The sequence below is a fragment of the Streptomyces sp. NRRL S-31 genome (assembly GCF_000718775.1).
Lineage (GTDB): Bacteria > Actinomycetota > Actinomycetes > Streptomycetales > Streptomycetaceae > Streptomyces.
Map to the genome: position 1 here is coordinate 1 of NZ_JOCB01000092.1, position 46,086 is coordinate 46,086.

The following is a 46,086-nucleotide window of genomic DNA, read 5'->3' on the forward strand; positions in this document are numbered from 1 at the left end:
ACTCTATCAGATCTTTTCTCGATCCGATTTCCTCGGTGCTTTCCAGGTCTTCGCTTTCGCGTTTCCCTTTCCGGCGGTTCCGACTTTATCAGAAGTTCTGAGCCGGTTTTCCCACCCGCTCCGGGCGACCTTGTCCAGCACGCGAAGTGCTGGGGTTCCCGGTTGGGCGGAGCCGTAAACGTACTGGAGCGGGGCGCCGCGATGCAAATCGAGGCGCCCCGCTCCCGTCGCACGGTGGTGGGTCGTCAGACCTCCACGACCACCGGCAGGATCATCGGCCTGCGGCGATACGTGTCGGAGACCCACTTGCCGAGGGTCCGCCGGATCAGCTGCTGGAGCTGGTGGGGCTCCACGACGCCGTCCTGGGCGGACCGCTCCAGGGTTTCCGTGATCTTCGGGAGCACGTCGGCGAAGGCCGAGTCCTCGATGCCGGAACCGCGGGCCTGGACGTGCGGCCCACCGGTGATCTTGCCGGTGGAGGCGTCCACGACCACGAAGACCGAGATGATGCCCTCGTCCCCGAGGATCTTGCGGTCCTTCAGGGCCGGCTCGCCCACGTCGCCGACGGAGAGGCCGTCGACGTAGACGTATCCCGCCTGGACCTTGCCGGAGATCCTGGCCTTGCCCTGGACGAGGTCGACCACCACGCCGTCCTCGGCGATGACGATCCGGTCGTGCGGCACGCCCGTGAGCGCGCCCAGCTCGGCGTTGGCGCGCAGGTGGCGCCATTCACCGTGGACCGGCATCAGGTTCTTCGGGCGGCAGATGTTGTAGAAGTACAGCAGCTCGCCCGCGGACGCGTGGCCGGAGACGTGCACCTTGGCGTTGCCCTTGTGGACGACGTTGGCGCCCCAGCGGGTCAGGCCGTTGATCACGCGGTAGACCGCGTTCTCGTTCCCGGGGATCAGCGAGGAGGCGAGGATGACCGTGTCGCCGTCGACGATGCGGATCTGGTGGTCGCGGTTGGCCATCCGGGACAGGGCCGCCATCGGTTCGCCCTGGGAGCCGGTGCAGACCAGGACCACCTCGTGGTCGGGCAGGTCGTCCAGCGTCTTGACGTCGACGACCAGGCCCGGCGGCACCTTCAGGTAGCCGAGGTCGCGGGCGATGCCCATGTTGCGGACCATGGAGCGGCCGACGAAGGCGACCCGGCGGCCGTACTCGTGCGCGGCGTCCAGGATCTGCTGGATGCGGTGGACGTGGCTGGCGAAGCTCGCCACGATGATCCGCTTGCGGGCGCCGCCGAAGACCTGCCGCAGGACGTTGGAGATGTCGCGCTCGTGCGGGGTGAACCCCGGGACCTCGGCGTTCGTGGAGTCGCTGAGGAGGAGGTCGATGCCCTCCTCGCTCAGCCGCGCGAAGGCGTGCAGGTCGGTGAGGCGGTTGTCCAGCGGGAGCTGGTCCATCTTGAAGTCGCCGGTGTGCACCACCATGCCCGCGGGGGTGCGGATGGCGACGGCCAGGGCGTCCGGGATGGAGTGGTTGACGGCGACGAACTCGCAGTCGAAGGGGCCGATGCGCTCGCGGTTCCCCTCCGCCACCTCCAGGGTGTACGGCCGGATGCGGTGCTCCTGGAGCTTGGCCTCGATCAGGGCGAGCGTGAGCTTGGAGCCGATCAGCGGGATGTCCGGCTTCTCGCGGAGCAGGAAGGGGACGCCGCCGATGTGGTCCTCGTGACCATGGGTGAGGACGATGCCCTCGATGTCGTCCAGGCGGTCCCGGATGGACGAGAAGTCCGGCAGGATCAGGTCGATCCCGGGCTGCTCCTCCTCGGGGAAGAGCACTCCGCAGTCGACGATCAGCAGACGGCCGTCGTACTCGAAGACCGTCATGTTGCGGCCGATCTCGCCGAGGCCGCCGAGCGGGGTGACCCGCAGGCCGCCCTTGGGGAGCGGCGGCGGCGGGCCGAGTTCGGGATGCGGATGACTCAAAAGACCCTCCTCAACCACGCGCGCCACGTACCGGTCGGGCACGTGGCGCGCATGACGTTCGTGCAGAAGCAGTTGTCGTTATGGGTGCAGGCACCGGTGGCCTGCTGTGCGGTTGTCCGATTCAGTTGTGAAGCCCGTGTGGTGCCAAGTCTGTTGTCAGAGCTGTACCCCGCCCGCAGCAAGATCGATCTTGAGCTGGGCGATCTCCTCGGGCGAGCACTCGACCATGGGCGAGCGCAGCGGTCCGGCCGGCAGGCCCTGGAGCGCGAGCGCGGCCTTGGCGGTCATCACGCCCTGGGTCCGGAACATGCCGGTGTAGACCGGGAGCAGCTTCTGGTGGATCTCGGTGGCCTTGACGACGTCACCGGAGGTGTACGCGTCCACCAGGGCGCGCAGGTCGGGAGTGACCAGGTGGCCGACGACCGAGACGAAGCCGACCGCGCCCACGGAGAGCAGCGGGAGGTTCAGCATGTCGTCGCCGGAGTACCAGGCGAGGCCGGAGCGGGCGATGGCCCAGCCGGCCCGGCCGAGGTCGCCCTTGGCGTCCTTGTTGGCGACGATGCGGGGGTGCTCGGCGAGCCGGACGAGGGTCTCCGTGCTGATCGGGACGCCGCTGCGGCCGGGGATGTCGTAGAGCATGACCGGCAGGCCGGTGGCGTCGGCGACGGCCGTGAAGTGCCGGTACAAGCCCTCCTGCGGCGGCTTGTTGTAGTACGGCGTGACGACCAGGAGGCCGTGGGCGCCGAGGCGCTCGGCCTCGCGGGCCAGCTCGACGCTGTGGTGGGTGTCGTTGGTTCCGACGCCGGCGACGACGTGCGCGCGGTCGCCGACGGCCTCCAGGACGGCTCGAACGAGGTCCGCTTTCTCCGCATCGCTGGTGGTGGGGGACTCGCCGGTGGTGCCGTTGACGACCAGGCCGTCGTTGCCTGCGTCCACCAGGTGGGCGGCGAGCCGCTGCGCGCCGTCGAGGTCGAGTGCGCCGTCCGCCGTGAAGGGCGTGACCATGGCGGTGAGGACCCGCCCGAAGGGGGTCTGCGGAGTCGAGGTCGGAGCCATGGGTAACACGCTACTCGGTGCTCGATGCCCGGTGCGCCCGCGGGGTGCCGGGAAAGTCAGGACAAAGATGGAGCCCGGCACTGCCTGCTCGGGGGTTCAAGCAGTGCCGGGTCCGTTTGATCAGGCTAGATGAACTTCTCTTAATGCCGCAATACGGACACTTCGCGCGGCTGATCCGTACGCCCGTTCCCGGGGGGCCCAGGGCTTCGCTACGGGGCCACACGCCCGTTCGCGTTGAAGGCGGCGTACGTCAGCGGCATGAGCCTCGCCCACTCCGCCTCCATCTTCTCGCCCACCATCTCGATCTCCCGCTGCGGGAAGGAGGGCACCTTGGCCAGCTCGTGCTGGGTGCGCAGACCGAGGAAGTGCATCAGGGAGCGCGCGTTGCAGGTGGCGTACATCGAGGAGTACAGGCCGACGGGGAGGACCGAGCGGGCGACCTCCCGGGCCACGCCCTGGGCGAGCATTTGCCGGTAGGTCGCGTACGCCTGGCGGTACGACTCCTCCATGGCGTGCCCGACCAGCTCGTGCTGCTCCTTGGTGCCCTCCACGAAGACGTACTTGCCCGGGCGTCCCTGCTGCACCAGCTTGCGGGACTCGTCGGGGACGTAGAAGACCGGCTGGAGCTCGCGGTAGCGGCCCGACTCCTCGTTGTACGACCAGCCCACCCGGTGCCGCATGAACTCGCGGAAGACGAAGATCGGGGCGCTGATGAAGAAGGTCATCGAGTTGTGCTCGAACGGGCTGCCGTGCCGGTCGCGCATCAGGAAGTTGATCAGACCCTTGGAGCGCTCCGGGTCCTTGTCCAGCTCGTCCAGGGACTGCTCCCCGAGGGTCGACACACGGGCGGCGAAGAGCACGTCGGAGTCGGTCGCGCTGTGCTTGACCAGTTCGACGGTGACATCACCGCGCAGATCGATCTTGAACTCGTCGTCCGGGGTGCTGGTCACGAGGGTCCTTCCATCACTTCTGGGATTCGCGCCCACTGTATCGGGGCACCCGCCGCGGACCCGAACCGTGACCTCGCCGCACGAGTTTTCCCGACATGGGCACCTTTTGTGCCCCTAGAGCGTCTGTATCGGTGAGGACCACACATTCGACCCCGAGAGGAGAGGTGCTTCCTCCATGTTCCGTCGGCGTGAGCCCGTGCCCTTCGCCTTCCTGGCCGAGGCGGACCGGTTCCGCAGCAATGTCACTCCCCCGCCCCGCCCGCGGGCGTCCTTCGGCGAGCTGGCCGGACGCTGGCTGCTGGGTCTGACCCTGGTCGCCGGGCTGGTGGGAGCCCTGATCGTCGGCACACCGGCGCTCTCCTCGCCGGCCACCTCGCCGGCCCAGCAGTCCCAGGCGTCCCAGGGGCGCTGAGCGGGGGCCGTCGCGCGGGGGGCTTACTCTTCCGGACGCTCACGGCTGGTGAGCGGTATCACGGCCGGATAGCCTCACCGGCACAGCCCACGCGAGGACCGAGTGAGGTACCAGCCGTGCCCCTGCCCTTCCTGACGGCCGAACGCGACCACGCCTTCGAGACGGTGGCGCGGAGCGCGCTGCCGTACGACGATCCGGAGCACTGGCGGCGGCCCTACCGGCCCGGGCCCTGGCGTGTGGGCACGGCCGCGCTGTGGCTGCTGCTCGCCTCGTTCGTCCTGTTCGCCGCGGTGCTCATCGCGCTGACCGGCTCGGTGTCCACCGCGGCGGTGGTCCTCGTCCTGGGTCTGGCGATCGTCGTGGGCGCGCTGCGGCTGCTGCGCATGGGGGTCTGGGTGAGCGGGCGCGGGTTGCGCCGGACCGGCTTCCTGCTGACGCGGACGGTGCCGTGGGCCCGGGTCGTCTCGGTGCGGACGGTGCAGCAGCCGGTGCGCTGGCTGGGGCTGCCGCGCACGGTGCAGGGTCAGGCACTGGTGCTCGTCCGCGAGGACCGGTCCGCCGATGACACCCCGCCGCTGCTGACCACGCACGGTCTGGACTTCCTGGGCCGGCCGGTGGCCTTCGACCGGGCGGCGGACGCGGTGGAGGCGTGGGCGGCGGAGCAGCGGCACGGCTGACCCCCGGATGCACCGGGCTGCTCCGGCCGGCCCGGGGTACGGCGAAGGGGCCGGACCGCGTTCGTGCGGTCCGGCCCCTTCGTCGTACCCCCGCTCATGACCGTCCGGTGCGGCGGTCCGGGCGAACGGGCGCCGTGGGCCGCCCTTGCCGGCCGGCCCGTCACACGCCCAGCGGCCTGCCGTCGTGCAGGGCGATGGCGCGTTGCATCGCCTTGCGGGCACGGGGGGTGTCGCGGGCGTCGTGGTAGGCGACGGCGAGGCGGAACCAGCAGCGCCAGTCGTCGGGGGACTCCTCCGTCTCGGCCTTGCGCCGGGCGAAGACCTCGTCGGCGGAGTCGCGGTCGATCCGGCCGCTGGGCAGGCGTCTCAGCTCGTCGGCCGGCAGGCCGCCCTCGGTGTCGAGTTCGGCGGCGAGCTGGTTGGCCTTGCGGACGAACTGGGTGTTCTTCCACAGGAACCACACGCCGATGACCGGCAGGACGAGCACCGCCACGCCGAAGGTGACGGTGAGGAGCGTGCCGGACTGGATGAGCATGACGCCGCGGCTGCCGACCAGGACGAAGTAGAAGACCAGGACGGCGGCCGTGACGAGGTAGGTGATCTTCGCGCGCATGACGTCTCGGGGATCAGCTCAGGTCCAGGAAGTGCTCCAGGCCGAACGTCAGGCCCGGAGTGGTCACCACGCGGCGGGCGCCGAGCAGGATGCCCGGCATGAAGCTGCTGTGGTGCAGGGAGTCGTGCCGGACGGTGAGGGTCTCGCCCTCGCCGCCGAGCAGCACCTCCTGGTGGGCCAGGAGGCCGCGCAGCCGGACGGCGTGGACGGGGACGCCGTCGACGCTGGCGCCCCGGGCGCCGTCCAGGGCGGTGACGGTCGCGTCCGGCGCGGGCGCCGTACCGGCCGCCCGGCGGGCCTCGGCGATGAGCTGGGCGGTGCGGGTGGCCGTACCGCTCGGGGCGTCCACCTTGTTCGGATGGTGCAGTTCGACCACCTCGACCGACTCGAAGTACGGCGCGGCGATCTGCGCGAACTTCATGGTCAGTACGGCGCCGATGGAGAAGTTCGGCGCGATGAGCACGCCGGTCCGAGGGGACTGGGCGAGCCAGCCCTCAAGCTGCGCGAGGCGCTCGTCGGTCCAGCCCGTCGTCCCGACCACGGCGTGGATGCCGTGGCGCACGCAGAAGTCGAGGTTGCCCATGACCGAGGCGGGGGTGGTCAGCTCCACGGCGACCTGGGCGCCGGACTCCGCCAGGGTCTCCAGCTTGTCGCCCCGGCCGAGGGCGGCGACCAGTTCCATGTCCTCCGCGGCCTCGACCGCCTTGACCGCCTCGGATCCGATCCGGCCCTTGGCACCGAGGACCGCCACGCGCAGCTTGCTCATGTTCCTGCTTCCTAACCGGTGGTGTTTCAGGCGACCGCGTCGTGCAGCCGGCCGGCCTGCTTGTCCTTGAGCGGGCCGATGACCGACAGCGACGGACGCTGTCCCAGGATGTCGCGGGCGACGAGGCGGACCTCGTCCGGGGTGACCGCGGCTATCTTCGCCAGCATCTCGTCCACCGACATCTGCTCGCCCCAGCACAGCTCGCTCTTGCCGATACGGTTCATCAGCGCGCCGGTGTCCTCGAGCCCCAGGACCGTGGAGCCCCTCAGCTGGCCGATCGCGCGGGCGATCTCGTCGTCGCCGAGACCGTTCTGCGCGACGTGGTCGAGTTCGTCCCGGCAGATCCTGAGCACGTCGTGCACCTGGCTGGGCCGGCAGCCGGCGTAGACGCCGAACAGGCCGCAGTCGGCGAAGCCGGAGGTGTACGAGTACACGCTGTAGGCGAGGCCGCGCTTCTCCCGGACCTCCTGGAAGAGGCGGGAGGACATGCCGCCGCCGAGGGCGGTGTTCAGTACGCCCATGGCCCAGCGGCGGTCGTCGGTGCGGGCGAGGCCGGGCATGCCGAGGACGACGTGCGCCTGCTCGGTCTTGCGGCCGAGCAGTTCGACCTTGCCGGAGGCGCGGATCGTACGGCGGCCGTCGCGCGGGCCGATGGGCTCCGCCCGCGGCGTGCGGAAGGCTCCCGCCTTCTCGAAGGCCGCGCGGACCTGGCGTACGACCTTGGCGTGGTCGATGTTGCCGGCGCAGGCGACCACGAGGTGGGTCGGGTCGTAGTGCTTGCGGTAGAAGCGGCGGATGCGGTCGGCGGTGAGGGCGTTGACCGTGTCGACCGTGCCGAGGACCGGGCGGCCGAGGGCGTTGTCGCCGAACATCGTGTGCGCGAACAGGTCGTGCACGCAGTCGCCCGGGTCGTCCTCGGTCATGGCGATCTCTTCGAGGATCGCGCCGCGCTCGACGTCGACGTCCTCCTCGCGGATCAGCGAGCCGGTCAGCATGTCGCAGACGACGTCGATGGCGAGGGGCAGGTCGGTGTCGAGCACGCGCGCGTAGTAGCACGTGTACTCCTTGGCCGTGAACGCGTTCATCTCGCCGCCGACGGCGTCGAGCGCGGCGGAGATGTCGAGGGCGCTGCGGCGGTCGGTGCCCTTGAAGAGCAGGTGCTCCAGGTAGTGCGTGGCGCCGTTCAGGGACGGGGTCTCGTCGCGGGAGCCGACGTGTGCCCAGATACCGAAGGTCGCGGAGCGGACCGAGGGCAGCGTCTCGGTGACGATGCGCAGGCCGCCCGGGAGGGTGGTCTTGCGGACCGTGCCGATGCCGCCGGTGCCCTGGATGAGGGTTTGGGTACGGGCGACGGCCCGCGCCTCCGAAGAGGGGCGGGCCGTCGCCTTGGAGCTACGGGAGGTCACTGCTCGGCGTCGTCCTTCGCCTCGTCAGAGCCTTCTTCGCCCTCGATCACCGGAATGAGGGACAGCTTGCCGCGGGAGTCGATCTCGGCGATCTCGACCTGGACCTTCTGGCCCACGCCGAGGACGTCCTCGACGTTCTCCACGCGCTTGCCGCCGGCGAGCTTGCGGATCTGCGAGATGTGCAGCAGACCGTCCTTGCCGGGCAGCAGGGAGACGAACGCGCCGAAGGTGGTCGTCTTGACGACCGTGCCCAGGTAGCGCTCGCCGACCTCGGGCATCGTCGGGTTGGCGATGCCGTTGATCGTGGCGCGGGCGGCCTCGGCGGCCGGGCCGTCGGAGGCGCCGATGTAGATCGTGCCGTCGTCCTCGATCGTGATCTCGGCGCCGGTGTCCTCCTGGATCTGGTTGATCATCTTGCCCTTGGGGCCGATGACCTCACCGATCTTGTCGACCGGGATCTTGACGGTGATGATCCGCGGAGCGTTCGGGGACATCTCGTCCGGACGGTCGATGGCCTCCATCATCACGTCGAGGATGTGCAGGCGGGCGTCGCGGGCCTGCTTGAGGGCCGCGGCCAGGACGGAGGCCGGGATGCCGTCCAGCTTGGTGTCGAGCTGGAGGGCGGTCACGAAGTCCTTGGTGCCGGCGACCTTGAAGTCCATGTCGCCGAAGGCGTCCTCGGCACCGAGGATGTCGGTGAGGGTGACGTAGTGCGTCTCGCCGTCGATCTCCTGGGAGATCAGGCCCATGGCGATACCGGCGACCGGGGCCTTCAGCGGCACACCGGCGTTCAGCAGCGACATGGTGGAGGCGCAGACCGAGCCCATGGACGTCGAGCCGTTGGAGCCGAGGGCCTCGGACACCTGGCGGATCGCGTAGGGGAACTCCTCGCGCGTCGGCAGCACCGGCACCAGGGCGCGCTCGGCGAGGGCGCCGTGGCCGATCTCGCGGCGCTTCGGGGAGCCGACGCGGCCGGTCTCACCGGTGGAGTACGGCGGGAAGTTGTAGTTGTGCATGTAGCGCTTGCGGGTCACCGGGGAGAGGGTGTCCAGCTGCTGCTCCATGCGGAGCATGTTGAGGGTGGTGACGCCCAGGATCTGGGTCTCGCCACGCTCGAACAGCGCGGAGCCGTGCACCCGCGGGATGGCCTCGACCTCGGCGGCGAGCGTACGGATGTCCGTCACGCCACGGCCGTCGATGCGCTTCTTCTCCTTGATGACGCGCTCGCGGACCAGGGCCTTGGTCAGCGAGCGGTACGCGGCGGAGATCTCCTTCTCGCGGCCCTCGAACTGCGGCAGGAGCTTCTCGGCGGCCAGACCCTTGACGCGGTCCAGCTCGGCCTCGCGCTCCTGCTTGCCGGCGATGGTGAGCGCCTGGGCCAGCTCGGGCTTGACCGCGGCGGCCAGGGCCTCGAGGACGTCGTCCTGGTGGTCCAGGAAGATCGGGAACTCGGCGGTCGGCTTGGCGGCCTTGGCGGCGAGGTCGGCCTGGGCGCGGCACAGCACCTTGATGAAGGGCTTCGCGGCGTCGAGACCGGCGGCGACGACCTCCTCGGTCGGCGCGTCGGCGCCGCCCTCGATCAGCTTGATGGTGCCCTCGGTGGCCTCCGCCTCGACCATCATGATCGCGACGTCGCCGTCCTCCAGCACACGGCCGGCGACGACCATGTCGAAGACGGCGTCCTCCAGCTCGGTGTGGGTCGGGAAGGCGACCCACTGGCCGCGGATCAGCGCGACGCGGACGCCGCCGATCGGGCCGGAGAAGGGCAGGCCGGCCAGCTGCGTGGACGCGGACGCGGCGTTGATCGCCACGACGTCGTACAGGTGGTCGGGGTTGAGCGCCATCACGGTGGCGACGACCTGGATCTCGTTGCGCAGGCCCTTCTTGAAGGACGGGCGCAGCGGGCGGTCGATCAGGCGGCAGGTGAGGATGGCGTCCTCGGAGGGACGGCCCTCACGGCGGAAGAAGCTGCCGGGGATCTTGCCGGCGGCGTACATCCGCTCCTCGACGTCCACCGTCAGGGGGAAGAAGTCGAGCTGGTCCTTGGGGTTCTTGGAGGCGGTGGTGGCCGACAGCACCATGGTGTCGTCGTCCAGGTACGCCACGGCGGAGCCGGCGGCCTGCTTGGCCAGGCGGCCCGTCTCGAAGCGGATCGTGCGGGTGCCGAAGGTGCCGTTGTCGATCACGGCTTCGGCGTAGTGGGTCTCGTTCTCCACTAGCGTTTTCTCCTCGTCTTCGTCCCGTCGCTGCCCGTGTGGCAGGGGGACGGTGGTGGAGAGGCGCTCCGCGCGGTGCGGGCCGGTCTTCGATCGAAGCACCCGGGGCTCGCTTCCCCCCGGGGGCCACTACCGAGGACCGGCGGCGGCTGCGTGCGCTCCTCCTCGTTCTGTGTCGTGCGTATTGCGTTCTGCTACCACACTACAAAGCGTGCGTGACAGTCCGCACGTTTCCGCCCGTACGGCCTCGTACGGCGGAGGTCACCGTGTGCGCGGGCGAGCCCCGCATACGGCAAAGGGAGCGGCCCCGGCATCTTCCGGGAACCGCTCCCCTCACGGCGTCCTACTTGGCGCCCGCCGCACCGCGGCGGATGCCGAGGCGGTCGACCAGCGCACGGAAGCGCTGGATGTCCTTCTTCGCCAGGTACTGGAGAAGGCGGCGGCGCTGACCGACGAGGATCAGCAGGCCACGGCGGGAGTGGTGGTCGTGCTTGTGGGTCTTGAGGTGCTCCGTCAGGTCGGAGATCCGACGGGAGAGCAGAGCGACCTGGACCTCGGGGGAGCCGGTGTCGCCCTCCTTGGTACCGAACTCGGAGATGATCTGCTTCTTCGTAACGGCGTCGAGCGACACGCGTACTCCTCAACAATCTGTGACTGGCCACCGAGTGCCCCCGGTCTGCGTCTCGGGGGAGCTTCCGTTACTCGGGAGGCGGGGATCCGCCGGGCGCGGCCTCCGGAACACCGAACGAGAACAACGAACGGTTCCGGGGGTGCGTACACGAACGGCCGTCACTCAGGGTACCAGGCGATGGCGGGGACCTTGCGCCCGGTCGGCGAAGCGGCCTGGTGGGGCGGCGCCCGCCACTAGGGTGAGCGCCTGACCGTACCTACCTCGGGAAGGGGTCGCTGCACATGGCGGAGTCGGAAGCGGAGATCAGGGCGCGCAAGGAGCGGGAGCGGGACGAGCTGTACGCGCTCGACATCTCCGGCGTCGAGTGGACCTGCGCTCCGGGCACGGAGCAGCACGAGGAGCGGGTGGAGATCGCGTACCTGCCCGGCGGCGCGGTGGCCATGCGGTCCTCCCTCGAGCCGGAGACCGTGCTGCGCTACACCGAGGCGGAGTGGCGCGCGTTCGTGCTGGGGGCGCGCGACGGGGAGTTCGACCTGAAGCCGATGGCGCACAACGGGGGCCTCGACGCGCAGTGAGCGGCACGCGGGCGGCGCGCGGGCGGTGTGCCGGCCGTCGCCCGGTGAACGCGAGGGGGCGGCACGCGCGCGCGTGCCGCCCCTTCCTGTTCGCGGTCCCGTCCGGGGTGCGGGCCGCCTAGGGGGTTTCGTTTGGATCAGGTCGGATCAGGCCGCGGCGTCCGGTGCGGTGCATCGCAAGGCGGAGGATCACCCGCGTACTGGGCGTACTCCACGAAGCCCTCGCAGATCTCCAGGAAGCGGCCCCAGAACGGGGTCAGTCCGCCGCGCGGCAGGATCAGCCCCAGGGCCGTCACCAGGGCGGCGGCCAGGGCGATGACCGCGATCAGCCAGACGGTGCGGATCTCGAGGTCGGTACGGTCGCCGGCCAGCGCCGCGCGCATGATGTGCTGCGGCGGGTTGAGGGCGAGGCCGAGGCCGAGCAGGACCAGACTGGTGAGGCCGGCGGCCAGCACGGGGGCGACCTGGGCGGTGTAGCGGAAGAGGCCCGCGCGCATGAGCATGGCGACGCCGGTGGCGAAGGCGAGCAGCTGGGCCCAGACGTCGTCGGAGAATCCCAGCACCGCCGACGCGCCGACCGCGAGCAGCGCACAGCCGCCGACCAGGCCGACCAGGAGTTCGTGGCCGCGCCGCGCCTGCGCCTCGACGCGCTCGGCGTCCACCGGCTCCTGCGGGGCGGACTCGGTGCCGTAGGCGGAGCGGGGGGCGCCGCCGCTGGGGTTCTCGAAGCCGATCGGCAGCCGCGCGAAGCGCATGGACATGCCGGGCAGGAAGGCGAGCGCGCCGACGGCGACCGGTGCGCACAGGGCGGCCGTCTCCCTGGGCGCCCAGTCGGTGAGGGTGGCGACGAAGACGGCGACCAGGGCGACCGTCGAGGCGAACACGAAGGCGACGAAGGGGCCGTCGCCGTGGGGTGAGCAGAGGGTGAGGACCAGGGCGGCGACGAGGACGGCCGCGCACGCCAGCAGGAACTGGAGCCTGCCGATGCCCTCGCCGGCGCCGAGCGGCAGCAGTCCGCTGCCGGCGACGCCGATGTTGGGCAGCGCGCCGAGGCCGAGGGCGACGGCCGAGCCGCGGTCGTCGTAGACGCGGGCGCGGACCGCGGAGAGCACGACCAGCAGGATGCCGGTGACGGCGGCGAGGATGCCGGCCAGGCCGTGCATGTCGTGGCGCGGGTCGGCGGTCCAGGCGACGAACGCGAGCAGCGCGGGCAGCACGCCGCCGCCGACCAGGCCGGCGGCCCGGGTCAGGTCGCCGCTCCACAGCTTGTGCTGCTTGCCGACGGAGGAGGCCACGGCCTCGGCGACGTCGTCGAAGACGGCCGGCGGCAGGGACTCCGCGAAGGGGCGCAGGGTGAGCAGTTCGCCGTCGAGGATGCGCTGGGCGGCGAAGGAGCGGGCGCTGTCCAGCACGGTGCCGTCGGTGCGGACGAGGTGGTAGCCGACCGGGGCGCCGGCCGCGGGGCTCTGCTGGGAGAGCCGGAGGATCTCCGGGTAGAGGTCGGCGACCGGGACGTCGTCGGGCAGTGCCACGTCGATACGGCTGTCCGGCGCGACGATGGTGACCCGGCAGAAGCCGAGTCCGTTGCCGGATCCGGAAGGGGCTCCCGTCCCGGGTCCGCCGGTGGCGGCGGCCGTCATGCTCACCTGCTGCTCCCCCTCAGTGGTGGTGGTGCGTCTATGTCGTGAAGGTCCCGTGCCGGTTCGCCCGGTGTGCGGGGATCCGGGTGCCGCACGGCGGGTTTCCGGCGTCCTCCCACCCCTGTGTCGAGGTGTTCGTCCCGGTATGACCGGCCGACTCGGCGTGTGCTCACGCGAACTTCCGGCACCCTACCGCTCACCCGTGCCGCGTGAACTCAGTAGGATCACGCGGCGGCCTGCGCTCGCCGGACACGGGGTGGCGGGCGGAACGCCTGGGTCGGGCAAGGGAATTGGTGAGCGGTGAGCCAGATTGTCGTGAAGCGCCCCCCTAGGGCGCTACCGTCCGAAGTGCCCACGGAAGAGGTCGTTGTCCAGCCACCGCCCGAATTGCCGCGGGGGCACCAGGAGAGCGTGCTGATGCAGCTCCTGCCCACCCTGGGCATGGGCGGTTCGGTGGTCTTCTTCTTCACGAACGGCCAGCCGTTCATGAAGATCATGGGCATGATCATGATCGCCTCCACGGTGGCGATGTCCGTGGCGATGGTGGTCCGCTTCCGCCGCGGCTCCCAGGGCCAGCTGGCCGACATGCGCCGCGACTACCTCAGCTATCTGTCGCAGACGCGCAAGTCCGCCGTGGCCGCGGCCGGCCGGCAGCGGGACGCGCAGTACTACCTGCACCCCTCCCCCGAGCAGCTGTGGGCCCTCGTCGCCGAGGGCAGCCGGGTGTGGGAGCGGCGGCCCGGCGACGAGGACTTCGCGCACGTGCGCATCGGGCTCGGTCCGCAGCCGCTGGCCACTCCCCTCGTCGCCCCGGAGACGGGCCCCGTCGAGCAGCTGGAGCCGCTGACCGCGGGCGCGATGCAGCGGTTCCTCGCCGCGCACAGCACCGTCGGCGACCTGCCGATGGCGGTGTCGCTGCGCGCCTTCTACCACGTCACGGTCAGCGGCGAACCGCACTCCGTCCGGGCCTCGGCGCGCGCCCTGGTCGGCTCGCTGGCCTCGCTGCACTCCCCGCAGGACCTGGTCATCGCGGTGGCCGCAGGCCGTGAGGCGCTGCCGCACTGGGACTGGGCGAAGTGGCTGCCGCACGTGCAGGCGCCCGGCGCGGTGGACGGCGCGGGCTCGCGCCGGCTGATCGGCACCGACCCGCGCGAACTGGAGGACCTGCTGGCCACCCGGCTCGGCGGCCGGCCGCGCTTCCACCCCGGCGCCGCGGCGCTGCTGGACGAGCCGCACATCGTGCTCGTCCTGGACGACCTGTCCCTGCTGCCGGACTCGGTGCTCGCCAATCCGGAGGGGCTCCAGGGCGTCACGCTGCTGGAGGTCGTCCCCGGCGACCTCACGACCGCGGGCGGCGACCTGTCCATCGTCGTCCAGCCCGGCCTGCTGCGCCTGGAGTCCGGGCACGGCGAGGTGTACGAGGGCAGCCCGGACGCCCTGTCCTACGAGTCCGCCGAGGCGCTGGCCCGGCAGCTGGCGCCGCTGCGCGTGGTGTCGGGCGGCGACGACGACGAGCCGCTCCTGGCCAACCTGGAGTTCACCGACCTGCTGGGGCTGGGGGACGCGGCGTCCGTCGACACCAAGCGGACCTGGCGCCCGCGCGCCCTCGCGGAACGCCTGCGGGTGCCGATCGGTCTCGGCGAGGACGGCCGGCCCGTGATGCTCGACCTGAAGGAGGCCGCGCAGGAGGGCATGGGCCCGCACGGCCTGTGCGTCGGCGCGACCGGTTCCGGCAAGTCGGAGCTGCTGCGCACGCTGGTGCTGGGCCTCGCGGTCACCCACTCCTCGGAGACCCTGAACTTCGTCCTCGCGGACTTCAAGGGCGGCGCCACCTTCGCCGGCATGGCGCAGATGCCGCACGTGGCGGCCGTCATCACCAACCTGGCGGACGACCTCACGCTGGTCGACCGGATGGGCGACTCGATCCGCGGCGAGCTGAACCGCCGCCAGGAGCTGCTGCGCGACGCGGGCAACTACGCCAACATCCACGACTACGAGAAGGCGCGCGCGGCGGGTGCCCCGCTCCAGCCGATCCCCTCGCTCGTCCTGGTGATCGACGAGTTCAGCGAGCTGCTGACCGCCAAGCCGGACTTCATCGAGATGTTCGTGCAGATCGGCCGGATCGGCCGGTCGCTCGGCGTGCACCTGCTGCTGGCCTCGCAGCGGCTGGAGGAGGGCCGGCTGCGCGGTCTGGAGACCTACCTGTCGTACCGGATCGGTCTGCGCACGTTCTCGGCGGCCGAGTCCCGCGCCGCGCTCGGCGTCCCCGACGCCTACGAACTGCCGAACGTCCCCGGTTCCGGCTTCCTGAAGTTCGGCACCGACGAGATGGTCCGGTTCAAGGCCGCGTACGTCTCGGGCGTGTACCGCTCGGGCGGCCGGCGCACGGACCTGACCGGCGGTCAGCTCCCCGTGGACCGCAGGCCGGTGCTGTTCACCGCCACCGAGGTGCCGGTGCGGTACACCGCGATCCCGCAGCAGCGCACACCGTCCGGGCCCGAGGTGGACGAGGCGCTCGCCGACACCGTCCTCGACGTGATCGTGCGCCGGCTGGAGGCGCAGGGCCCCGCGGCGCACCAGGTGTGGCTGCCGCCGCTGGAGAGCCCGCCGTCGCTGGACTCGCTGCTGCCGGGGCTGGCGGCGGTGCAGGGCCGCGGTCTGACCCAGCCGAACTACGAGGGCGCGGGCCGGCTGATCGTCCCGGCCGGTCTGGTCGACAAGCCGTACGAGCAGCGCCGCGACCGCCTCATGCTCGACTTCTCCGGCGCGGCGGGCCACATGCAGGTCATCGGCGGGCCCCAGTCCGGCAAGTCCACCTTCCTGCGCACGCTGATCTGCTCCTTCGCGCTGACGCACACCCCGTACGAGGTGCAGTTCTACGGCCTCGACTTCGGTGGCGGCGGCATGGCGGCGGTGGACGGCCTGCCGCACGTCGGCGGCATCGCCTCCCGTCTGGACCCGGAGCGGGTGCGCCGTACGGTCTCCGAGGTGTACGGCGTCCTGACCCGCCGCGAGGAGTACTTCCGCACGGCCGGCATCGCCTCGATCGCCGACTTCCGCGCCCGGCGCGCCCGCGGCGACATCCCGGTCACGGACCAGCCCTGGGGCGACGTGTTCCTGGTCATCGACGGCTGGGGCAACTTCCGCTCGGACTACGAGGCCCTGGAGTCCGCCGTCCTGGACATCGCCGCGCGCGGCCTCGGCTACGGCGTCCACGTCGTCATCACGGCGTCCCGCTCGATGGAGGTCCGGGCGAACCTCAAGGACCACCTGATGAACCGCCTGGAGCTGCGCCTGGGCGACGTGATGGACTCGGAGATCGACCGCAAGGTGGCCGCGAACGTGCCCGCCGGCGTGCCGGGCCGCGGTCTGTCCCCGCAGAAGACGCACTTCATGGCGGCGGTGCCGCGGATCGACGGGCTCACCTCCGACACGGACCTGGCCGAGGCCACGGCCGCGCTCACCACCGAGGTCGGACGCCACTGGCAGGCGCCGGGCGCGCCCAAGGTACGGCTGCTGCCGCGCCGGCTGGAGGCGGTCCGGCTGCCGCCGGGCGACCGTTTCCCGCAGCGGGGCGTCGCCTTCGCGCTGGACGAGGAGAACCTGGAGCCGGCCTTCGTCGACTTCGAACAGGACCCGTTCTTCCTCGTCTTCGGCGAGAGCGAGTCCGGCAAGTCCAACCTGCTGCGGCTGCTGCTCACGCAGCTGTCGCTGCGGTACGGCGGTGACGAGGCGAAGTTCTTCGTGGTGGACAACCGCCGCTCGCTGCTGGACGTCACGCCCGCGTCGCACCTCGCGGAGTACATCCCGATGTCCAGCCAGATGGACCACCACATGGCGGCGCTGGCCGACCTCATGCAGCGCCGCACCCCGACGGCCGACGTCACGCCGCAGCAGCTGCGGGACCGGAGCTGGTGGCGGGGCCCGCAGGTCTTCGTCGTCATCGACGACTACGACCTGGTCTCCACCTCCAGCGGCAACCCGCTCAGCGGTCTGACGGAGATGCTGCCCTTCGCCCGTGACGTCGGCGTCCGGTTCATCATCGCCCGCTCCTCCGCCGGCGCGGGCCGGGCCTCCTACGAGCCGTTCATGCAGCGCATGAAGGAACTCGGCGCCCAGGGCCTGGTGCTGGCCGGCGACCCGGCCGAGGGCGACATCCTCGGCGGGGTCCGCCCCCGGCCGATGCCCGCGGGCCGCGGCGTCTTCGTCTCCCGCAAGCGGGGCAAGCCGCTGGTGCAGACCGGGCTGGTGGACGTGGAGTACTGAGGCACCGGCTCGCCGGTACCCCGACGCCGTTCCGTCGCGGACACGGCCGTCGGGTACCGGGGAGGAACCGGCACGGCACCGGGTCCGGGGCGCTTGGGACGGCGATCAGCTCGGTCAGTTGGGGGCGGGCTCCGGGATCACGGGTGAGGCACCGGCCGAGCACGGTACGCAGGGCCGCCACCAGTTCCTCCCGCTCCGGAGTGGTGTGGCCCGTGGCCCGTGGCGGCGTACGCGAGCGTCGCGCCGAGGGCGTACACGTCCCCCATGGGCCGCGGGCGCCCGCCGGACGCCTGCTCCGGCGGCGGACTGCCCGCTTCCAGGCCCGGCAGCCCGGAGCGGGGCGTACCGTCCGGGGCGGCGGCGCGTACGGCGCCGTAGCAGGACAGGCGCGGCCCGTCGGCGGTGAGCAGAACGGCCGCCGGGGAGACGCCCGCGAAGGTCAGGCCCTGCCCGTGCAGGACCGCCAGGGTCTCGGCCAGGGCCACGCCGAGCGCGCGTACCGTCCGCTCCGGCAGCGGGCCGCCGTGTACCGCGAGGGCGGTCGGCAGCGGGAGGGCGGGCAGGTAGGGGCGGGCGTACCAGGCGGTCTCGCGGGGGCGGTCCCGCCGGGGGTCGCGAGGGCCGTGGCCGGTGCGGCGCAGGGGCCGAGGAGGTAGCGGGAGCCCTCGGCCTCGGCGAGGAAGCGCCGGGGATCGGCGCCGGGGTGCGGGAGGGAGAGCAGGACGGTGTGCCGGCCGTCGGCGCTGCGGGCGATGTACCGCCGCTCGGGGACCGGGATCCTGGTGCGGGGGTCGTCCAGCGCGGTGATCAGGGTGTACGGGCCCACCCACCATCGTGCCGTGGCGGGCCTGCCCGTTCCTCCCCCGGGTGCCGCGCCCGCGGCGCCCTCAGTGACGTGCATTCCCTGTCCTGGTCCCGTTCGTTCCTCCGCGGCGGCCGTCCGGCACGACAGGGGGTGGGCACCTCCCGTGCGTGCCCACCCCGCTGCCTTGACGTGCCGGTCGGCCCGGCCCGCCTCGGATTGCCTACATGAAGTAGCTGGCGGCCTTCCGGTCGCCGCCCTGGTAGTCGCCGCCGGCCGCGTGCACGACCTTGCCGATCTGCTTCAGGGCCTCGTGGATGCCCTGGGCCTCGCGGTCCCAGGCGGTCTGCTGCTCGGCGTAGGCGTTGTGGGCCTCGCCCTCCCACATGCTGGCGACGCCGGCGACCTTCCGCTTGATGGCCTCGAGGCTCTCTTCGAGCCGCTGCGCGTGGTTGGCGAGCTGGGTGGCGGTCTCGTCGAGGCTGCCGTACGAGACTTCGAGTTCGCCGCTGTTGTTGACGCCCATGATTGCTCCGTTGCTGAGAAGTGGTGACCTGGCGGGGATCAGTAGCTGGACAGCGCCGAGTGGGCGCCACCGAGCTCGACGTCGATGCTCTGGACCTGCGAGCGGACCTCGTCCTCCGTGCCGTCCTTGATCTTCCGGGTCGTGCTCATGGCCTCGATGAACTTGGCGAGGATGTTGCCGATCTTGACCATGCGCTCGTTGATCTCGGTCTGCTTGCTGTTGAAGGCGCCGGCGCCGATGCCCTTCCAGTTGCCCTCGAGGCTGTCGATGATGGCCTGGAGCTCCTTGAGCTGGCCCTTGATGCCCTCGAAACGGTGCAGAAGCTCCTTTTCGAGGACGATGATGTCCTTGTCACTTACCTTCTGGCGCTGCGTCGCCATTTCCATGCCCTTCTTTCGGGAACTGACCTTGCCGGGCGCTGAGTCATCAGTCAGGCGTCAGCACTGTTGGCAAGCGGACTTCTGCCCACTCGGCGAGTGAGCAGGTATGCGGGAGACGGTTCAGGCGTTGCGGCGTGCGCGCAGCACGGCGAAGCCGGCGCCTCCGATGACCAGTACGGCGGCTACGGCGCCGACGATCACCCAGGTCCGGGTGCCGCTGCCGGAGTCGGTGTCCTTCGCGGCGGCGGAGGTGGGACCGCTCGCGGAGCCTGCCTCCCCGGTGGGCTCGGCCGATGCCCCGGAGGAGGGCGCGGAGGAGGACGAGGGCGCGGCCGACGAGTCCTTGGTCGCCGTGATGTCCTCGTCCGGGTCCGCCCCGTTCTCGGCGGCGAGGGGGTCACGGTTGGCCGGCCCCGGGTTGATGTCCTTGTCGATCAGCACACGGCGGGGACGGATGATGCCGTAGCCGAGGTATTTGCTGGGCTTGTCCTTGGCCCAGGTGCGACCGGCCGTGTCGATGAAGGAGCGGAGGACCTGGTTGGCCGTCCAGTCGGGGTGCGCGGACCAGACCAGGGCTGCGGAGGCTGAGGCTATGGCGGAGGCGGGGCTGGTTCCGAATTGGGAGCAGTATTTCGTGAACGTGTTGTCGCACCAGCCTTGAATGTCGAGGCCGGGCGCCGAAAGGTCCACGTCATTCCCGTACGTGGAGAACTTGCCCACCGTGCCGGACTTGTCGATGGCGGCTACGCCGACAGCATACGGATCACCGGCCGGGTAACTGCGCTTGTTTGCCGCGTTTCCGTCGTTACCGACAGAGGCGAACAAGAGCTTGCCTTTGGAGGCCGCGTACTTGAGAGCCTCCTCCTCCTCGGATTCGTAGTACACGCTTCCGAAGGACATGTTGATGATCTTGGCGTCACTGTCGGCGGCGGCCCTGATGGCCTCGGCCGAATCGAGAGACTTCGCCCGCTCATCCTGGTCTTTCAGCTGATCAAGCCCCACACGAATAGGGATGATCTTCGCTCCGGGAGCGAGTCCCTTGATACCGCCGCCGGCCCCCGTACCCGCGATGATCTCGGCCATCGAAGTTCCATGGCCGTCATAATCCTGAGTGACGTGGTACGTCGCGTTTTTCGGCACCTCGTCGACCAGCACCTGGCCCTTGAGTGAAGGCGTCTCCGGGTTGACCCCGGTGTCAATGACCGCGACCTTCACCCCCTTGCCGGTGCTGTGCTTCCAAATCTCGTCGGCGCCCATGGCGTCCAGATACCACTGCTTCGACTGGACGTCATCCGACGCCACGGCTCCGGGAGCCAGTCCTGCCGACGCGATGACCAGCGTGCCCAGTACCGAGCACACGGCAGACAGCCGTCTCGCGTTGCGCCTCGTCAGGAGGACAGTCTTCAAGCCGCGTCGGTCGGTCCCTGGCTTCATGCCTGTGTACGTCCTCGCTCGTCTTCAGTCGCTCTTCTGGGGCACATCACGCCGCTGCTGCGACGAGCGGTGCTGTTCCGTCTGCGCGGACCCACCGGCCGGGACCTGCCGACCGCCCACCGCACCGCGGCCGAGCCCCGTGGCGCCGGTCTGGGAGCCCTTGTTCTGTGATCCGCCGGCGTTGCGCGACGCGCCGATGACGCCTTCGGGGTTGCTCGCCGAACGCAGTACGGCCTGGCTCGAACCGGGTTCCGTCTTCGCCTTGGGAGCGCCGACGACTCCGCGCTGACCGACGGCGCCCTTCGGCGGCGTGGAGGAAGCCGGCTCCTCGGCGCCGACGACCATACCGCGCGGCACCCGGGGGCTGGCCGTCCCTCCGGACGTACGGCCCGTGACGGGCTTGCCGCCCACGACACCGTTGCGCGCCGGACCGGTGGGGCCGGTCGTTCCGGTACGTCCACCAGGCGTGCCGGTGGTCTTCGGGGTCCCGCCGGTGACGGCGCGGCCCATCGGGGAGCGCCCGGTCTGAGTGGGGCCCCGCCCGCCGGGCTGCCCCGCCGGTGTCGCGCGGCCCATGGCACGGGCGGCCTGTCCCGTCGGCCCCTGGGTTGCCCGGCTACCGGGAAGGGAGCGCCCTGTCTGACCCGTGGGGCCCTGCGGGGTACGGCCGCCGGAGACGGTACGCCCGGGCTGGCCCGCCGGTCCCTGCGGCACACGGCCGCTTCCGTAAGGTCCGGTGCGTCCCTGCGCGGTCACCGGCGGCCGGCCACCCGGCCCGTAGCCGGGGGTGCGGCCGGAAGTCGGTGTGACGGGGGGCGCCATCGGCCCCGGAGGCAGCTGGCTGCCGCCCGTGGTCGTCGGCAGTGTGGGCGTGGGGGAAGCAGGCGGTGCGGTGGGTGTCTGGGGAGGCAGGGTGGTCGTGGTGTTGATCTCCGTGCCGACGTCATGGCCGGAGGGCGCGCCGGATTCGTGGACCTCCTTGACGGGCGATGCATGCCTGTCAGTCACGGTTCCACTCGCAGAGGCCGTGCCGTGGTGACGTTCCGCCGCGATCCCGTGGCTTCCTCCGACCAGCCCCGCACTCCTGCCGGGGGTGGAGGACCCGTCCGAACCGGCACCGCCCTTATAGCGGCCGCTCGGCCTCGGCACCCCCACATCCGGAATAGGCGTATAAGGCTTCGGATCCGTCTGCAAAGCCATGCCCAGTGCCATCGCGGACACCGAGTAGAACGACGCCAACCGGTTCACCTGGTTGATCGCCTCTTGCCGGTTCTTCTCGACCTTCAGCGCGGCGGCGTAGTCCGGGTCGTCCTCGACCTGCTTGGCCTTGGGCAGTTCATGGGGGCGCTTCTGGTCCGCCACGGGCCGGGGGTCGCGCTCCGGCATGGAGTTGCGCACGGACGCCAGTCCCGTGGCGGCCGCGGAGATCTCCGTGGCGGCGACGTCGGCGAAGGTCGCGAGCCCCTTCGTCCATTCGATGAGGCCGTCGGTCCAGGAGTGGAACTGCTCCGCGCCCCGGCCCTCCCAGTCGACGCCCTTGAGGTTCGTCTCCAGGTCCGTGGCCGCGTCGTGGATGGCCGTACGGGCATCCCACAGGGCCTTGCTGGCCGTCTCCAGGTGCTCCGGATTGGCGTGGTGGACCAGGTCGATCATCGCGTTGAGATCGTGGTTCTCGAAGTTGGTCCGGCCCGCGGACAGGGCCGCCCCGATCGGCGTGCCCCGGAACCCGTTCTGCACCCGGCTTATCGCGTTGACCAGGCCGACCTGGCGGTTGGCCTGGGCGACGTCGGTCTTGTACTCGGGCTGCTGCTGCCAGTTGTCAGTCAATGGAACCCGCCCCCGCGGACTTGTCGTCGCCGCTGTGCTCAGCGGTCTTGGCAGGCTTCTGCCCGGCGTGCCCGTCCTTCGGCTGCGTAGCCTCGTGGTGCTCCTGGTCGAGGTGCGAACGGATCGCCCAGAAGCGGCGGTGCACCTCGTCGTCCGTACCGTCGTACGTGACGTCGGCCGCGTGGGCCGCGAGCGTCAGCGCCTCGATCTGCAAGCCGAGGTTCTTCGACAGCGAGGTGAGGCGCTCGTGCACCTGCTCGTACTTGCCGTGCAGCTCGGTCGCCTCGTGGAAGGCAATGTTGGAACCGCTGAACGAGCCTGCGCTCAACGTGTGCGCCGCGAGCCTGGACGGACCGCCGGGAGCGCCTTCGAAGGCCTTCAGCGCGTCGTCCACCTTCTTCTTGAACTTGCCCAGCGCGTCGATGCCGCGCCGCATGCCCGAGCCGCCACCGTCGGCCACTGCGACCCCTTCCCCGTTTCCCCGTTTGTACAGCTGGACAGACCGGCCGGCACGCAGCCGCCCCCCGATCTATCGCCGACTACTGTAGTCACTGTGCAAAAGGCGGCCAACTGAACTTCACGACGGTTCAGTTGCGATGCCGTCCCGAAGTGACCGGCTCGCGGCTGCCGAAGACCGGCAACAGGGTCAATGGCGACAGATGGGGCGTGCCATCTCCGCAGAAGCTTCACATGCGGGACGGCGCCAGGGCCGTCGGAGCGGTCCGGGGCGGAACAGCGCGGCCTCATGACCCCGCCGGGACAGTCCGTAGGCGAACCACCGAAACCGCCTCCGCCGAATTTTCACGCTCGATACATCGCTTATGGCGGATATGGCGTGCATTCTCCTCGGGGGCGGTTGCTAGTTTGGCCCCACAGCGGACTCATCACGGGGGAAGGGGCCTTCCATGGCTTGGGACGAATGGGAGCAGCTCAAGGCGGAGGCTGCTCAGGGGCAGTCGACGCAGATGCGGATCAACCACCTCCCCGATCCGGGCAGTGGCGGCTCCTACGCCCTGCCGGGCAAGACCGGTGACCTCAAGGTCGGCCACAAGGACCTGGAGAAGATCGGCGGGGCCGCGCACCACCTCTACGACCAGCTCTGGGACAAGGCCCGCGTGGCGACCCCGAGCAGCGACTCCGCGGCCGGCGACCTCTCCAAGCAGGGCTTCGCCCTCGGCGCCGGGCTCCAGCACGTCTCGAACCGCTGGGATGAGCAGTTGAAGTCCCTCATGGACGCCTGCGCCCAGATCTCGAACCACATGCAGACCACCAAGGCCGTGCACGCGAACGACGAGCACTACATCCAGCGGCAGATGAGCAGCATCGACACGCTGGACGCCGGGTTCGACGAGCGGGTCGGGGCACCTGGCGGCAAGAACGACTACGGGGTCGACAAGAAGGGCCAGGGCAAGAAGAAGGAGTAGCGGCGTCGGGTCGCTGACGACACGACACGGACGATCACACCATCGGCACCGCTACCCCGGGACGAGCACCCATGGACTTCAACGCCCTTTACCACGCCAACTTCAAGCTGCTCGACGACGCCGTCAGCGACTGGTCGACGCTCGTCGACCACCTCGTGGACCTGAAGAAGGACGCCGAGGACGGCCTGCACAAGGCCGCCCTCAACGCCGACTGGGTCGGAGTCAACGCCCAGGTCTCCAAGCAGTTCATAGGCAAGACGGCCGGTGAGTTCGGCGACGCCCACACCCAGGCCACCACCATCCGCAACATCCTGCGCGACACCCGGGACGAGCTGAAGGCGTTCCACCAGCAGCTGACGGGCGCCGTCGCGCGCGGAGAGCAGAAGAACCTGACCGTCATCAACTCCGGCGACGGCAAGTTCACGGTGATGAGCAGCACACGGCCCGACTGGAGCTCGGATCCGAGCGGCAAGACGGGCGGGGCCGACCAGAAGGACGTCGACGCCCTCCGCGACGAGATCCAGGGCATCCTCAGCCGGGCCACCGAGAGCGACAACTCGGCCAAGACCGTCCTCATGGCGCTGGTCGACCAGGCCCGGATGGGCTTCTCCGACGCCCGGTACGAGGACCGGGACGCCGCGGCGACGGCCGTCAAGGAGGCCGACGAGATGGCCGCGCTCGCCAAGAAGGACCCGGACGACCTGTCGGTGAAGGACTTCGACCGGCTCAACGCGGGGCTGAAGAAGTACCACGACGACCCGTTGTTCTCGGAGCGGTTCGCGAAGGACCTCGGGCCGGAGAAGACGTTGTCCTTCTGGGCCAACGTCAGTGACTCCCAGGTCTCCCCCGAGATCAACCGGGAGCGGCGCGAGCAGCTGGGGGACCTGCAGAAGAACCTGAGTCTCACCCTCGCCTCCGCCAGCCGGAGCGACACGGCCGACATGACCGAGTGGAAGCGCCACATGGTCGACATCAGCGGCCAGGACGTCGGCGGCAAGCGGGGCGGCATCTTCGGCTACCAGGTCATGAGCAACCTGATGCGCGTGGGGGACTACGACGACGACTTCATGAAGCAGTACGGCAAGAGCCTCATGGAGAAGGAACGTCAGTTGACGCATGACGGTGATCACACGGCCTGGCAGCGGATGGGGTTCAGCCCTTACCTCAACCGCATGAAGGGCGGCGACTCCGGCTTCGACCCCCTGTCGGGCTACCTCCAGGGGCTCTCCCACAACCCCGGTGCCGCGACCGACTTCTTCAACGACGACTTCATCCCGAAGGACGGCGACCACAAGAAGGCCGTCTCCAACTTCAAGTACCTCTTCGAAGACCGCGATTGGCCGCACGAGAGCAACAACGACCTGAGCCGCGGCGAGAGCGACGACGGTCGCAACAACCTGGCGGCGGCGCTGGAGGCCGCCACGACGGGGCACCCCGCGGGGGAGCTGCCCACCTATGACACCCCCGCGCACACCCCCGGGCAGGCCAAGCTGTTCGAGAACATCGTGTCCTCGATCTCGGACGACAACGGCCGCCTCACGGACCACAGCTTCATGTCGGACAGCATGGGTCAGATCGCCTCCGAGTACCTTCCGGACATCGACCGTGCCACCACCGATGTGGACCGTCACCCCGGCAAGAACGACGCGGCCGGGCAGGCCGCGTGGGAGCGCCTCCAGAAGCTGTATCCCGTCCAGGGCGCGGCTGCCGAGGTGAACCACAGCGATGTCTCGCGGTTCCTGTTCGCGGTCGGCCAGGACCCACAAGGCTATGCCGCCGTCGAGGTGGGCCAGAAGAAGTACATGGCCAATCTCCTGGAGTACCACCTGAATCCGGATCTGCCGGAGAACCAACGGCCCGATCACGACATGGAGCTCACGGTCCGGGACATCGCGCGCCACTCCGGCCAGGTGTCGGGAACCCTGGCGATGGGACGCAACGAAGCGGTGGCGGGGCCGGCCGATCAGAAGGACAAGGACTTCGACCACTCGGTAGCCCAGTGGAAGAACCTCCTGAGCGGAACCGTCGGGACCGGCGTAGGCGTCGGAACGTCCTTCATCGCCTCTCCGGCGGTGGGTGCCGGAGTCGGTGGCGCCGCCGGGACCGCCACCAGCATGATGCTGGAGGAACTCTTCAAGGATGCCGAGGGTAGCGCCAAGGATGACGCGGGCCCGCGGATCGGCAAAGACTGGGAGAACGGCAACCAGGCCAACATGAAGTACACCAGTGCGGCCGCCTTCAACGCGGCCAAGCAGTACCACCTGAACGGTGACGTGGCCACATGGGCGGAGCAGTCCTCTTCCCAGGGTTTCCTGGAAGGCGGCGGTTACATGGAGCGGGTCGGCGCCGAGCTCGTCACGGACATCTGATGTCGGGATCGGGCTGGCCGGGAGAGGCAGGGGACGGGATGGCGCGACGAATGGTGGCAGCCACGGGGGTGATTGCCGCCTTGGTCATGACCGCCGGTTGCTCGGAGTCCAATGCCAAGCGGGAGTACGACGTGCCCAAGGCGTTGTGCGGTGTTCCGTTGGATCCCGGCCTGGTCTCCCCGCTCCTTCCCGCGGGCAAGGAGATCAAGGTCAGGAAGGCACGTCCGGTGCCCTCCAGGGAGAACTGCCGTGTGGACGTCGACGGCCACTGGGCGATGACGCTGAACCTCGAATGGTGGGAGGAGGACGTGGCCAGCGCTCTGGTCGCGTCCGGAAATCCACAGCTGGAGAAAACCCAGCTGTCCTCCGACGGCAACTACTACAGCGGGACAGGCGCCGTCGAACTGGTGAAGGGCTGTACGAATCCCGGTCACGCCGGGCAGCTGCTGTACACCTCCTTGCAGATCAGCGACCCAGATCTCGGTGACACCACCGCCATGAAGAAGTTGGCCACCGCGTTCACCGAGACCATCGGGCGGTCCGATGAGTGTCCGTAGGGCAGCTCTGTCCGATACGGTCTGGTTCGTGCAGCGGCATCCCGCGAGGTCGGGTGACACGGTGGGCCGGTGAGCGGTCATCCGAAGAAGTCCGGCCGCTCAGCACTCATCCTCGTGGCTCGTCGCCGTGAAGGTGTACGCGCGTTGGGGCCATGTTTTGCCGGCTATGCCCGGTGCCTCGTAGTCGCTGCTCTTGTCCCGTCTGATGGTGACGTGCAGGCAGAACGCCGTGGCGGCGCCGTCGGCGGTGATGGTGTAGTACGCCTCGTCGGACGCGTCCGGGCCGGTCAGGGCGGCGTCCACGCCCCAGTCGGGAGCGTCGGCGCCGCCGTGGGCGACCACCTCGTCCCGGATTCTCAGGGCGTACTCGCCGTCGAAGTCCACGGGTGCGTTCTCGTGCGGGTCGGCGTAGGCGGTCACGCCGTCCAGGGCGTCCGTGGCGCCGCTGACCGCGCTGGTCAGTTCACCGTCGCTCCACGCCGTGCTGTCGGCGAGGGAGATGCTCTGGAAGCCGTAGTAAATCCCGAACGCGGCCATGACGAGGAAGGTGACCCGGGCCGCTGTGAACGCAGAGTCGGGTACCTCCGGGGCCGTGGGGTTGACGGCTTCCCGCCAGGAACGCACACGGTCCGCCCGGACGCAGGTCATGGCGATGAGAACGGCGGACATGACGAACAGGATGACCGTAATGGACGTCACGTTCGGCTCTCCAGGGCTCGGCGCCTGCGGCGGGCGTCGCGTAGGGCCACCGCTCCGCCGCTCAGCGCCGCCACCAGGACCGCCACGCCGACGGCGACGTACGTCGCGATGCGGGCGGTGCGTTCCCGCGGGGTCTCGCCGAGGGTGAGTTCGGCGGGGGTGGGCGCCTCCGCGTGGGTGAGGCCCGCGTCGGGGCGCGGCGACTCGATCCGGTGGTCGTCCTCCGTGAGGGCGCGGACCGGGTCCACGACGCCCCAGCCGACCAGCCGGTCGCTGCCCGGGATGGAGCGTTCCGCGGTCTGTTCGATCTGGGCCACCACCTCCCGGGGGGTCCAGTCGCCGTGCTTGGCCTTGATCAGCGCGGCCACGCCGGCCACGTACGGGGCGGAGAAGCTGGTGCCGTTGTCCGAGCAGTGGCCGCCCTGGGGGACCGTGGAGACCATGTCGACGCCGGGGGCGGCGACGCCGACGAAGTCGCCCGACTGGGAGAAGGCGGCGCGTTCGTTGTTGCGGTCGGAGGCGCCCACGGCGAGGACACCGGGGTAGGACGCGGGGTACGTCTTCTTGGAGTCGCCGCCCAGGCCGTCGTTGCCCGCGGAGGCCACCACGACGATGCCGGCCGCCAGCGCCTCGTCGACCGCCTGGTGCAGGACCGGGTCCGGCACGGCGGCGTCGGCCGTGTCCTGGGAGATGTTGATGACCCCGGCCTTCTGCCTGATCGCGAACCGGATGGCCTCGGCGAGGGTGCCGGCCGTGCCGTGGCCCTCCTCGTCGTTCTGCTTGATCGGGATGATGGTGGCCTCGGGAGCGAGGCCGACGAAGCCCGTGCCCTTGAGGGGGCGGGCCGCGATGATGCCCGCGACGCGCGTGCCGTGGCCGACCGTGTCGGTCGTGCCCTTGGCGTTGCCGCGGTCGATGGGCTGGCCCTTCTTGTCCTTGGCCGGCAGGAGGTTGGTGCCGAGGGAGGCGTCGACGGCCTTGGTGAGCTGCGGGTTGGCCGTGTCGACACCCGTGTCGATGACGGCGACCCGGACGCCCTTGCCCTTCGACTCGCTCCACAGCTCGTCCAGGTTGACCCGCTGGAGCGCCCACGGGGTGCCCGTGTACTTGTGGTTGGTCTTGGTGAACGTGCACTGGCCGGGGCCGGCGTCGGCCGCGGCCGTCGGCGCCGCGAGCAGGGTGGCGGCCAGAGCCAGGGCCGTCGCCGCCGTGGTCGCCGTCGTCGCCGTGGTCGTGCGGGCGCGGAGCGCGGGCGCGGTTGTCATCGTCGTATCCCTCAGGAGCATCGTCGTACCCCTCTAGGAGCCCTGCGGCTGGCGGGCCGCCGCGGTCGACAGACGGGGGCCGGTGGGCAGGAACTTCGACCAGGGCGCGGGGATCGGGGCGGGGTCGAGGCCGGCGTAGCCCAGGCGGGTCTGCGCCAGCTTCGCCTCCTGCTGGAGCTGTTTGCGCTGCTTGGCCGACATGCCGATGCCCTTGTCGGCGGTGACGCTGTCGTCGTTGGACTGGAGGGCGTAGCGCAGGCCGGTGTCGGTGACCAGGAACACCCCGCCGACCTTGGTCTCCGTGCCCTGGAACTGGCGGAAGAGCTGGCCAGAGCCGGCGGTGACGTAGGCGCTGGAGGAACCGGTGGGCAGGACCGCCGGGAAGTCGGTGCCCGCCCAGGTGGTCAGGGTCGTGTCGCCGTTGTCGGGGTCGACGTGGCCGAGGACGTTGCAGACGGTGTTGCGGCTGCCGTCGGCGGTGGAGGGGGTGTTGACCGCGCTGGGCTTCTCGGTGGGCCAGGTGTGGTCGGCGGCGAAGGGTTCACCGCGGGTGATGGCGCCCGCGCTGACCTCCTGGGCGTGGCCCGCCTGGCCGAGCTTCACCAGGTCCCTGCTGACCAGGAGGAGTTGGGCGACGAAGTCGGAGACGGGGGCGACCCGGCCGGGCAGGACGACGAAGTACTGTTCCTGGCCGTTGACGGGCGCCTTGAGCACCATGCCGACGCGGTTGGCGTCCGCGTCCAGCTGGCCGGGGGCGTTCGCGGCGGTGCCGGGGACACCGGTGACCGGCGGGAAGCTGATCCGGTCGCCCGGGTGCAGGGTGTCGATCCACTCCTTGGTCACCTGCTGGGGGTTGCGGTCCGCGCCCACGATGGTCTGGAGCAGCAGGCTGTCGGTGGCGTCCACCGGGTACGCGCGGCCCCGCGCGTCGACGACGTACCGCTTCTCGTCCGGGGTGGCGACGTAGAGGAGTTCGCCGCCGTGCAGCTTCTGCCGCCCCTTGAGCTTCGTCCGGTCCCGTTCGGCCAGGACGAACGCGGCCTTCTGGATCGAGCTGCCGCTGCCGCTCGGGCGCTCGCAGACGGCCCACTCCTTGGCCGCGCCGGCCTCCTTGCCGGAGGGCAGCCGGTCGGGGGCGTAGGGGATGCCGATGGTGACGCCGTGCGGGATCGTGCCGTTGTCGAGGACCGACTCGTCGACGGTGACGACGTCGACGTCGCTCTGGGTGTTGAGGACGAGCTTGGCCGACGCCATGTTGAGGACCGGGTGGAGCTGGACCTTGCCCTCGGTCTTCAGCACCACGTACCGGGTGGTGGACTTGCTGGCGATGATCACCTTCTGCCCGGGATCGTTCCAGCCCTGCGGGGCGGTCGGTTTGAACATGCCCCAGGCACCGAAGGCCGCCAGCACGACCACGCCGACGATGGCGCCGGGCAGGATCGCGCGCAGCGGCCGGGGCGCCCCCTCGTCGGAGGCATCCGGTGACGACTGCACGAACGACGCGAGCATGCGGCGCTTCGCGAAGGTGTAGGCGTTGAGTTGGTCCCGCCGAGATGCCATCTGTGCCTGTTTCTCCCCGTGTCTCACGCGGAGCGCGCCCGGGGACCACGCTCCCCCGCCCTCCGTTGTCGGACCCGGCCCCTACTATGCCTGTACGGAGCGGACCTCGTGGAGCGGGTAGGGTACCTGGGCCCTCAAGGGCCTTGTTCAGTGGCCTGGTTCCAGCGAGTTGTGAGCAAATCGGGGGGATGGAGTGATGGCTTCCGGAACGCGGACGCGAGGACGCGGCCGGTCGGCGGCACGGGGTCGTGCGGCCGGGTCCGGGGCGCCGCCGCGCGGGACGTCCGCCCAGCGCGGCGCGCAGATCACGCCCGGCCTCGGACAGCGTCCGGGCCAGGCCGGCTCGTTCCGTTTGCAACGGCTCGTGCTGGTGGAGCTGGCGGCGGCCGTGCTGGTCGTCGGCTGGGCCGTCGGCATGGCGGCGCTGGTGCCGGCCGCGGTGGTCGCGCTGCTGCTGGTCCTGCTGGCCTTCGTACGGCGGCGGGGCCGGACCCTGCCGGAGTGGCTGGCCACGGCGCGGGAACTGCGGGCGCGGCAGAGGCGGGCGGCGACCACCCCGATACCGCCGGGCACGGAGCCCGGACTGGTCCCGGCGGTGGAGTGCGAGCCGGCCCTGCGCACGTACTCGTACGGCGCGCGGGACCGGCGGCCGGTCGGCGTCGTCGGGGACGGCACCTTCGTCACCGCCGTGCTCCAGGTGGAGGCGGACGCGACCGCGCTGCGCGCCGAGCGGACCCGCCAGCCGCTGCCGCTGGGGCTGGTCCGGGACGCGCTCGAGGTGGACGGCATCCGCCTGGAGTCGGCCCAGATCGTGCTGCACACGCAGCCGGCGCCCGCGCTGCACCTGCCCCAGCAGTCCGTGGCCGTCGCCAACTACCTGCCGTTGCAGGAACAGACCGGTGCCCCGGCCGTGCGCATCACCTGGATCGCGCTGAAGCTGGACCCCGAGCTGTGCGCCGAGGCCGTGGCCGCGCGCGGCGGCGGGCTGACGGGGGCGCAGAAGTGCCTCGTACGGGCCGCGGACCACCTGGCGAGCCGGCTGACCGGCGCCGGGTTCCGGGCGCGGGTGCTGGACGAGGAGGAGGTGGTCGCCGCCCTCGCCACCTCGGCCTGCGCCAATCCGCTGGTCACCGCGGAGGCCGGGCGCAGCGAGACCCGGGAGCGGCGCACGGAGGAGTCGGGGCGCAGCTGGCGCTGCGACAACCGCCGGCACACGACGTACTGGGTGCGGCGCTGGCCGCCGCTGGGCGGCGACCGGGCCGAGTCCCTGCCCCAGTTCGTCGCCCGGGTCACGGCGGTGCCGGCCCTCGCGACCACCTTCAGTCTGACCCTCGCGCACGGGGAGCGGCAGGATGTGTCGCTGTGCGGGCACCTGCGGGTGACCGGGCGCAGTGACGACGAACTCGTGTCGGCGCGGCGCGCGTTGGAGGACGCGGCCCGGCAGTCCGGGGCGGGTCTGGCCCGGCTCGACCGCGAGCAGCTGCCCGGCATGCTGGCCACTCTGCCGCTCGGAGGTGCGCGGTGACGACGATTCCGACGACTTCCCCCGTCCCGGGTACGGCCGCAGCGGGGACCCGGGAGCCGTCCGGGCCGCGGCGGGCGGTCGAGCTGCTGCGGCACGGGCTGGGTCTGATCGGGCCCCGGCACGGCCGGCACGGGCTCACCGCACAGCAACTGGACGCGCTCGCCCTGCCCATCGGGGACGACGGGGTGGTGGCCGGTGTCGACGCCGAGGGGCAGCCGGCCGTCCTGGGCATCAACCGGCCCACGCCGTACGACGTCGTCCTGATCGGCGGCCTGTGGACGGCGCAGGTGCTGGCGCTGCGCTCGGCGGCCACCGGTGCCCGGGTCGCCGTGGAGACCGGCCGGCCGCAGGCGTGGATGCAGATGGTGCACGCCATGGGCGGCGGGCAGAACGGGCTCTCCGTGTACGAGGTCGGGCGGGTGCCGCCGCAGGGCGCCTCGGCCGGTACACCGGTGCTGGTGGTGCGGGACTGCGGTATGCGGCCCCCGCGCGGCCGGGTGGTGTCCGGGCCCTGGCAGTCGGTGCTGACCCTGCTGCCGTACCTCAGCCCCGTCGCGCCCCGGCTGCTGCGGCAGGCGCGGCTCGCCGGCATACAGCGGGTATCGCCGGACGAGGCGGCCGAACTGGGGCGCACGATGGGGCTCACCCGGACCGAGGTGGAGTCGCTGCCGGGGCTGCCCGACGGCGTCACCCTGTGGTGCACCGACCGTGACCGGCAGTACGTGCTGACGCAACCCACCGACGCCGAGATCGGATTGTTGGGCACACCGCGCCGGATGGACTGAACTGCCCTCACTGTCCATTTTGTTCGTGCCGTCGTGGGCGGCCCGCGCGTTCCGTCTTCGTCACATGTCTGCCGTTTGGTCCCCGTTCCCCGCGGCAAGGAACCTGCCGGGCCCGGGATGTGCGGGCGGTCGGTGACCCGGTGGGGTGTTCACCGAGAAGTGGGCGGGCCTGCCGGGGGGTGGCTCGCGGTGATTAGGCTGGGAGCGGGCGCGATGGCAGGACCCATGGGCCGGACGTCGGTGTCCCGGGGCAGGTCCGCTGGACCGGACCGCCCCGAACGACTACGGACGACTCGGTACGACACGAATGGTCGCCCCGGCACGGCATGAGGGTGCTCGACCACACCAGGAGGAACTGTGAGCAGCGATCGGGACGGGATGCGCGGGGGCTGGGACACACCCGGCGATGACCAGCCCGACGCGGAGGCCGTCGAGACCACCGGCGAGTTCACCATCGACTACGCTCCTCCCGCCTGGTATACGCAGAACGCGTCCGGTACGTCGGGCGGTTCCGCGGGCGGGGGCGGTTTCGCCGCCGGGGCGGGCGGGGCCGGCGGCTCCGGCACCGCCGGTGACCCGGGCGCTCCGGCCGCCCCCGGTGTGCCGTCGTTCCCGACGGGCTCGCCGGCGCCGGGCGCGACACCGCCCGCCGCCCCGGCGGGCACTCCCCCGCAGGGCACCGCGTTCCCTCCGCCGCAGGGCGCGCCCTTCACGCCGCCGCAGGGCACTCCGTTCGGTCCGCCGCAGGACGCTCCGTTCGCTCCGGCGCCGGGAGCCGCCTACCCGCCGCCGCCTCCCGCGCGGGGGGCCGCGTCCACCGCGCCGCAGGGAACGCCGTACGGTGCGCCCCCGGCGGGCGGGGCCGCACCGTACGCCCCGGCCGCCCAGCCCCCGGTACCGGCCGGTGATCCGGTCCCGGTGCCGCGGCTGCCCGAGGGCTTCGAGCCACAGCAACCGCAGCAGCCGCAGGCGGCGCCGGCGGTCGAGCCGGAGACGGACAACGGGGACCTGGAGAGCGGGGCGACCCTTCGGTTCAACGCCGTCACCCTGAAGCGCCAGATGGCCGAGATCGCCGAACGTGCCGGGGTCACCGGGTACTCCCTCGAGTCCACGGACGAGGACTCCGCGGCGGGTTCCGCGGGCGACCGAGGCGACGAGGCCGCCGCCCCGGAGGACACCGCGTCCGACGGGGACGAGGAGCAGGGCGGGAGCGACCGGACGGACACCGACGGGGACTCGGCCGAGGGATCGGCAGACGACTCGGTGGAGGGCTCGGCGGAGCCGGGGACCCCGGAACCGGCCGCCTCGGAGGACGCTGCCGCGCTGGAGCGTGCCGCGGCTGAGGAGGGTTCCGCCAGCTCCGCGCGGACGGGCACGTCCGAGCCGTCGGACAACGAGCCGTCAGACACCGTGACGGCGGGCGCCACGGCCCAGGACGACACGCCTCGGCACAGCGGCCCGGAGGACAGCGCGCCGCAGGACAAGGTTCCGGGCGAGGGTGCCCCCGGCGGCGGCACCGCCGGTGACAGTACGGCTGCCGGTGCCGGTGCCCCGGACGGCAGCGCCCCGCAGGCCGCCGCGCCCTCCGGGGACGCGCACCCCGCCGGTACCGCACAGCCCGGCGCACCCCTGCCCGGCGCCGCCCAGCCCATCCCCGGCCAGCCCATCCCCGGCCAGCCCGGAGGGTACGGCTTCCCGCTGCCCGCCGCCGCTCCGCCCACAGCAGCCCAGCCCGGCGGATACGGCTTCCCCCAGCCCGGCGCCGCCCAGCCGGTTCCCGGCCACCCCGGCGGATACGGCTTCCCGCCCCCCGGCACCCAGCAGCCCGGCGCACCCCTGCCCAATGCCGCCCAGCCCGGCGCACCCCTGCCCGCCGCCCAGCCCGGCGCGGCTCAGCCGGGTCCCGGCCAGCCCGGTGGGCCCCAGGGCGGGCCCGCCGTGCCGCCCGCTCCCCCGGCCCCCCAGGGCGCGCAGCCCGGCTGGAATCCGCCGCCCGCGCCGCAGAACGGGCTGCCTCCGCTGCCGCCCTCGTACCAGCCCGCCGCCCCGGTACCCGCGGCCCAGTGGCCGCACCAGGCCGCCCCGCAGCAGCCCGGGCCGATGCCCGGTCAGCAGCCGCAGCCGGCGGACGGCCAGGGACCGGCGGGCGCACCCGGTCAGCAGCCGCCCTTCCAGCCGCAGGCCCCGCAGCCCGCGCCCGCCGCGTGGCACCAGCAGAACCAGCCCCACCAGCCGAACCAGCCCGGCGCGCCGGCGGCCGGTCCGCAGCCGGTTCCCAACGGGCCCACCGCGCCTGGCGGTTACGGATTCCCGCCGCCCGGAGCGCCCAACCCGCAGGGCCGGCCCGGAGGGTACGGCTTCCCGCAGAACCCGGCGGCCCAGCCGGTCCCGAACGGCCCCACCCCGCCGAGCGGTTACGGATTCCCGCCGCCGGGCGCCCCCAACCCGTCGGCCCAGCTGGGTGGTTACGGCTTCCCGCAGACGCCGCAACCCCCGCACACCCCGCAGGCCCCGGACGCCGCCGCCGGCCCCGTCCCCGGGGCGCCGCAGGCCCCGGTCGACCCGCGGTCCGGTGCCGCGTGGCCGCAGCCCCTCCAGCACGACCAGCGGCAGCCGACCAACCCCGGTGCCGCGCCGCTCGGTTACACCGCCGCCGTGGAGCTGTCCTCGGACCGGCTGCTCAACAACAAGAGGCAGAAGGCGAAGAGCGGCCGGCCCGCCGCGGCGGGCGGCCGGTTCAAGCTCGGCGGCAAGAAGGAGGAGGCCGAGCGGCAGCGCAGGCTGGAGCTGATCCGCACGCCGGTGCTGTCCTGCTACCGGATCGCGGTCATCAGCCTCAAGGGCGGTGTGGGCAAGACCACGACGACCACCGCGCTCGGCTCCACCCTCGCCACCGAGCGGCAGGACAAGATCCTCGCCATCGACGCCAACCCGGACGCCGGAACGCTCGGCCGACGGGTGCGCCGGGAGACCGGGGCCACCATCCGTGACCTGGTCCAGGCGATCCCGTACCTCAACTCGTACATGGACATCCGGCGGTTCACGTCCCAGGCGCCCTCCGGTCTGGAGATCATCGCAAACGACGTGGACCCGGCCGTCTCGACCACGTTCAACGACGAGGACTACCGGCGGGCGATCGATGTCCTCGGCCGCCAGTACCCGGTCATCCTGACCGACTCGGGCACCGGTCTGCTGTACAGCGCCATGCGCGGGGTGCTCGACCTCGCCGACCAGCTGATCATCATCTCCACGCCGTCGGTGGACGGCGCGAGCAGCGCCAGCACGACGCTGGACTGGCTGTCCGCGCACGGGTACGCCGATCTGGTGTCCCGGGCCCTGACCGTGATCTCCGGGGTCCGGGAGACCGGCAAGATGATCAAGGTCGAAGACATCGTGTCGCACTTCGAGACCCGGACCCGCGGCGTCGTGGTGGTGCCCTTCGACGAGCATCTGGCCGCCGGTGCCGAGGTCGACCTCGACATGATGCGGCCGCGGACGCGCGAGGCGTACTTCAACCTCGCCACGCTGGTCGCCGAGGACTTCGTACGGCACCAGCAGTCGCACGGGCTGTGGACGTCCGACGGCAACCCGCCGCCGGTGGCCGCCCCGCCGATGCCGGGACAGGCGATGCCGGGACAGCCGTACGGCGCCGGTCAGCCCTATCCGGACGCCCCGGGGCAGCCGTACCCGCAGGCACCGGCGCCCGGTCAGCCGTACGCCCCGCCGCCCCAGCCGTACGCCCCGCCGCCGCAGGGGCAGCCGCAGCCGTATCCGGCACAGCCCGGCTATCCGCAGCCCGGGCAGCCCCAGCCGGGTCAGCAGCCTCCGCAGGCTCCGCCCCGGCAGTAGGGGGGCGCGGAAAAGGGCGGCCGGTGCTCACCGCACCGGCCGCCCTTCGCGCTGTACCTCACTGCCGCCGGGCGGGGTTCACCGCTCCGCGGCCACGATCTCCCGGCACCGCTTCACGTCCGCGGCCATCTGCTCCAGCAGGGCCTCCAGCGAATCGAACTTCGCCTGTCCGCGCACATAGGCGAGGAAGTCGACGGCGACGTGCAGGCCGTACAGATCGAGACCGACGCGGTCGATGGCGTACGCCTCCACCGTGCGCTCCGTGCCCTCGAACTGCGGGTTCGTGCCGACCGAGATCGCGGCCGGCATGGCCTCGCCGTGGACGTGCAGGTAACCGGCGTAGACGCCGTCGGCGGGGATGGCGGTGTGCGGGAGCGTCTCGACGTTGGCCGTCGGAAAGCCCAGTTCCCGGCCGCGCTGTGCGCCGCGGACGACGACGCCCTCCACCCGGTGCGGGCGGCCCAGGATCTCGCGGGCGCCCGCGACATCGCCCTCGGCGACCAGACGGCGGGTCAGGGTCGAGGAGAACGGCTCGCCGCCGCCCGCCTCGCCGGTGACGTACAGGTCGACGACCTCGACCTCGAAGTCGTAGACCTTGCCCTGCTCGACGAGGAACTCGACGTTGCCGGCCGCCTTGTGGCCGAAGCGGAAGTTGGGACCCTCCACGACCGCCTTGGCGTGCAACTTGTCGACCAGCACCTTCACCACGAAATCGGCGGGCGAGAGCTTACAGAACTCGGTGGTGAAGGGGAGGATGAGGAGCGCGTCGACACCCAGCTCGGCCATCAGCTCGGCCCGGCGGTGGTGCGGGGCGAGCAGCGGCGGGTGGCTGCCGGGGCGGACCACCTCGCTGGGGTGCGGGTCGAAGGTGACCACGACGGCCGGTACGCCCAGTTCGCGGGCGCGCTCGACGGCGTGCCGGATGATCAGCTGGTGGCCGCGGTGGACGCCGTCGTAGGAACCGATGGTGACGACGCTGCGCCCCCAGTCCTGGGGGATGTCCTCCAAGCCACGCCAGCGCTGCACTGTGACCGCTCCTCGAACCTGTGTCCGTGTCTACCTTGACCTCGTGGTGCAGGTCTAAGGGTGCCATGCCGGGTGGCGTGAGCCACCATCGGCATGGTGGCTGTGACCTGGCGCACGTCACGCGTCCCTCCTCGGACCACCTCCGCGCCCCCGGCCACCGCCTCGGGCTGCCGTCTCCGGCCGCCTCCTCAAGCCGGTACCCGGGCGTCCGCCAGGTTCTCGATCGTGCGGCGGGTGCCGGGGCCGACCACGGCGGCCCAGTCGTCCGGGGCGTCGGCCAGCCAGCGGGCCATGCGGGCGGCGAAGCCGGGCACGTGCCGGCCGAGGTCGACCAGGCCCCGGTCGAGGCGGGCGGCGCCCTCGGGCGTGCGGACCAGCAGCAGGCCGACGCGGCGGACGAGCCCCCGGACCTCGTCCGCGCAGCCGTGACCGGGGCCCGCCGCCGCGTGCAGGACGGCGTCCAGGACGGACGGGTCCCGCTCCTCGGCGAGCAGGTGTTCCAGCAGCTCGCGGCGGAGCGGGCGGGAGGCGGGCGGGCCGGCGGCGGCCAGCACGGTGGCGAGGGCCGCCCGGAGCTGTTCCGGGCCGCCGTCGAGCAGGCCGGTGACGAGGGGCAGCAGCACCGGGCGGGCGGTGGGGCCGTGGGCGAGCCGGTCGCCGACCTGGGCGGCGATGTGTCCGGCGGTGTCCGGCCGCCGCCGTACCGCCTGCCGGACCAGGGCGGCGACCCGGCCGGCCAGGGCCGGGGTGGTGGCCCCGGCGAGGCCGCGCAGGGTCGCTCCGGCCTCCGCGCCGCCGGCGTCCGGGGCGCGCAGCCGGGCGCGGACGGCCTCCAGGACCGGTTCCGGGTGCGTGGCCAGGGCCGGGGCCAGGCCGGTCGGCGGGAACCGCGGATCGCCGTCGGCGAAGTGGCGCAGGGCCGCGGGCAGGTGCTGGTCGCGGGTGTGCGGGTCGTGGACCAGTACGGCCAGGGCGCCGCCGTGCAGGGTGTGGTCGGCGGGGCGGGCCAGCAGCGTGCGGGCGGTGTGGCGCAGCAGCTCGCGGTCGGCGTCCGAGCGGGCGTGGGGGGCCGCGCGCAGGGCCCACGCCACGGCCGCCGCCCGGCGGGCGGGCCGCTCGTCGTGCGCCCAGCGGTCGACTGCCCGGCAGACGGCCGACGGCTCCTCCTCGGCGAGGACGCCCAGCAATTCGTCGGCGCGCCGGTGGGCACAGGCCACCAGCGCCTCGGTCAGGTCGTCCAGGGCGCCGTGCCGATGGGTGTGCAGCAGGGCCTGTGCGGCCGTGGCCACGGTGGCGTGCGGGGTCGCGGGCAGTGGCCGCTCGTCGGCGAACCAGGCGGTGAGCAGCGGCTGCACGGTGCCCGGGGCGGCGGCGAGCAGCCCGGCGACGGCGTCCAGGTGGCGGTCGCCCGCCGCGGGCGGTGCCGGGTCCGCCAGCACGAGCCGGCGCAGCAGGTCGAGGCGCTCGGCGCCGGGGAGGGGCAGCGCGGTCCAGAAGGCGGGGCCGAACTCCGCCGGCACCGGGCGCCGGGCGCGCCGCCAGGCGACGATACGGTCGGCGAGCAGGCGCAGCACCTCCGCGTACGGCAGCGCGTCCGGCACCCGGAGCAGGGTCCGGGCGAGCAGCCGGGCGGCCCACCAGGAGCCGGTGTCGTGGTCCAGCGCCTCGGTCAACTCCTGGAGACGCACGCCCAGTTGTCGGGTTCCGTGTCGGCGGGGCAGGAGCAGCAATGCCTGTACGACGGGGCCGATGCGGTGGTGCGGCACCGGGACGGGGCCCGGGGTGACGCGCCGCTCGACGGGACGGTGCACCAGGGCGCGGAGGGCCTCGTCGAGGTCGAGGTGCAGGCCCTGGATCCAGTCGGCGAGGTCCTCGTGGGCGAAGCGGTAGCCGTCGCCGGCGGGCACGAGGAGGCCCTCGGCGAGGACGGCGTGGGCCCAGCCGGTGCGGCCGCCGAGCCGGGCGGGGGCGGGTCCCCGGGGGAACAGCGCCTCGAACGACTCCCGGTCCAGTGCGCCCTGTCCGGGTCCGAGGCTGCGCCGGGCGGCCTCGTGCACCTGCCCGGCCACCCGCACGGCGAGCCGTCGTACGGCCGTGCCGTGCGGGCCGTCGGCGGCGGCGAGACGGACCGCGACGCGCAGGCACGTCAGGTCGAGGTGGGCGGCGAAGACGTCGTACCGGTCGAGGGGGCCGGCGGCCGGGGCGGCGGGGGCGGCGGCCCGGACCTCGGCCAGCAGCCGGAGCGTGAGCGGGTGCCGGGCGTCGGGCTCGACGAGCGCGCCGTCCGGAATCCCGTACCGCTGCCGGGCCCGCCGCGCCTCTTCCGCGGTGAGGTCGCCGACCCGCAGACAGGGCGGTGGCTGATCACCCGGACCGGCCGTCCCGCCGCCCTGGCCGTCCCTGCCGTCCTGGCCGTCCCCGCCGACCGGCATCCCGGCGCCGATCGGCATCCCGGCGCCATCCGGGTCCGCCGCCGAGGGCCCCGCACCGGCCGCCCCGCTTCCCGCCCCGCTCTCCGCCCCGCCCGGCTCCGCCGGAACCCCGGAGGCGGCGCGCCCGCCCACCGCGCCGCCATCCCCCACCGGCGTCCCGGGGCCGGCGGGTGCGGGGAGGAGCGCGGGGGTGTGGAGGAGCCCGTCGGGGAATGCCCTTCCCGCGTGTTCCCAGAGTTCCTCCCGGCAGGACACCACCAGGCGGCAGCCGGTCAGGCGGAGCCAGTCCGCCGTGGCCCGGGTCCAGTCGGCGAGGCGGTGGGCGAGGGCGGCCGGCATCTCCTCGGGGCCGTCGAGGAGGAGCAGCAGCGGGCGGCCGGCGCGGGCGGCGAAACCGGCCAGGCGGTCGGGGGTGATGTCGCCCAGGTCCTCGGGCCGGACGGCGCGGGACGCGGCGACGGTCCGCGCGGCCCGCGCCAGGGCGCGGCGGGCGGCGTCGGCCACCGAGTCGTCGGCGTCCGCCAGGTCGGCGCCGCGCAGCCACAGCGTGGGGGCGGGTCTGTCGCCCCGGGCGCGCCGGGCGGCGAGCGCCGCGAGTTCCGTCGTACGACCGCTGCCCGGTGCGCCGACCAGGCCGAGCACGGGTCGGTCGCCGTCGGCGAAGGCGGCCAGTTCGCGGGCGATGCCGGTGCGCTCGACCGGTTCGACGGCGCTCTCATGGCCCTGCCGGCCCGCCGTGGCGGCGGTCAGCCTGAGGACGCCGGCGAGGTTGAGGTCGGCGCCGTAGGCCGGCACGGTGGCCGCGTTGCGGGCGAGCAGCACGGTGAGGGCGCCGTCGGCGGGCCGCAGCGGGACGGCGAAGCCCGTGTCCCGCTGCTCGGTGTGCAGGGCGGTGCCCAGGACGCCGACGACCGCGCCGGTGTCGGCGTCGAGCACCGGTCCGCCGGCCGCGCCGCCACCGGTCCTGAGCGCGTCCCGGCCCGCCGTGCCGATGGCCAGTTCCAGGGCGTCGGCCAGACGGTGGGAGCGGTCCGCGGCGGTGTACGTCACCTGGGTGGCGGCCAGTACCCGCGCCTCGCGCCAGCACCCGGCGGCGATCCGGACGTAGCTGCCGGCGTCGATCCGCTCCCGCGCGGTCAGCGGCAGCGGCCGTACGCCGAGGCCCTCCGTGCGCACCAGGGCGAGGTTCAGGTGGGGCAGCGGGGTGACGGCGTCGGCGGTGACGACGCGGGTGTGGTCGCCGGTGGTGTGCAACACCAGCCGGGGCAGGCCGTCGACGGCCTCGTGGCTGGTGAGCAGGGTGCCCTCGTGGTCGGCGAGGAAGCCGAGGCCGCGCGGGCGGCCGGTCAGGTCCCGGATGTGTACGAGGGCCGGGTCGACGCCGCTGCCGGCGGGCGGGGCGGCGGCGGGCGCCGCCGTCGCCGTGCCCGGTCCGCCGTACGGCCCCTCCCCGTACGCGCTCTCTCCGTACGGGCGCTGCCCGCGCCCGGGGCGCGCGTGAGCGCGGTCCCCGTGCCCACGGCCCCCGTCCGCCTGTTCCTCCCGCTCGCGGCGCCCGTCGCCGGTGCGCGGGCCCCGTCCCGCCATGGCCGTACCTCCCCGCCCGTCCCCGTCCCTGCCCTGTCTTCCGACGGTAGGGCGTGGTGATCGGCGGGAAAGATCGCGCGGCGAACGCGCCCCCTTCCACTCCCCCGGTTCACTCCGAGCGCCTGCCCGGTCGGGTGAATGGAGGGGCGAAGGCAGCGGCTCAGGCGAAGACGGCCAGGCTCTTCGCCTTGCCGCGCTGCTCCTCGACGAGCGCGAGGAAACGGCCCTCGGGGTCGAAGACGGCCACCGGACCGGCGCCCGTGTACTCCTCGGGCATCTCCAGCCGGACGCCGTTCAGCAGCAGCCGGGACCGCTTGGCGTCGACCTGCCAGCGCGGGAACGCGGCGGACGCGGCCTCGGCGATCGGCATCACGGTCAGCTCCTGCTGGAGCTGGTCCAGCGTCTTGGCCCCGTCCAGCTTGTACGGCCCGACGCGGGTGCGGCGCAGGGCGGTGAGGTGACCGCCGACGCCGAGGCCGGCGCCCAGGTCACGGGCGAGGGCCCGGATGTAGGTGCCGGAGGAGCAGACCACCGAGACCACCAGGTCGAGCACGGGCGTGCCGTTCTCGGCGACCGCCTCCCGGACGTCGTACACGGCGAAGGAGGAGATGGTCACCGGCCGGGCGGGGATCTCGAACTCCTCGCCCTCGCGGGCCCGCTTGTACGACCGTACGCCGTCGATCTTGATGGCGCTGACCTTGGACGGCACCTGCATGATGTCGCCGGTGAGCTTGGCGACGCCGGAGTCGATGGCCTTCCGGGTGATCCCGGAGGCGTCGGCGGACGAGGTGATCTCGCCCTCGGCGTCGTCGGTGAGGGTGTTCTGGCCCAGGCGGATGGTGCCCAGGTACTCCTTCTCGGTGAGCGCGAGGTGCCCGAGGAGCTTGGTGGCGCGTTCGACACCGAGGACCAGGACGCCGGTCGCCATCGGGTCGAGGGTGCCGGCGTGGCCGACGCGGCGGGTCCTCGCGATCCCGCGCATCTTGGCGACCACGTCGTGCGAAGTGAAGCCCGACGGCTTGTCGACGATGACGAGGCCGTCGGGCGTGGTGTGCTTCTGGGTCATTCCGCGGCGTCGCCGTCCGTGTCGGTGTCGTCGTCGGCCGGCTTCTTGTAGGGGTCGGCGCCGCCGGCGTACGTGGCGCCGGTGGCCGCCTCGCGCACCTTCTCGTCGGACTGCCGGGCCTTGTCGAGGAGGTCCTCGATGGTCCGGGCGGTGTCCGGCAGGGCGTCCGCGACGAAGGTCAGGGTGGGCGTGAACTTCACCCCGGCCGCGCGCCCCACCTCGGAGCGCAGGATGCCCTTGGCGCTCTCCAGGCCGGCGGCCGCGGCCGTCCGCTCCTCCTCGTCGCCGTAGACCGTGTAGAAGACGGTCGCCTCCCGCAGGTCACCCGTGACCCGGGTGTCCGTGATGGTGACGTGCGAGCCGAGCCGCGGGTCCTTGATCCCGCGTTGCAGCTTCTGGGCCACCACCTCCCGGATGAGGTCCGCCAGCCTTTTCGCCCGCGCGTTGTCGGCCACTGGTCCGTCTCCCGTTCTTTCTCTTGCTCGTGTTCTGTGGTCTGGTCGCCGTCAGTCGTCTTCGCCGTGCAAGCGGCGTCGGACCGACAGCAGCTCCACCTCGGGGCGGGCGGCGACCAGCCGTTCGCACCGGTCCAGCACATCGCTGAGGTGCGCCGTGTCGCCGGAGACCATGGCGAGGCCGATGACCGCCCGCCGGTGGAGGTTCATGTGGTCCACCTCGGCCGCGCTCACCGGGTACTTGCGCTGGAGCTCGGCGACGATCGGGCGGACGACGGAACGCTTCTCCTTCAGCGAGTGGACGTCGCCGAGGAGGAGGTCGAAGGACAGAGTCCCCACGTACATGTATGTGACCGGTTCACCCGCCGGTACGGGATCGGTGGCCCCTGGGCCGTGTGGCCGGGGACATCAAGAACCGTACCGCGTACCCGCCGGTGGCTCGACAGGGTTTCCGCGGCGCCGCCGGCTGCGGTGCCGCCCGGGGCCGGGCCCCGGATGTCCTTGCCCGGGGCCCGGCCCCGGTTCCCTTCCCCCGCCGTCCGCCCGTCCCGGCCGGGTGCGGCCGGGACGGGCGGTCGGGAAAAGGCACGCTGGCCGACGGAACCGAAGTCCCGCCGGCCAGCTGGGGAGCCGTGGGCCGTTACGCCCGCGGCTTCTCGCGCATCTCGTACGTCGCGATGACGTCGTCGACCTTGATGTCGTTGAAGTTTCCGAGGTTGATACCACCCTCGTAGCCTTCGCGGATCTCGGTCACGTCGTCCTTGAAGCGACGCAGGCCCTCGATGTTGAGGTTCTCCGCGACCACCTTGCCGTCGCGGATGAGGCGCGCCTTGGTGTTGCGCTTGACCTCGCCCGAGCGGATGAGCACACCGGCGATGTTGCCCAGCTTGGACGACTTGAAGACCTCGCGGATCTCCGCCGTGCCCAGCTCGACCTCTTCGTACTCCGGCTTGAGCATGCCCTTGAGGGCCGCCTCGATCTCCTCGATCGCCTGGTAGATGACCGAGTAGTACCGGACGTCCACACCCTCGCGCTCGGCCATCTGCGCCGCGCGGCCGGCCGCGCGGACGTTGAAGCCGATCACGATGGCGTCGGAGCCCATCGCCAGGTCGATGTCGGACTCCGTGACCGCACCGACACCGCGGTGCAGGACGCGGATGTCGACCTCTTCGCCGACGTCCAGCTGGAGCAGCGAGGACTCGAGGGCCTCGACGGAACCGGAAGCGTCACCCTTGATGATCAGGTTCAGCTGCTGGATTTCGCCGGCCTTGAGCACCTTGTCCAGGTCCTCCAGCGACACGCGGCGCGTGCGCTTGGCGAACGCGGCGTTGCGCTCACGAGCGGCGCGCTTCTCGGCGATCTGACGGGCCGTACGGTCCTCGTCCACCACCAGGAAGTTGTCGCCCGCACCCGGGACGTTGGTCAGGCCCAGGACCTGGACCGGCGTCGACGGGCCGGCCTCGGCGACGTTGTTGCCGTTGTCGTCGAGCATGGCGCGGACGCGGCCGTAGGCGTCGCCCACCACCATCGTGTCGCCGACCCGCAGCGTGCCTCGCTGGACGAGGACCGTCGCCACGGCACCGCGGCCGCGGTCGAGACGGGACTCGATGGAGATGCCCTGCGCGTCCTGGTTCGGGTTGGCCCGCAGGTCGAGCGAGGCGTCGGCCGTGAGGACCACGGCCTCCAGCAGCGAGTCGATGTGCAGACCCTGCTTGGCGGAGATGTCGACGAACATGGTGTCGCCGCCGTACTCCTCGGCCACCAGGCCGTACTCGGTCAGCTGACCGCGCACCTTGGTCGGGTCGGCACCCTCGACGTCGATCTTGTTGACCGCGACCACGATCGGCACGTCGGCCGCCTTGGCGTGGTTCAGGGCCTCGACCGTCTGCGGCATGACACCGTCGTTGGCCGCCACCACGAGGATCGCGATGTCGGTCGACTTCGCACCACGGGCACGCATGGCGGTGAACGCCTCGTGACCCGGGGTGTCGATGAAGGTGATCTTGCGCTCTTCGTCGTTGACCTCGGTCGCGACCTGGTAGGCACCGATGTGCTGGGTGATGCCGCCGGCCTCGCCCGCGATGACGTTCGTCTTGCGGATCGCGTCGAGCAGTCGGGTCTTGCCGTGGTCGACGTGACCCATGACGGTCACCACCGGCGGACGGACGACCAGGTCCTCCTCGGAGCCCTCGTCCTCGCCGAACTCGATGTCGAAGGACTCGAGCAGCTCGCGGTCCTCCTCCTCCGGGCTGACGATCTGAACCGTGTAGTTCATCTCGTCGGCGAGGAGCTGGAGGGTCTCGTCGGAGACGGACTGGGTCGCGGTGACCATCTCGCCGAGGTTCATCATGACCGCGACGAGGGACGCCGGGTTGGCGTTGATCTTCTCCGCGAAGTCGGTGAGCGACGCGCCGCGGGAGAGACGGATGGTCTCACCGTTGCCGCGCGGCAGCATCACGCCGCCGACGCTCGGGGCCTGCATGGCCTCGTACTCCTGGCGACGCTGCCGCTTCGACTTGCGACCGCGACGCGCCGGACCGCCGGGACGGCCGAAGGCGCCCTGCGTGCCACCACGGCCACCGGGGCCGCCGGGACGACCACCGAAGCCGGGACGGCCACCGCCGCCACCGGGACCACCGGGACGGCCGGCGAAACCGCCACCGCCGCCGCCGGGACCGGCCGGACGACCGGCGAAACCGCCACCGCCACCCGGACGACCGGCGAAGCCGCCGCCGCCCGGACGACCGCCGCCGCCACCGGGACGGCCGCCGCCACCGGGACCACGGCCACCGGGGCCACCGCCACCGGGACGCGGGCCCGCGGCGGGACGCTGCGGCATCATGCCCGGGTTCGGACGCGGGCCGGCGGGACCGCCGCCGGGACGCGGACCGCCCTGCGGGCGGGGCATGCCGGCCGGGGACGGCCGGGGACCGCCGGGAGCCTGCGGACGCGGACCGCCGCCCTGGGCGCCGGGCGCCTGGGGACGGGGAGCGCCACCGGGAGCACCGGGGCCGCCGGGACGCGGGCCGCCCTGCGGGCGCGGGGCCTGCGGACGGGCCATGCCGGTGGAGCCACCGGAGGTGAAGGGGTTGTTGCCCGGACGGGGACCGGCCGGACGCCCACCGGGACGCGGGGCCTGGCCACCGGCACGCGGACCACCCTGGCCCGGACGGGCCTGGCCCTGACCGGGAGCCGGACGGCCACCGGGCTTCGGGGCACCCGGACGGGCGCCGGGACGCGGACCCTGGGCGGCCGGAGCCTGCGGGGTCTGCGCGGCCGGGGGCGCCGGCGGAGCGGTGAACTCCGGGGCGGCCGGGGCCGGACGCGGCGCGGGCTTCGGACCCGGCACCGGGCGCGGGCCCGGGGCGGGCGCGGACGC

The 46,086-nt window shown here is 72.2% G+C and carries 33 protein-coding genes and 1 pseudogene; 10 read left to right on the forward strand and 24 right to left on the reverse strand.

What is annotated here, in order from left to right; genetic code table 11:
• Positions 1-245 precede the first annotated feature (245 nt).
• The 3 genes from IF37_RS0129745 to thyX all read right to left on the reverse strand — a co-directional run bounded on the left by IF37_RS0129745 (position 246) and on the right by thyX (position 3,937).
• Positions 246-1,931: a ribonuclease J gene (locus IF37_RS0129745; RefSeq protein WP_030749297.1), complete on the reverse strand. Its 1,686-nt coding sequence runs from the start codon at positions 1,929-1,931 to the stop codon at positions 246-248.
• A 156-nt stretch (positions 1,932-2,087) separates the two neighbouring features.
• Positions 2,088-2,987, reverse strand: coding sequence for a 4-hydroxy-tetrahydrodipicolinate synthase (dapA, locus tag IF37_RS0129750; RefSeq protein ID WP_030749300.1), 900 nt, complete (start codon positions 2,985-2,987; stop codon positions 2,088-2,090).
• A 209-nt stretch (positions 2,988-3,196) separates the two neighbouring features.
• Positions 3,197-3,937 carry an FAD-dependent thymidylate synthase gene (gene thyX / locus IF37_RS0129755; protein ID WP_030749303.1) on the reverse strand — a complete coding sequence of 247 codons (741 nt, stop codon included), beginning with the start codon at positions 3,935-3,937 and terminating at the stop codon, positions 3,197-3,199.
• Positions 3,938-4,112: 175 nt separating this feature from the next.
• On the opposite strand from thyX, the gene IF37_RS0129760 reads away from it, so the two are divergent.
• Both IF37_RS0129760 and IF37_RS0129765 read left to right on the forward strand, forming a co-directional pair.
• Positions 4,113-4,349 (forward strand): hypothetical protein, encoded by a 237-nt coding sequence (locus tag IF37_RS0129760; RefSeq protein ID WP_030749307.1) that lies wholly within the window; start codon positions 4,113-4,115, stop codon positions 4,347-4,349.
• A gap of 116 nt (positions 4,350-4,465) precedes the next feature.
• Positions 4,466-5,026 carry a hypothetical protein gene (locus tag IF37_RS0129765; protein WP_030749310.1) on the forward strand — a complete coding sequence of 187 codons (561 nt, stop codon included), beginning with the start codon at positions 4,466-4,468 and terminating at the stop codon, positions 5,024-5,026.
• A gap of 160 nt (positions 5,027-5,186) precedes the next feature.
• On the opposite strand, the gene IF37_RS0129770 is transcribed toward IF37_RS0129765, so the two are convergent.
• The 5 genes from IF37_RS0129770 to rpsO form a co-directional block, all read right to left on the reverse strand.
• Complete coding sequence (locus IF37_RS0129770) at positions 5,187-5,639, reverse strand: tetratricopeptide repeat protein (protein WP_030749313.1); 453 nt, start codon at positions 5,637-5,639, stop codon at positions 5,187-5,189.
• A 13-nt stretch (positions 5,640-5,652) separates the two neighbouring features.
• A complete protein-coding gene (dapB, locus tag IF37_RS0129775; protein ID WP_030749316.1) occupies positions 5,653-6,405 on the reverse strand; it encodes a 4-hydroxy-tetrahydrodipicolinate reductase in 753 nt (250 codons plus the stop codon).
• A 26-nt stretch (positions 6,406-6,431) separates the two neighbouring features.
• Entirely contained in the window at positions 6,432-7,811 is a 1,380-nt protein-coding gene (locus IF37_RS0129780) for a pitrilysin family protein (RefSeq protein ID WP_030749319.1), read from the reverse strand.
• Positions 7,808-10,027, reverse strand: a complete 2,220-nt coding sequence (locus IF37_RS0129785; RefSeq protein ID WP_030749322.1) for a polyribonucleotide nucleotidyltransferase — start codon at positions 10,025-10,027, stop codon at positions 7,808-7,810. Before IF37_RS0129785 ends, IF37_RS0129780 begins: the two co-directional genes overlap by 4 nt.
• A gap of 343 nt (positions 10,028-10,370) precedes the next feature.
• Positions 10,371-10,658: a 30S ribosomal protein S15 gene (gene rpsO, locus IF37_RS0129790; protein WP_018569362.1), complete on the reverse strand. Its 288-nt coding sequence runs from the start codon at positions 10,656-10,658 to the stop codon at positions 10,371-10,373.
• Between the two features lie 281 nt (positions 10,659-10,939).
• Here rpsO and IF37_RS0129795 point away from each other — a divergent pair, with 281 nt between their 5' ends.
• Complete coding sequence (locus IF37_RS0129795) at positions 10,940-11,233, forward strand: DUF397 domain-containing protein (RefSeq protein ID WP_030749326.1); 294 nt, start codon at positions 10,940-10,942, stop codon at positions 11,231-11,233.
• A gap of 137 nt (positions 11,234-11,370) precedes the next feature.
• Here IF37_RS0129795 and eccD read toward each other — a convergent pair whose 3' ends face one another.
• Complete coding sequence (gene eccD, locus IF37_RS0129800; RefSeq protein ID WP_367647132.1) at positions 11,371-12,873, reverse strand: type VII secretion integral membrane protein EccD; 1,503 nt, start codon at positions 12,871-12,873, stop codon at positions 11,371-11,373.
• A 300-nt stretch (positions 12,874-13,173) separates the two neighbouring features.
• Here eccD and eccCa point away from each other — a divergent pair, with 300 nt between their 5' ends.
• On the forward strand, positions 13,174-17,139 hold the full coding sequence (eccCa, locus tag IF37_RS0129805) for a type VII secretion protein EccCa (RefSeq protein WP_030749332.1): 3,966 nt from the start codon (positions 13,174-13,176) through the stop codon (positions 17,137-17,139).
• 103 nt (positions 17,140-17,242) lie between these two features.
• Here eccCa and IF37_RS39870 read toward each other — a convergent pair.
• From IF37_RS39870 to IF37_RS0129835, 6 genes and pseudogenes are all read right to left on the reverse strand, one after another.
• Positions 17,243-18,040: pseudogene (locus tag IF37_RS39870) on the reverse strand (serine/threonine protein kinase); the annotation flags it as partial.
• Between the two features lie 124 nt (positions 18,041-18,164).
• Positions 18,165-18,467, reverse strand: coding sequence for a WXG100 family type VII secretion target (locus IF37_RS0129815; protein WP_030749335.1), 303 nt, complete (start codon positions 18,465-18,467; stop codon positions 18,165-18,167).
• A 38-nt stretch (positions 18,468-18,505) separates the two neighbouring features.
• Positions 18,506-18,853 carry a WXG100 family type VII secretion target gene (locus IF37_RS0129820; RefSeq protein WP_253915889.1) on the reverse strand — a complete coding sequence of 116 codons (348 nt, stop codon included), beginning with the start codon at positions 18,851-18,853 and terminating at the stop codon, positions 18,506-18,508.
• A 114-nt stretch (positions 18,854-18,967) separates the two neighbouring features.
• Positions 18,968-20,149 (reverse strand): S8 family serine peptidase, encoded by a 1,182-nt coding sequence (locus IF37_RS0129825; protein WP_030749347.1) that lies wholly within the window; start codon positions 20,147-20,149, stop codon positions 18,968-18,970.
• A 156-nt stretch (positions 20,150-20,305) separates the two neighbouring features.
• Positions 20,306-22,108 carry a WXG100 family type VII secretion target gene (locus tag IF37_RS0129830; protein WP_030749351.1) on the reverse strand — a complete coding sequence of 601 codons (1,803 nt, stop codon included), beginning with the start codon at positions 22,106-22,108 and terminating at the stop codon, positions 20,306-20,308.
• Entirely contained in the window at positions 22,101-22,568 is a 468-nt protein-coding gene (locus IF37_RS0129835) for a hypothetical protein (RefSeq protein ID WP_253915890.1), read from the reverse strand. Before IF37_RS0129835 ends, IF37_RS0129830 begins: the two co-directional genes overlap by 8 nt.
• Before the next feature lie 445 nt (positions 22,569-23,013).
• Between IF37_RS0129835 and IF37_RS0129840 the strand changes: the two genes are divergently transcribed.
• The 3 genes from IF37_RS0129840 (at position 23,014) to IF37_RS40985 (ending at position 26,458) form a co-directional block, all read left to right on the forward strand.
• On the forward strand, positions 23,014-23,532 hold the full coding sequence (locus IF37_RS0129840) for a hypothetical protein (protein ID WP_030749358.1): 519 nt from the start codon (positions 23,014-23,016) through the stop codon (positions 23,530-23,532).
• 71 nt (positions 23,533-23,603) lie between these two features.
• Positions 23,604-25,901, forward strand: coding sequence for a DUF6571 family protein (locus tag IF37_RS0129845; RefSeq protein WP_030749361.1), 2,298 nt, complete (start codon positions 23,604-23,606; stop codon positions 25,899-25,901).
• 86 nt (positions 25,902-25,987) lie between these two features.
• Positions 25,988-26,458, forward strand: a complete 471-nt coding sequence (locus IF37_RS40985) for a hypothetical protein (protein ID WP_158727412.1) — start codon at positions 25,988-25,990, stop codon at positions 26,456-26,458.
• A gap of 99 nt (positions 26,459-26,557) precedes the next feature.
• Here IF37_RS40985 and IF37_RS0129855 read toward each other — a convergent pair whose 3' ends face one another.
• From IF37_RS0129855 to eccB, 3 genes are read right to left on the reverse strand one after another with little or no spacing between them, the layout of a single operon-like run.
• On the reverse strand, positions 26,558-27,157 hold the full coding sequence (locus IF37_RS0129855) for a hypothetical protein (protein WP_030749373.1): 600 nt from the start codon (positions 27,155-27,157) through the stop codon (positions 26,558-26,560).
• Positions 27,154-28,422: a type VII secretion-associated serine protease mycosin gene (gene mycP / locus IF37_RS0129860; RefSeq protein ID WP_030749375.1), complete on the reverse strand. Its 1,269-nt coding sequence runs from the start codon at positions 28,420-28,422 to the stop codon at positions 27,154-27,156. The genes IF37_RS0129855 and mycP overlap by 4 nt, the downstream gene beginning before the upstream one ends.
• A gap of 33 nt (positions 28,423-28,455) precedes the next feature.
• A complete protein-coding gene (gene eccB, locus IF37_RS0129865; protein ID WP_030749377.1) occupies positions 28,456-29,982 on the reverse strand; it encodes a type VII secretion protein EccB in 1,527 nt (508 codons plus the stop codon).
• A gap of 196 nt (positions 29,983-30,178) precedes the next feature.
• Here eccB and eccE point away from each other — a divergent pair, with 196 nt between their 5' ends.
• The 3 genes from eccE (at position 30,179) to IF37_RS0129880 (ending at position 36,141) form a co-directional block, all read left to right on the forward strand.
• Positions 30,179-31,507, forward strand: coding sequence for a type VII secretion protein EccE (gene eccE, locus IF37_RS0129870; protein WP_079165941.1), 1,329 nt, complete (start codon positions 30,179-30,181; stop codon positions 31,505-31,507).
• A complete protein-coding gene (locus IF37_RS0129875; RefSeq protein WP_030749381.1) occupies positions 31,504-32,292 on the forward strand; it encodes a hypothetical protein in 789 nt (262 codons plus the stop codon). The genes eccE and IF37_RS0129875 overlap by 4 nt, the downstream gene beginning before the upstream one ends.
• A 357-nt stretch (positions 32,293-32,649) precedes the next feature.
• Positions 32,650-36,141 (forward strand): SCO5717 family growth-regulating ATPase, encoded by a 3,492-nt coding sequence (locus IF37_RS0129880; RefSeq protein ID WP_030749384.1) that lies wholly within the window; start codon positions 32,650-32,652, stop codon positions 36,139-36,141.
• Positions 36,142-36,219: 78 nt separating this feature from the next.
• Here IF37_RS0129880 and IF37_RS0129885 read toward each other — a convergent pair whose 3' ends face one another.
• The 6 genes from IF37_RS0129885 to infB form a co-directional block, all read right to left on the reverse strand.
• Entirely contained in the window at positions 36,220-37,167 is a 948-nt protein-coding gene (locus IF37_RS0129885; protein ID WP_030749387.1) for a bifunctional riboflavin kinase/FAD synthetase, read from the reverse strand.
• Positions 37,168-37,355: 188 nt separating this feature from the next.
• Complete coding sequence (locus IF37_RS0129890; RefSeq protein WP_030749390.1) at positions 37,356-41,186, reverse strand: serine protease; 3,831 nt, start codon at positions 41,184-41,186, stop codon at positions 37,356-37,358.
• A gap of 160 nt (positions 41,187-41,346) precedes the next feature.
• Positions 41,347-42,252 carry a tRNA pseudouridine(55) synthase TruB gene (gene truB, locus IF37_RS0129895; RefSeq protein ID WP_030749393.1) on the reverse strand — a complete coding sequence of 302 codons (906 nt, stop codon included), beginning with the start codon at positions 42,250-42,252 and terminating at the stop codon, positions 41,347-41,349.
• Complete coding sequence (rbfA, locus tag IF37_RS0129900) at positions 42,249-42,707, reverse strand: 30S ribosome-binding factor RbfA (protein ID WP_030749397.1); 459 nt, start codon at positions 42,705-42,707, stop codon at positions 42,249-42,251. Before rbfA ends, truB begins: the two co-directional genes overlap by 4 nt.
• A 51-nt stretch (positions 42,708-42,758) precedes the next feature.
• Positions 42,759-43,052 (reverse strand): DUF503 domain-containing protein, encoded by a 294-nt coding sequence (locus IF37_RS0129905; protein WP_030749401.1) that lies wholly within the window; start codon positions 43,050-43,052, stop codon positions 42,759-42,761.
• Between the two features lie 295 nt (positions 43,053-43,347).
• The coding region (infB, locus tag IF37_RS39875) for a translation initiation factor IF-2 (protein ID WP_030749405.1) at positions 43,348-46,086 on the reverse strand (2,739 nt) is incomplete at its 5' end.

Coding starts and splice junctions, on each gene's coding strand:
- eccE (WP_079165941.1), top strand. CDS start 30,179: ATGGCTTCCGGAACGCGGACGCGAGGACGCGGCCGGTCGGCGGCACGG.
- dapB (WP_030749316.1), bottom strand. CDS start 6,405: ATGAGCAAGCTGCGCGTGGCGGTCCTCGGTGCCAAGGGCCGGATCGGA.
- eccD (WP_367647132.1), bottom strand. CDS start 12,873: ATGACGGCCGCCGCCACCGGCGGACCCGGGACGGGAGCCCCTTCCGGA.
- eccB (WP_030749377.1), bottom strand. CDS start 29,982: ATGGCATCTCGGCGGGACCAACTCAACGCCTACACCTTCGCGAAGCGC.
- IF37_RS0129820 (WP_253915889.1), bottom strand. CDS start 18,853: ATGGAAATGGCGACGCAGCGCCAGAAGGTAAGTGACAAGGACATCATC.
- truB (WP_030749393.1), bottom strand. CDS start 42,252: ATGACCCAGAAGCACACCACGCCCGACGGCCTCGTCATCGTCGACAAG.
- IF37_RS40985 (WP_158727412.1), top strand. CDS start 25,988: ATGACCGCCGGTTGCTCGGAGTCCAATGCCAAGCGGGAGTACGACGTG.
- dapA (WP_030749300.1), bottom strand. CDS start 2,987: ATGGCTCCGACCTCGACTCCGCAGACCCCCTTCGGGCGGGTCCTCACC.
- IF37_RS0129795 (WP_030749326.1), top strand. CDS start 10,940: ATGGCGGAGTCGGAAGCGGAGATCAGGGCGCGCAAGGAGCGGGAGCGG.
- IF37_RS0129845 (WP_030749361.1), top strand. CDS start 23,604: ATGGACTTCAACGCCCTTTACCACGCCAACTTCAAGCTGCTCGACGAC.
- IF37_RS0129905 (WP_030749401.1), bottom strand. CDS start 43,052: ATGTACGTGGGGACTCTGTCCTTCGACCTCCTCCTCGGCGACGTCCAC.
- IF37_RS0129760 (WP_030749307.1), top strand. CDS start 4,113: ATGTTCCGTCGGCGTGAGCCCGTGCCCTTCGCCTTCCTGGCCGAGGCG.
- IF37_RS0129770 (WP_030749313.1), bottom strand. CDS start 5,639: ATGCGCGCGAAGATCACCTACCTCGTCACGGCCGCCGTCCTGGTCTTC.
- IF37_RS0129890 (WP_030749390.1), bottom strand. CDS start 41,186: ATGGCGGGACGGGGCCCGCGCACCGGCGACGGGCGCCGCGAGCGGGAG.
- IF37_RS0129815 (WP_030749335.1), bottom strand. CDS start 18,467: ATGGGCGTCAACAACAGCGGCGAACTCGAAGTCTCGTACGGCAGCCTC.
- mycP (WP_030749375.1), bottom strand. CDS start 28,422: ATGACAACCGCGCCCGCGCTCCGCGCCCGCACGACCACGGCGACGACG.
- IF37_RS0129840 (WP_030749358.1), top strand. CDS start 23,014: ATGGCTTGGGACGAATGGGAGCAGCTCAAGGCGGAGGCTGCTCAGGGG.